This window comes from Fibrobacter intestinalis (assembly GCF_900167415.1).
Taxonomy (GTDB): Bacteria; Fibrobacterota; Fibrobacteria; order Fibrobacterales; family Fibrobacteraceae; genus Hallerella; species Hallerella intestinalis.
Map to the genome: position 1 here is coordinate 1 of NZ_FUWU01000022.1, position 48,954 is coordinate 48,954.

At 48.9% G+C, this 48,954-nt stretch carries 37 protein-coding genes, 2 tRNA genes and 1 pseudogene; 15 read left to right on the forward strand and 25 right to left on the reverse strand.

Annotated elements, in window-relative coordinates:
* Positions 1-38: 38 nt before the first annotated feature.
* The 3 genes from B5D40_RS07410 to trpB all read right to left on the reverse strand — a co-directional run bounded on the left by B5D40_RS07410 (position 39) and on the right by trpB (position 3,301).
* Positions 39-896, reverse strand: a complete 858-nt coding sequence (locus B5D40_RS07410; protein WP_078776404.1) for a hypothetical protein — start codon at positions 894-896, stop codon at positions 39-41.
* A gap of 382 nt (positions 897-1,278) precedes the next feature.
* Positions 1,279-2,031 (reverse strand): tryptophan synthase subunit alpha, encoded by a 753-nt coding sequence (trpA, locus tag B5D40_RS07415; RefSeq protein ID WP_233134205.1) that lies wholly within the window; start codon positions 2,029-2,031, stop codon positions 1,279-1,281.
* Positions 2,024-3,301 (reverse strand): tryptophan synthase subunit beta, encoded by a 1,278-nt coding sequence (gene trpB, locus B5D40_RS07420; RefSeq protein ID WP_078776405.1) that lies wholly within the window; start codon positions 3,299-3,301, stop codon positions 2,024-2,026. The genes trpA and trpB overlap by 8 nt, the downstream gene beginning before the upstream one ends.
* Here trpB and B5D40_RS07425 point away from each other — a divergent pair.
* The 9 genes from B5D40_RS07425 (at position 3,287) to mfd (ending at position 20,171) form a co-directional block, all read left to right on the forward strand.
* Positions 3,287-3,481 (forward strand): hypothetical protein, encoded by a 195-nt coding sequence (locus tag B5D40_RS07425; RefSeq protein ID WP_078776406.1) that lies wholly within the window; start codon positions 3,287-3,289, stop codon positions 3,479-3,481. The two genes, trpB and B5D40_RS07425, sit on opposite strands and share 15 nt — an antisense overlap.
* A gap of 30 nt (positions 3,482-3,511) precedes the next feature.
* Entirely contained in the window at positions 3,512-5,371 is a 1,860-nt protein-coding gene (gene mnmG, locus B5D40_RS07430; protein WP_078776407.1) for a tRNA uridine-5-carboxymethylaminomethyl(34) synthesis enzyme MnmG, read from the forward strand.
* Positions 5,372-5,496: 125 nt separating this feature from the next.
* On the forward strand, positions 5,497-7,170 hold the full coding sequence (locus B5D40_RS07435) for a LamG domain-containing protein (RefSeq protein WP_078776408.1): 1,674 nt from the start codon (positions 5,497-5,499) through the stop codon (positions 7,168-7,170).
* Between the two features lie 96 nt (positions 7,171-7,266).
* Complete coding sequence (locus B5D40_RS07440) at positions 7,267-9,858, forward strand: rhamnogalacturonan lyase family protein (RefSeq protein ID WP_078776409.1); 2,592 nt, start codon at positions 7,267-7,269, stop codon at positions 9,856-9,858.
* A 9-nt stretch (positions 9,859-9,867) separates the two neighbouring features.
* Positions 9,868-11,697 carry an InlB B-repeat-containing protein gene (locus B5D40_RS07445; RefSeq protein WP_078776410.1) on the forward strand — a complete coding sequence of 610 codons (1,830 nt, stop codon included), beginning with the start codon at positions 9,868-9,870 and terminating at the stop codon, positions 11,695-11,697.
* A 1-nt stretch (position 11,698) separates the two neighbouring features.
* Complete coding sequence (locus B5D40_RS07450) at positions 11,699-13,438, forward strand: SGNH/GDSL hydrolase family protein (RefSeq protein ID WP_078776411.1); 1,740 nt, start codon at positions 11,699-11,701, stop codon at positions 13,436-13,438.
* 1,198 nt (positions 13,439-14,636) lie between these two features.
* A complete protein-coding gene (locus B5D40_RS07455) occupies positions 14,637-15,914 on the forward strand; it encodes a serine hydroxymethyltransferase (RefSeq protein WP_078776412.1) in 1,278 nt (425 codons plus the stop codon).
* Positions 15,915-16,098: 184 nt separating this feature from the next.
* The gene (locus B5D40_RS07460) at positions 16,099-16,830 is read left to right on the forward strand and encodes an endonuclease (protein ID WP_078776439.1); all 732 of its coding nucleotides are present in this window, start codon (positions 16,099-16,101) and stop codon (positions 16,828-16,830) included.
* Complete coding sequence (gene mfd / locus B5D40_RS07465; RefSeq protein WP_233134206.1) at positions 16,827-20,171, forward strand: transcription-repair coupling factor; 3,345 nt, start codon at positions 16,827-16,829, stop codon at positions 20,169-20,171. The genes B5D40_RS07460 and mfd overlap by 4 nt, the downstream gene beginning before the upstream one ends.
* 176 nt (positions 20,172-20,347) lie before the next feature.
* Here the strand turns inward: mfd and B5D40_RS07470 are convergent, their stop codons facing one another.
* From B5D40_RS07470 to B5D40_RS07490, 4 genes are all read right to left on the reverse strand, one after another.
* Positions 20,348-22,672: an AAA family ATPase gene (locus B5D40_RS07470; protein ID WP_078776413.1), complete on the reverse strand. Its 2,325-nt coding sequence runs from the start codon at positions 22,670-22,672 to the stop codon at positions 20,348-20,350.
* A 230-nt stretch (positions 22,673-22,902) separates the two neighbouring features.
* On the reverse strand, positions 22,903-23,916 hold the full coding sequence (locus B5D40_RS07475; RefSeq protein ID WP_078776414.1) for a helix-turn-helix transcriptional regulator: 1,014 nt from the start codon (positions 23,914-23,916) through the stop codon (positions 22,903-22,905).
* Positions 23,917-24,045: 129 nt separating this feature from the next.
* A complete protein-coding gene (locus tag B5D40_RS07480) occupies positions 24,046-25,368 on the reverse strand; it encodes an ATP-binding protein (protein WP_078776415.1) in 1,323 nt (440 codons plus the stop codon).
* 279 nt (positions 25,369-25,647) lie between these two features.
* A complete protein-coding gene (locus B5D40_RS07490; RefSeq protein ID WP_078776417.1) occupies positions 25,648-26,985 on the reverse strand; it encodes an ATP-binding protein in 1,338 nt (445 codons plus the stop codon).
* Positions 26,986-27,024: 39 nt separating this feature from the next.
* On the opposite strand from B5D40_RS07490, the gene B5D40_RS07495 reads away from it, so the two are divergent.
* Positions 27,025-27,348, forward strand: coding sequence for a hypothetical protein (locus B5D40_RS07495; protein WP_234978160.1), 324 nt, complete (start codon positions 27,025-27,027; stop codon positions 27,346-27,348).
* A 117-nt stretch (positions 27,349-27,465) separates the two neighbouring features.
* Here the strand turns inward: B5D40_RS07495 and B5D40_RS07500 are convergent, their stop codons facing one another.
* Positions 27,466-27,747, reverse strand: coding sequence for a hypothetical protein (locus B5D40_RS07500; protein WP_078776419.1), 282 nt, complete (start codon positions 27,745-27,747; stop codon positions 27,466-27,468).
* Between the two features lie 488 nt (positions 27,748-28,235).
* Between B5D40_RS07500 and B5D40_RS07505 the strand changes: the two genes are divergently transcribed.
* Positions 28,236-28,817 (forward strand): alpha/beta hydrolase, encoded by a 582-nt coding sequence (locus B5D40_RS07505; RefSeq protein WP_078776420.1) that lies wholly within the window; start codon positions 28,236-28,238, stop codon positions 28,815-28,817.
* Between the two features lie 34 nt (positions 28,818-28,851).
* Here B5D40_RS07505 and B5D40_RS07510 read toward each other — a convergent pair whose 3' ends face one another.
* From B5D40_RS07510 to dapA, 8 genes and pseudogenes are all read right to left on the reverse strand, one after another.
* Entirely contained in the window at positions 28,852-29,226 is a 375-nt protein-coding gene (locus tag B5D40_RS07510) for a hypothetical protein (protein ID WP_078776421.1), read from the reverse strand.
* Between the two features lie 149 nt (positions 29,227-29,375).
* Complete coding sequence (locus B5D40_RS16095) at positions 29,376-29,564, reverse strand: hypothetical protein (protein WP_078776422.1); 189 nt, start codon at positions 29,562-29,564, stop codon at positions 29,376-29,378.
* A complete protein-coding gene (locus B5D40_RS16100; protein WP_078776423.1) occupies positions 29,533-30,135 on the reverse strand; it encodes a hypothetical protein in 603 nt (200 codons plus the stop codon). Before B5D40_RS16100 ends, B5D40_RS16095 begins: the two co-directional genes overlap by 32 nt.
* A 49-nt stretch (positions 30,136-30,184) precedes the next feature.
* Positions 30,185-30,709 (reverse strand): annotated as a pseudogene (locus tag B5D40_RS07525) (type II toxin-antitoxin system death-on-curing family toxin); the annotation flags it as partial.
* A gap of 48 nt (positions 30,710-30,757) precedes the next feature.
* The gene (locus tag B5D40_RS07530) at positions 30,758-31,450 is read right to left on the reverse strand and encodes a hypothetical protein (RefSeq protein WP_078776425.1); all 693 of its coding nucleotides are present in this window, start codon (positions 31,448-31,450) and stop codon (positions 30,758-30,760) included.
* Positions 31,437-32,237: a hypothetical protein gene (locus B5D40_RS07535; protein WP_078776426.1), complete on the reverse strand. Its 801-nt coding sequence runs from the start codon at positions 32,235-32,237 to the stop codon at positions 31,437-31,439. Before B5D40_RS07535 ends, B5D40_RS07530 begins: the two co-directional genes overlap by 14 nt.
* A gap of 208 nt (positions 32,238-32,445) precedes the next feature.
* On the reverse strand, positions 32,446-33,030 hold the full coding sequence (locus B5D40_RS07540) for a hypothetical protein (protein ID WP_078776427.1): 585 nt from the start codon (positions 33,028-33,030) through the stop codon (positions 32,446-32,448).
* A gap of 9 nt (positions 33,031-33,039) precedes the next feature.
* Positions 33,040-33,996, reverse strand: coding sequence for a 4-hydroxy-tetrahydrodipicolinate synthase (dapA, locus tag B5D40_RS07545; protein WP_073306096.1), 957 nt, complete (start codon positions 33,994-33,996; stop codon positions 33,040-33,042).
* A gap of 187 nt (positions 33,997-34,183) precedes the next feature.
* Here dapA and B5D40_RS07550 point away from each other — a divergent pair, with 187 nt between their 5' ends.
* From B5D40_RS07550 to B5D40_RS07560, 3 genes are all read left to right on the forward strand, one after another.
* Entirely contained in the window at positions 34,184-36,970 is a 2,787-nt protein-coding gene (locus B5D40_RS07550) for a T9SS type A sorting domain-containing protein (RefSeq protein WP_158222053.1), read from the forward strand.
* Positions 36,971-37,131: 161 nt separating this feature from the next.
* Positions 37,132-38,541: a 3-isopropylmalate dehydratase large subunit gene (leuC, locus tag B5D40_RS07555; protein WP_078776429.1), complete on the forward strand. Its 1,410-nt coding sequence runs from the start codon at positions 37,132-37,134 to the stop codon at positions 38,539-38,541.
* Between the two features lie 17 nt (positions 38,542-38,558).
* Positions 38,559-39,164, forward strand: a complete 606-nt coding sequence (locus tag B5D40_RS07560) for a 3-isopropylmalate dehydratase small subunit (protein ID WP_095849628.1) — start codon at positions 38,559-38,561, stop codon at positions 39,162-39,164.
* A 79-nt stretch (positions 39,165-39,243) separates the two neighbouring features.
* On the opposite strand, the gene ruvB is transcribed toward B5D40_RS07560, so the two are convergent.
* The 3 genes from ruvB to B5D40_RS07575 form a co-directional block, all read right to left on the reverse strand.
* Complete coding sequence (gene ruvB, locus B5D40_RS07565; RefSeq protein ID WP_078776431.1) at positions 39,244-40,272, reverse strand: Holliday junction branch migration DNA helicase RuvB; 1,029 nt, start codon at positions 40,270-40,272, stop codon at positions 39,244-39,246.
* Positions 40,273-40,863: a Holliday junction branch migration protein RuvA gene (gene ruvA / locus B5D40_RS07570; RefSeq protein WP_078776432.1), complete on the reverse strand. Its 591-nt coding sequence runs from the start codon at positions 40,861-40,863 to the stop codon at positions 40,273-40,275. It abuts the gene before it with no gap.
* Between the two features lie 583 nt (positions 40,864-41,446).
* Positions 41,447-41,519 (reverse strand) — tRNA-Lys (locus B5D40_RS07575).
* 71 nt (positions 41,520-41,590) lie between these two features.
* On the opposite strand from B5D40_RS07575, the gene B5D40_RS07580 reads away from it, so the two are divergent.
* Positions 41,591-42,481: a tyrosine-type recombinase/integrase gene (locus tag B5D40_RS07580; protein WP_078776433.1), complete on the forward strand. Its 891-nt coding sequence runs from the start codon at positions 41,591-41,593 to the stop codon at positions 42,479-42,481.
* A 154-nt stretch (positions 42,482-42,635) separates the two neighbouring features.
* Here B5D40_RS07580 and B5D40_RS07585 read toward each other — a convergent pair.
* The 6 genes from B5D40_RS07585 to B5D40_RS07610 form a co-directional block, all read right to left on the reverse strand.
* Positions 42,636-42,708: transfer RNA gene (locus tag B5D40_RS07585), tRNA-Lys, on the reverse strand.
* A gap of 104 nt (positions 42,709-42,812) precedes the next feature.
* Positions 42,813-43,628 carry an inositol monophosphatase family protein gene (locus B5D40_RS07590; RefSeq protein ID WP_078776434.1) on the reverse strand — a complete coding sequence of 272 codons (816 nt, stop codon included), beginning with the start codon at positions 43,626-43,628 and terminating at the stop codon, positions 42,813-42,815.
* Between the two features lie 4 nt (positions 43,629-43,632).
* Positions 43,633-44,721: a histidinol-phosphate transaminase gene (gene hisC, locus B5D40_RS07595; protein WP_078776441.1), complete on the reverse strand. Its 1,089-nt coding sequence runs from the start codon at positions 44,719-44,721 to the stop codon at positions 43,633-43,635.
* Positions 44,722-44,740: 19 nt separating this feature from the next.
* Positions 44,741-46,450, reverse strand: a complete 1,710-nt coding sequence (locus tag B5D40_RS07600) for a glycoside hydrolase family 9 protein (protein WP_078776435.1) — start codon at positions 46,448-46,450, stop codon at positions 44,741-44,743.
* A 329-nt stretch (positions 46,451-46,779) separates the two neighbouring features.
* Positions 46,780-48,264: a ketol-acid reductoisomerase gene (gene ilvC, locus B5D40_RS07605; protein ID WP_078776436.1), complete on the reverse strand. Its 1,485-nt coding sequence runs from the start codon at positions 48,262-48,264 to the stop codon at positions 46,780-46,782.
* A 117-nt stretch (positions 48,265-48,381) separates the two neighbouring features.
* On the reverse strand, positions 48,382-48,954 hold a 573-nt coding region (locus B5D40_RS07610), incomplete at its 5' end, for a LamG domain-containing protein (protein WP_159446922.1).

Below are 48,954 nucleotides of genomic sequence, written 5' to 3' on the forward strand. Positions count from 1 at the left end.
ATTTTAGAAAACCTTGCAATATTTTCACAGGGTAGAAATCAGTTTTTCCCAATAGTTATGCGGGCTGGGCGGGATTTTAAGGGACGACTAAATATTTTATAGGCATATCGCGTGGAGTCTGTCTGTCGGTATGGTGGTGGGAATTTGGCAAGCTGTTGATAGTTTCTTGAGTTCAAATCCAACTTGCAGACGCCTAAATCGTATGCGGAAACAAAGAATGTCCCGGAAATTTCTACAGCACTCAAAAATTGCAGGCCGTCTTCCTCTTCGTATTGATTCCAATTGGAATCCTTTTGGATGGCGATAACGGTCGTGATGCGCTTTGCCGCTTCTTCAATGCTGTCCTTGTAGCCGGCCAGATTGACGACTAGGCGGTTAGAAGTCCTTCCGATGCCCATAACGTCGAACCATCCGCCAGCCCCCACTTCTTTTTTTAGCAACCTTTTCCAATTTTTTTCTTCTGGGGAATACTTCCAGATTTCCCCGGAACGGTAGGTTCCCACGTAAAGTCCGCTGGAATCTGCGAAAACATTTTTTACATAGGCATCTGTCGGCGGCGCAATCGTGTTCCAGACCGAAGAGCCGATTTTCGAGATGAAAACCCTTGGCGAGAACGTGCGATAATTGGGCTTGCCTTTAACGGGAGACATCCAGTTATCCCTTATAATGAGCCAGTCTTTGGAATGTGTGACTTTCCGTAGGCTTCCACCGCGCTCATTGTCGATGACGGGACTGAATCCCGCCGGCTGCCATCCGAAATTTTCGGAAAGTTCTTCTTCGCATGCTTCGCTGACCAAAAGCTCCAAGGGAATCATCGGTCCTTTGCAGGGGTCTTCCGAATGTGTACTGCAGGCGATCACTGCGAAAGCGAAAAAGAAACTCAAATAAAATTTCATCTAGAACTCATATAAATGTGTTCATTAAATCTCCTGTATTTTTTTAATGGTAAAAAATATTGTAATTGTGTCAATAACACGTGAGTTTTTCTAGTACAAAAAAAAAAGGCTTATGTGCAAAATTCCACCCGATTTGTTTGAAAGCTTTCTTCAACTTGAAAATGGAGAAATATTGCAACGGCGGTTCTGTTAAGAATTCAGACGGTAGCGGTTTTTATCTTTGGCGAGAGCTGCATTTCTGCGGGCTTAAAGTATTTAGCGGCTGAAGTTCGTGCCGTAGCGAAGCATTCCCACTTGTCCCTAACCCCTTTCTTATACAAAAACTCCCCGGAAAATTCCGAGGAGTTCTAAAAATTTCGGTCAGATTTAGGCCATTTAAGGTTCAGAGTCCGCAGAGTTCGCGGGCTTTCGCCTCGACCGCTTCGGAAAGCGCTTTTTCATCGTGGGCGTATTTTTTGATCAGCCTGACGAAAACGGATCCGGCGATGACTGCTTCGACGGAATTTGCGATGGCTTTCGACTGTTCGCCTGTGGAAATTCCGAAGCCGCCGTACACCGCGGAACCTCCCTCCCGCACCTTGGATATGAACTGGAGGGTTTCATCATCGATGACCGTCGTCGTTCCCGTGATGCCGACGCGGAGCGATGCGTAGATGTGCGGAAAACCCGCATGCGCCATTTGGGAAAGTCTCGCCTCGTCCATGCTGGGACTTGCCACGGGAATGTTCTCCATCCCGTATTTTTTACAAGCGGCGGTCAGTCCTTCGTCGTGGTCGAATGGCAGGTCGGGGATGATCATGCCGCGGACCCCCGCTTCGCTCGCACGCTTGCAAAAATTTTCGACTCCCGGCGTATAGACCAAAGAGGCGTAACTCATCAGGTAAATGGTCGTTTGCGGAAAAGCTTTGTGTATTTTGGCGATGAAGGCGAGGCCGTCGCTGACGCGGTAATGGCGACTTAGAACTTCGGTGCAGGCTTCCTGAATTGCCGGACCGTCTGCGGAAGGATCGCTAAACGCCAACTGAATTTCCAGAATATCGGCACCGCCCTTGACCATGGCCGAAGCCGCTTGAAAAGAGATTTCGTCTGTCGGGTAACCAGCGACCAGATGACTCATCAATTTGATTTTAGGCATTGGCTGTTTCTCCTAGTAATTTGGCGTTGTGAATATCCTTTTGTTCGTTGAGACGCTGCAATTCGCTTTGCAGGAAACGTTTCCATTCCTCCGGTCGGAATTCCGGGCTGGTAATGAAAACGTCCTTGTCCCCGCGCCCCGACATATTGATGACGATGGCTTTGTCTTGCGGAAATTCCTTGGCGATTTTCATGGCTGCCGCACCGGCGTGCGCGCTTTCCAAGGCAAAAAGAACGCCTTCGTTTTGCGCAAAAAAACGGACGGCTTCCAGAGCTTCTTTATCCGTCGCGCTGACAAATTCAATGCGCCCGCTTTCTCCCAAAGCAGCCAGTTGCGGTCCGATTCCGATATAGTCGAGTCCTGCGCTGATGGAACGCGTCGGCAAGGAGTTCCCGTCTTCATCGACAAGAAAACGACTTTTATATCCTTGAATAATGGATTCTCTGCTGGCATTTCCCAGCATGCGGCAGGCATTTTCACCGATTTTCGGACCGATTCCGCCCGCTTCGACGCCGATGAGGCGGGGCGATTTTTGCTGGAGAAAAGGACTGAAAAAACCGATGGAGTTGGAACCGCCGCCGACACAGGCTATCATGGCTGCGACATCGATATTCCGTTCTTCGCATTGCGCTTTGACTTCTTCCCCGATAATGGATTGAAAGGACCGGACAATATCGGGAAAGGGGGCAGGGCCTAAAGCAGAACCCAGAACGTAATGCGTGGAATCGGGATTGCTCGCCCAGTCGCGCATCGCTTCATTGACGGCGTCTTTTAAGGTGCGCGAACCGCTTGTCACCGAACGTACCTTGGCGCCATAAAGTTCCATAGCGGCGACATTGGGCTGCTGGCGACGAACATCGACTTCGCCCATATACACGGTGCAATCCAAGCCGAGTTTAGCGCACGCCGCGGCGGTCGCAACGCCGTGTTGCCCGGCTCCGGTTTCGGCGATAATCCGTTTTTTTCCCATGTATTTGGCTAAAAGGACCTGGCCTATCGCATTGTTTATTTTGTGGGCACCCGTATTCGCCAAGCCTTCGAGTTTGATGTAAATCTGCGCGCCGCCCAGGTGTTCTGTCGCTCGAGGGGCAAAAAGCAGCGGGGTTTCCCTGCCGATGTAATCTCTCCGGATTTCTTGCAATTCCGCAGAAAATTTCGGGTCGCGGGAAAAATGCCGAAACGCTTCTTCCAATTCGTCCAGAGGGCGCTTCAAAACTTCGGCGACGTATTTGCCGCCGAAGCGGTCGAAAAAGCCATGATTGCTGTTCATATTCTTCCTTTACAAAAAGAAAAAGACCTTCCGAATACGTCCGGAAGGTCCTTAAAACCAGTGAAAAACACAAAAACCGGACTTATGTCAAGCCCGACGCCACCAGCAGTTGGTGTTTCTTGTGTTTTGCATGACGCAAAAATAGACATTGCAAAAAAAATTGGCAAGGGTATTTTCTAAATTGGCGTTTCAAAAAAAAGAAGGCTCGTGATGAGTGCAATTCTTGAACAGTTTGATGTAGTTGTGATTGGCGGCGGACACGCCGGAATCGAAGCGGCGCACGCGGCGTGGAAAATCGGCGTGAAAACGGCCATGGTGACGATGGATTTGAATGCCATCGGCAGAATGTCCTGCAATCCAGCAGTGGGCGGTGTAAGCAAAGGGCAAATTGTCCGCGACATCGACGCATTAGGCGGGCTGATGGGAATTTTGACGGACAAGGCGGGCATCCAGTTCCGGATGCTGAATCAGAGCAAGGGACCCGCCGTATGGGGACCGCGAGCGCAATGCGATTTGAAAAAATACAGCGAATGCGCACGGGAAGCTTTGGAAAGTTGCGTCGGACTCCATCTGATTCCCGGGGAACTCGCAGCCTTTGAAAAAAATGCCGATGGAAATTTTGAACTGACCCTTTTAAATGGAGCGCGCTACGAAACCCGAACGCTGATAATCACCAGCGGCACTTTTCTGGCGTCCAAAATGTTTACCGGTCTCGAAACGAGTATCGGCGGGCGCGTGGGGGAACCCAGCGCGGACGCGCTTTCAAAGTCCATTCAGGCAAACGGGTTGCAGCTTCGGCGATTGAAAACGGGAACGCCCAGCCGTCTAGATCCTTCGACTATTCATTTTGAAGAATGCGAAGTCCAGCCGGGGGACGCAAATCCCTGGCCGATGAGCGACCGGCATGCGGAAGCGATTGACAATGGCAACGTCTGCTGGATTACGCGGACGAACTTGAAAACGCACGAGATTCTGCGTTCGGGCTTCAAGGACAGCCCGATGTTTTCCGGTCGCATTCAAGGGAAGGGGCCGCGCTATTGCCCGAGCATCGAAGACAAAATCAATCGATTTGGCGACAAGGACGGGCACCAGCTTTTTATGGAACCTGAAACCAAGGACGTTTCCCGCATTTATTTGAATGGATTCAGTTCGAGCCTGCCGGCGGACGTGCAGTTGAAAGCCTTGCACACCATTCCGGGACTTTCGGAAGTGCGGGTCATGCAGATCGGCTATGCGGTGGAATACGACAGCATCGATGCCACGCAGCTTTATCCGACTTTTGAGTGCAAGCGGCTTTCGGGTTTGTATTTTGCGGGGCAGGTCTGTGGCACGAGCGGCTATGAAGAAGCGGCGGGGCAAGGAATTGTCGCAGGAATCAATGCGGCACTTAAATGCCAAAATGCGGAACCCTTTATTTTGGGGCGTTCGGAAAGCTACATCGGCGTGATGGCGGACGACCTTTCGCATTTCCTTTTGGACGAACCTTACCGGATGTTCACCAGCCGTGCGGAATACCGACTTTTTTTGCGCTCGGACAACGCCGACTCTCGCCTAAAGGAAAAAGCGCGTAGTCTGGGCATGATAACCGACGCCGACTATGGAGCCTGGACCCTTCGGAAACAGGAAATGGAACGGGTGAAAAAATCCTTGGCGGAAACGAATGTCTCGGCTGCGGAAATCAATCCGTTTCTGGAATCGTTCGGCGAAGCGCCCGTTCGGGAATCCGTGCGGCTGAACACGATTCTGCGTCGGCCCAAAATCGACCCCGAAGCGTTTTTTCAAAAATTCGTTCCGGACAATAAGCTCATTCGCCGCGATTTGTGGAATCTTTTTGCCGAAGAAGCCTATGCGGGATTTTTTGCCCGCCAGGAAAAGGAAATCGAGCATGAAAAGAAAATGGACCGGATCAAATTGCAGCCGGACATGGACTATAGCCGGATTTCCGCCCTTTCCATCGAAAGCCGCCAACGACTCGCCAACGCCAGACCGCTTACCGTCGGTAGCGCATCCCGTATTCCCGGCATTCGTCCCTCCGACGTGATGGTTCTTGCGCACTGGGCCGAAAAGTAAATTTTTGGCAGAATCGAAGCCTGATTCCCGCTTGAAAACTCCCGCCATTGTCTATGGACAACAGAGACGATTATTTTTAGCGGCGCATCCCTTCTTTGGATGTATATTTCTTTTAGGTGAATGGGATGATACGTCAAAAATATGATAATCTGCTCTGGATTCTGCTGGCGATACTGGCCGCTTTTTTCACTTTGAGCTGTTCGGATGACCGGACATCGCTGGGAAATAGCGCAGAATCTGGAAATCCGGAAATTGCGGGCGTTCTGTATTTTGCCGACGGCTCGTTTGCCGCGCGCATTCGCGTCCGGGTCGTTCCCGATGATTTTTCCGTATGGAGCGATTCTGTCGATTCCCTTTGGACGACTTGGACGGATTCCTTGGGCCGTTTTGAATTTTCAACCCTCCCTTCCGAAATTTTTACGCTGGAAGCCGAGGATTCCCTTTCGGGAATGCAGCTGGTGCAGATGGGCATATCGAAAGATTCGGAAAGGGAAAATATCAAAGGCTACTTGGAAAATACGGGAAGCGTCCGCTTGGGTGCAGAAAATTTTGCAGACGGCACGACCGGAGTGGTCTATGTGCCGGGAACGACGATTCTTCGCCCGGTGACGGTGGAACTGGGCAATATCTTTGTGGATTCTCTGCCTGCGGACTCCCTTTGCCCGCTGATTTTCCGTTCGGATTCTGGGGATTCTCTGGAGGTAAACGAACCTGTTCTGGTTGTCGCTGACTCTGTCACAAGCGTGCAATCCCATTCCGTTTCGTTGCGTTTCCGCATTCCGCTCGACATGACCTCTTCGGGAATCGCCCTGGACGAAGACTTGCGCAATTTCCCGTTGGAAATTCGCCTGGATTCTTCGGACTACGATTTCCGCGGACTGGAGCGACTTCAAGGCGCGTGGAATGCCGTGCTTTGCGGCGATACCCTTCCGCTTTCGCTATCTTATGCCGATTCGGAAAAAGGAATTTTCGCCTTTTGGACTCGGATTGCCAAATTGCGGACGAACGCAAAAGATACGCTCTTCCTGTCGTTTGAAGAAAATACAGAAGCATCGCTTCAATCGCAGGGAAATGTCTTTTCGGACGGTTTTATCGCCGCTTGGCATTTTGATGAAGGGGATTCGACGGCAAGAGACGCTACGGGAAACGGTTTTGACGGCATTCCCGAAGATCTGTCCGTTGCCGACGAGGCGGTTGCCGGCGGAGCGCTTTATTACGACGGCAGTCAAGGGGCCGTGACCATTCCGAATTCGGCGACCGGCGCTTTGGATTTGACTCTCCAGACTTCGGTCACTTTTTCCGTCTGGGTTAAAATGGAAGGGCTGGACCGTTCGCGCGTTGTTTTTGGAAAGGGAGCTTCTCAATATCACTTGATGTATTTGGCGGGAACAAACGAGTCCAGCTGGCTGTACGAAATCTTCACCGACGAGATTCTGGATTCCTCCAGCAATTCCGCAAGATACTGGTATATGGACTCCTCGAAGGCTTCCGAAGAATGGACGCATCTGGCGGTGGTCCAAGATTCGAGCGGAGCGGCCCTGTATGTAAACGGGGAAGTCGCCGCCTCTTCGCCGCGGATAGGAACAAGTACGACCGTGCGTACGACGGACAGCCTTTTTGTCATCGGCAAATTGATTTACCCGGCGGATGATCCGACGGATTTGGTGACGCATTATTTCAAAGGAGTCATCGACGAATTTCACGTTAGCCGCAATGCGCGATCCTCCGCCTGGATTTTAACGACTTATCAAAACCAGAATCCCCAAAAGCGCTGGCCGGTTCCCGAATTTATCGATTAAGGGAAATTTACAAACGTTGTCCGTGGACTGCGGTTTTAAACCGCTGAAAATAGAATTCTCCAACGGGAGGGTATTTTATTAGAAAAAGGAGTTTCCATGAGCGTGTTTGGGTGTAAATTTCATTCTTTGGCGATTTGTACGTTGTTGGGAGCGGGCGTTTTCGTTTCTACAGCGCAGGCTTCGCCGCAAATGGAAAAATTGGGCAGGGGACTTTCCGTGGCGAAAGCGGGCGAAGGAATGTTCGTGTGCTGGCGACTTTTGGGAACAGATTCTCCGCAGGCGACGTTCACGCTTTTTCGGGATGGCGCAGAGATTGCGAAAATCAACGGCTCCTCATCTACTTGCTATGCGGACAAGGCGGGGAACCCAACAAGTAAATACGCCCTTCAGGATGAAGCCGGCATCGTTTCTTCGCCCGCAATCGTCCTCGGGAATTATTACAAAAATACATACGGACAAGCGGCCTACACGAACATTCCTCTAGATGTCCCCGCGACACTCACCATGCCCGACGGCTCGGAATGCACCTATTCTCCAAACGACATGAGCGTGGGGGATTTGGATGGCGACGGCGAATATGAACTGGTTCTCAAATGGGATCCGAACAATTCTCAGGACAATTCCAAAAACGGCTATACGGGAAACGTCTATATCGATGCGTATAAATTAAACGGCAAAAAACTTTGGCGAATCGACCTCGGCAAAAATATCCGGGCGGGAGCGCATTACACGCAATTCATGGTTTACGATTTGGACGGCGACGGCTATGCGGAAGTGGCGATGAAGACTGCGGATGGAACCATTGACGGCAAAGGAAAAGTTATCGGCGACGCGTCGGCGGACAATCGCTCTTCGGCGGGGACGATTCTTACCGGAAACGAATACTTGACGGTTTTCAAAGGCGAGAGTGGCGAAGAAATTACGACGGTGGACTACTTGCCCGCGCGTTCCATTCTGGAGCAATCGAAAAGCGTCGGACAATGGGGCGACGACTACGGCAACCGCTCGGAACGCTATCTGGCGGGAATCGCCTATTTGGACGGCATCCATCCGAGTCTCATCATGTGTCGTGGCTACTATACGGCAGCATACATTGTCGCCTGGGATTTCGACGGGAAAAATCTTACGCAGCGTTTTTATCACAAAAGCGATGTACCCGAACAGGGGCTTTATGGCGAAGGCAATCACAATTTGAGCATCGGCGACTTGGACGGCGATGGCTTGGATGAAATCGTTTACGGTTCCGCAGCATTGAAGCATGACGGCACTCTTTTGTATCGCACGGGATTCGGGCATGGCGATGCGATACACTTGTCCGATATGGATCCGGACAGGCCGGGATTGGAACTTTGGGATGTTCACGAGGAGCTGACTTCCGATTACGGATTTGAATTTCGCGCAAATGATGGAACCGTGATTTTTGGAGAAAAGACGGGAACGGACAACGGCAGGGGACTGGCGGCGGATATCGATTCCACGAGTCGGGGTTTTGAAATGTGGAGCACGGCAAGCGGCAATGTTTATAACGTCAAAGGGGAAGTTGTCGGCACGAACAAGCCCTCCATCAACTTTCGTCTTTACTGGGACGGCGACTTGCAAGATGAGCTTCTCGACGCTACGGGAAGCGGCGGCTCTGGCGGCAAAATCGAAAAATGGAATTCTTCGACAAAGGGCGTGGAGAGAATTTTGAATATCTATGACATCAACGGTTCCACATTGAACAATTACACCAAGGCGAATCCCTGTCTTTCGGCGGATATTTTTGGCGACTGGCGGGAAGAAATCATCGTTCGCACGACGGATAATGCTTCTGTCAATATCATTGCGACCCTTGCCGAAACGCCGCACCGGGTTTACACTCTGATGCATGACAGGCAGTACCGCGAGAGTGTCGCCTGGCAGAATGTCGCCTACAACCAGCCTCCGCATTTGAGTTATTATCTGCCGGACAACGTGGGCGCGAATTTGAAGCAGCCCGATATTTTCACGATTTCCGCTATCGAAAAAGATTCGGTAAAATTCGTTTCGGTTTTTGAAGCGTCGGAACCGGATTCGGCAAGCGGTGGCTTTGTGGAAACGGACCATGCGGGCTTCTTAGGAAAAGGCTATTACAATTTTGAAAATGCGCTCGGCTCTTTTGCGACATATTCTTTGGAATCCTCCAAAGCGACGACGGCGATTTTGGCGATTGTCTATGCGAATGGCGGCACGGCTAACCGCCCAATGCAAATTGTTTTGGGCAAAAAAATGTATTCGGTGAATTTCCCGGCGAACTCGTGGGACATTTGGGACACCGCTTTTGTGGCTGTCGAAATTCCCCAAGGCGAATTTGATTTGAAACTTGTTTCCGCAACGGATGACGGTGGCCCGAATATCTGTATTTTCGCTTTCGATGTGGCGAGCGTCAGTAAGGCGTCTAGCGGCGAAACGACAGCATTGAAAAATGTCTATGCGGAATCTTTCAAGGTGCGCTCGGGCATATTACGGACAAATTATTCGGGAACGGTGAAAATTTCGATTTACGACATTCGGGGAAATCTTGTTCGGACGCAAATTTTGGATGTGCGTGCGGGAAGTAATGCTGTTTCCTTACGAACCGAAAGTCTTTCAGCGGGAATGTATTGCGTGAAAGTTTCAAACGGAACGCGTACGCTCTCCATTTCGAAATTCTGGATTCGAGAAAAATAGGAAGTTTCCATGAATGCTTTGAAAAAATTTTTTGCGGCTCTTTTGACCGTGTGTTTGACGGCGACTTCCCTTTACGCCAAAGTGACCATTTACCTTTGCGGCGATTCGACCATGCAGGATTGGAAGGATGGCTATTACCCCAAGCGCGGAATCGGTCAGGAGTTTTCGTTCTTTTGGAATGCGGATGCGGTAACTGTCGTCAATAAAGGAGTCGGCGGTTTATATGCTAAAGGATTTTACGAAAAATACTGGTCGGAAATTTTGAATAATTTGCGCGCAGGGGATTTTGTCATTTTGCAATTCGGCATCAACGATCGCAGTTACAGTAACGAGAGCGAGTTTCGGGAAGCGACCACGCAGATGGCAAAGGAAGCGTTGGAAAAGGGAGCCATTCCGATTATTGTGAATCCGGTGCGTCGAAGCGATTTTCGCTATTCCTCTTCGGCGTTGACGGTGCCGGACTCCATTTATGAATCCTATCACGCCTATCCGATTATCGCAAGAGAAATCGCCGCCTCGTTGAATGTTCCGTTGATAGATATGGATACGCTTTCCCGCAATTATCTGCTTTCCGTGGGGCAGTTCTATGCATTGCGCTTTGTCAATCTTTATTTGAACGCGGGGGAGTATTCCACTTACCAGAATGGAAACTCCGACAATTTGCATTTGCAGCAGAACGGTGCCGAAGTTTTTGGGAGAATCATCACCGAGCAGATGCGCGTACATCCGAATGCCGATGTTCGCAAACTTTCGGAATCGCTTGCCCCGATGTATGCGCTGAAAGTGAACGTGAGCCCGGAAGGTTCCGATTCGGCGACGACGATTTCGAGCTATTATCCGGCGGGTATGACGGTCACCCTCAAAACCATTCCGCAACCGGGAAAAACTTTTTTAGGCTGGTTCGACAGCGAAGGCAATAAACTTTCCAACTCTATAAGCTCCGTGCAATCGGAATATATTTGCACCATAAAAATGGGAGCAAAATCCACCGGCGTGACAGCGATTTACGGAGGCGGTTCGTTCGTCCCTTACACGGGCAGCGAAGCCGCCTTGACGGATTTTCCCAAAGGAACTCCCAAAATTTTGGAAGACATCATTCCATCGGCGGGAAATTCGGGGGACAGCGTTTCCGCTTTTGACAAGAAAATTGCCAGATGGTTTGATGCCTCGGTTGAGCCAGATTCCTTTGATGTTGGCTGGAGCGAAAATACCAATGCGGGATTTACCGGAAATGGCTACTGGAATTTTGACAATGCGGTCAATACATTTGCCGATTATCGGATGGAATTTCCTTCGGCGGGTTATGTCACCATGGGAATCATTTATGCCAACGGCGGAACTTCTTCCCGGCGATTGAACGTTTATCTGGAGCATGATTACCATGTGGATTTCCCATCGACGGGAAGCTGGGAAAATTGGGACACCGCTTGGGTGAATGTGGATTTGGCTTATGGCGAGGAAATGCTCCGATTTATTTCGCTCACGTCGGATGGCGGCCCGAATATCGATGCCTTCGGCTTCAGTATTGACGGCGTCTTACGGAAAACAACGCCAAGCGATTCCGTGAAAGATTCGACTTTGAAAATTTCGCGCAAAATAGCAGCTTTGGACGCGGGCATTTCTCTTCACGGGAAAACTCTCGTGCTGAATCGCGCAGGAAGGGCTTCTGTCCGGCTTTTCGATTTGCACGGCAGGGAAGTGTGGAGGCGATCCTCGGAAATGGTGCGTGGAACTTTGGAATTGCCCATTCCCGAAAATTTGCCTGCGGGAATTTACCGGCTGGTTGTCCGCTTGGGAAACGAAACTTTAAATGCTAGTTGGCTAGAACTTGGGAAATAAAATGAAAAAGTGGATTTTTGGCGCGTTCTTCTTTTGCGTTCTCGTTGCGATTTCGATAAGCGAAACCCAGTCGGCAACAATTTATGTCGTCGGGGATTCCACGGTACAGAGCTATGCGGAAAAAGCCTACCCGCAAACGGGCTGGGGGCAAATCATCGGCAGTTTTTTCGATGCGTCTAAAATTGCGGTTTACAATGCGGCAATCGGCGGCAGAAGTTCGAAAACCTTTATTCAGGAAGGCCGCTTGAATGCGCTTGATGGGAAAGTAAAAAACGGCGACTATCTGTTTATTCAGTTCGGGCACAACGACCGCTATTTCGGGAGTAAAGAAAGGGAAGTTCCGTTTGATTCTTTGGAGTATTGGCTGAACCAGTATCTTGAAAAGGCTAAATCTTGGGGCGCGACGCCGGTATTGATTTCTCCGATGATGATGAAGACCTATCCGCGCAACGTATTTTCGTCGAAGTATTCCACGCGATCGGAATACGATGTTCGGGATTTGATGGAAAGCATGGCAAAGAAAAACGGCATTCCCTTTGTCGATTTAAATTACCGCTCTTACGTCGCCTACGGAACGGAGCTCTCGGCCGCTTATGTTTCTCGCTATCTCTTTAAGTACTTCTTGGCGGGCGAATACCCGAATTATCCGACTGGCGTCACTAATGACGGGACGACGCATTTTCAGGCGGCGGGTTCGCTCGGTCATGCCGAATGGATTGTCGAAGAATTGGAGAAATCTGTCGGTGCGGAATATCTCAATGCCGCTTCCAAGGCTGCTATTGTCAAGCTCGTTTCAGCAGTGAAACCGCGCTACCGCATGACTGTGAACGCGAATGTTTCTGGCAATTCTGGCCTTATTACGCACAGCCAGGAGCTTCCCGGCGGAGTGCCGCTTGTGCTGCATGTGAGTCCCGGCAGTTTCGGGAAAAAGTTTTTGCATTGGGTGGACGACGGCTGTAATGTCCTCACGGACGATTCTAATTTTTACGGACAGAAAACCCTCTACCGGAATGCGACTTACACGGCGATTTTTGAAGGCGGAACGGATTGCCTTCCTCAAAGCCATACGGTCGAAGATTCCACATTTTACAGTTCTAGCAGCGTGGAAATTTCAAGCAGTTCCTCGCTTTCTCCCAGCTCTTCTGCGTCCAAGGCTTGTTCGGATTTGCGCGGAAACGTAATGTGGAAATCTCCCATCGATATGGTTTTCCCTGAAGAGGGAAATGGAACGACGGACACCAATCACGTTGGCTTTAGCGGACTCGGATTTTTCAATATTGAAAATCGGGAAGGCAGTTCAGCCGTTTTCAAACTCGTCTCGGAACAGTCGGCATCCAACGCCAAGCTGATGATTCGCTATGCGAACGGCAGCACCAATGCCCGCCCAATGAAAATCACCGTCGATGCGGGAACGTATGAGGTGGATTTTCCGCCCACGGCGAGCTTTGATTCCTGGGACAGCGTTGTCGTGGAAAACGTTTGGATGGATGCCTTGCCCTTTGACTTGAAAATGGAATCGCTGACTGCGGAAGGCGGCCCAAATATCGATATGATTGCTTTCGACATCGTCGGGGTTTATCGCGACGGTTGCTCGACCGCCCGCATGGAAGAGGATGACACTGCGAGACTCCGCAAAAATGCCGCGAGACAATTCGGCAGTTTTTCTCCCCGATTCCGTTTTGACGCACTCGGAAAAATCCGCCAGCCGGACAAAGCGAAAAACGTTTACTTTACGCATTAAGGGAAAATGAAGCGAAAATCAAAGCTTTGGGATGAGTGCTTTTACTCGAAAGTCGCCTTATCGAATGTCAGTTATTAGTGGATAGGAATCGTCACCCCGAGGAACGTGAGTGACAAAGCAATTTAAGGATTGTTTCACCTTTTCGAGGTTCTGGTGCTCGGCGGCCTCTTTGCTACAGTGGGCGATTTCCACGTGAAATTTTGCTAAAACTTTTCTCCGCTAATTTTTACGTGAAAACTCGCTGAAATTTTCCGCAGACAATTTTCATGTGAAAACGAGTCAAAACCAGTTTGCGTTGACTTTCCTCCTTCAACAACCGACCCCTGCCCTTCGATAAACTCAGGAACCGCCGGTTAGTGAGCCTGCCGAACTAGTCGAAGGGCTCCAACCATGCGCTTTGTTATTGCGAACCGTTTTGAGGAGCGGCAACCCCATACTGGCATCTCGTCATTGCGAGCAAAGCCCCATGAGCCTTGGGAACTTGTTCCCTTAGACGAATTGTCCCTTGCAGGGATACTTCAACTATGGAATCGAAGATTCCTAGTTTCAGGGATGCGCCGCCGTGGCAATCATGTCAGCGGCACGTCATTGCGAGCAAGGCGAAGCAATCCTTGCTGGCATCTCGTCATTGCGAGCAAGGCCCCATGAGCCTTGGAAGCTCTGCTTCCTTTAGGCGAATTGTGCAAAGCCGAAGCAATCTTGTCTGCGTGAAAAGGATTGCTTCTACACTTCGAGTATAACTCCACTAAGGTAACAAAGTTACCAAGTGTCGTATATCCACATAGAGGATAACTCCACTAAGTCAATAAATTGACAAGTGTCGTATAACCCCTTCGGGGTTCGGGGTGACGACTGCAGCCTACACATTTTGTAGCCGTTTTCACGTACACACGAGCCAGAATTTTCTGCGTTGGACAATTTTCACGTACACACAGGCTAAATTGGTAGTTAGCAGTAGTCGTTATTAGTGGATAGGAATCGTCACCCCGAGGAACGTGAGCGACAAAGCAATATGGATGCCGCATCTCCCTTTCTCTCCGTTCTAAACACTCCTAACTTTAAACTCCCCACAGTTCACTCACTTTTCCCTCGATGCCCTTTTCGGCAAAAGGCGAATCTTGCTAGGTCCAGTCGAGTCTTCCGTGAATTTCCCAATTCTTTTCTATATTTAGGCCACCTTTTCAAGGAGTTCACAATCATGATGACTTTGAAGCAAGAAGATCCGGCAATCTACGACCTCATCCAAGAAGAAGCCGATCGTCAGGAATACGGAATCGAACTGATCGCCTCCGAAAACTACACGTCCAAGGCGGTGATGGAAGCTATGGGTTCCGTCCTCACCAACAAATACAGCGAAGGCTACATCGGCAAACGCTATTACGGCGGCAATCAGGTCATCGACAAAATCGAAGCGATTGCGATTGAACGCTGCAAGCAGCTGTTCGGTTGCGACCATGTGAACGTCCAGCCGCTTTCCGGCTCTCCGGCCAATGCGGCGGTCTATTTTGCGGTTCTGAAACCGGGAGACAAGGTTCTCGGTCTCAAGCTGGACCACGGCGGACATCTTTCCCACGGTCATCCTGTGAATTTCTCCGGAATGCTTTATAATTTTGTCCAATACGAAGTGGACAAGGAAACCGGACGCATCGACATGGACAAAGTCCGCGAAATCGCTCTGCGCGAAAAGCCGAAGATGATTCTTGCGGGTTTCTCCGCTTACAGCCGCAATCTGGACTGGAAGCGATTCAAGGAAATCGCCGACGAAGTCGGTGCGCTCACCATGGCGGACATTTCGCATATCGCCGGCCTGATCGCGGGCAAGGCGATTGAATCTCCGGTGCCGTATTTCGACATCGTGACGACGACGACGCACAAGACCCTCCGCGGTCCGCGCTCCGCCATCATCATGTGCAAGGACAAGATGATTCAGAAAATGGTCAAGGGCGAGCTCAAGGAAGTTTCTTTGGCGAAAGAAATCGACAAGGGCGTTTTCCCGGGAATGCAGGGCGGACCGCACGATCACATCACGGCGGGCAAGGCGGTCGCCTTTGGCGAAGCGCTCAAGCCGGAATTCCAGACCTATGCGAAGAACATCATCAAGAACATGCAGGCGATGGCCGATGAATTGATGAAACTCGGCTACAAAATTATTTCGGACGGAACGGACAACCATCTGGTCGTCATCGATATGACTTCCAAGAACGTTTCCGGTAAAGAAGCCGAAGTCGCTTTGGAAAAAGTCGGTATTTCCACAAGCCGTTCCACGATTCCGTTCGATCCGCGCAAGCCGATGGATCCCTCGGGACTTCGCGTGGGAACCGCAGCCATTACGACTCGCGGCTTTGACGAAAACGATTCCCGCAAAGTGGCCGACATCATGGATCGCACGATTCAGAACAAGGACAACGATGAAGCTCTGAAGGCCATCCGAGAGGAAATCGTCGATCTCTGCAAGGCTCATCCGCTTTACAAGTAAGGCGTCTTTTGCAATTCCAGAAAAGCATTCTGCAAAATAGCGGAATGCTTTTTCTATATTGTTCCTATGTCGTTTTGATGCGCTTTTAAAATTCGCGTTTGAGCCGACGAATGCGAATTTTCATTTTGGAAATTTTTGTCTTTGATACTCTTTGTTTTAGATGGCCATGAAAAAAAAGTTCTATATGCCGATTATTCTCGCTTGGATTTTGGGAATCCTTTCCGTTGCCTGTGCCAGAATGCCCGAATCCCCGCAGCATTACAATTTTGCAAATGCCAAGAAACAGATGGATCGCATCTATTACGGCGATTTGCGAGTGACGGTTTACTGCGGATGCACTTATAAGAACAATAAAAAGCCGAACGAAATCGATTTTGAAAGTTGCGGATTTCAACCGCGAAAAAATGAGAATCGGGCGTTCCGCATTGAATGGGAGCACGTCGTGACCGCGCATAATATCGGAATGTCGCGCCAATGCTGGCATAAGGACGGCAAGCGCAGCGCCAGAAAAAATTGTGAAGAGACCGATCCGGAATTTGCTTTAATGGAAGGGGATTTGCACAACCTTTTGCCCAGTATCGGAGAGGTGAACGGCGACCGCAGCAATTTCATGTTTTCGCAATGGACAAATTCGCCAGAACCGATGTATGGCCGCTGCGAATCCATCGTGGATTTTAAAAACCGCAAGTTTCAGCCGCGAAAAGAAGTGCGCGGAATGCTCGCCCGGATTTCCTTTTATATGGAAAAAACCTACGGCATCACGATTTCCAAGGAACGCCGACGCCTGTTTGAATCTTGGGATAAACTCTATCCGGTGAGCGCTTGGGAATGCGAACGAGATTTTCGCATATACAAAGTGCAGGGCGACCATAATCCGTTTGTATTTGAAAAATGCCGGGAAGCGGGGATTATATGACGACTCTAGATTTTTCCGATTTTTTTTCGTCTCAAAATCTGGGGGGGCTTTCCGCTTTTTCGGAATGGCGTTCCGGAATGCTGCACGTCGAAGGTCTTTCTCCAGCAGCGGAAGCCTTGATGGTCGCCGATCGTTTTGCCAAATATCCGCAGAGCATTTTGGTCGTCGTCGATGATTATCGGAACGGCGAAATCTGGATGCAGAATTTGCAAAGCCTTTGCGGCGAAGACAACGTCCGATTTTTTCCTGCGCTGGGAATCAAGCCTTACGAAGCAAAACTGCCGTTCGACGGCATTCTGGAAGAACGCTTGCGCTTTTTCAAGGCAGCGGCTGGGAAAAAGCCTTTTGTTGCAGTGTGTCCCATCGATTCCTTCTTGCTACGGATGCCGTCCGCAAAAGTGCTGGAAAAGAAAAAGCTGGAATTTCATGTGGGCGATGTCGTCGATCCGCTTTCCCTGCGGAAAACTCTGAACGACCTCGGCTTTGTCGAGCAACCCGTTGTCGGCTCCGTCGGTGAATTTTCCATCCGCGGCTGCATTGTGGACATCAACCTGTTTATGTCGGAGCATCCCGTCCGCTTGGAATTTTTCGGCGACGAAATTGAAAGCATCCGCCAATTCGATATATTTTCCCAGCGTTCCATCGAGCGATTGGAATCGATAGAGGTTTATCCTCATGGCGAATTTACTTTGACGTCAGATGAAAAATCTCGGATTCCCCAGGAAGAAGACGCTTTGCTCTGGTGGCGGCGCGCGGAATTTGAAGAACTTTCAGCTAGCGTCCTGGATTATATGCCGGATGCGGCTCTCGCCTTCTGCGGCCTTTCCCATTTAGAAGAGCTGGCAGCAAAAATCGGAGCGTCGCAAATCAAGGCTTACGAAAAAGCCATCTCCTTTTCGCAGAAAGTTTCGGAACCGTCCGCGCTCTGGTGGCGTTTTGATGCGTTACGAAGCTCCATCGAAAAAAGAACTTCTCTGAATTTTACGCGAGCGCAGATGGATTCCTCGAACTGGATTACCATTTCCATGCGCCCCCAGACCAAAGGCGTCGAAGGAACGAACGGCCTGATTCGCGAAATCGAGAATTTTCATTCTTTGGGCGGAAAAATTTTCCTGCTCGCCCATTCGGAGGGAAGCGCGCAAAGATTGCAACATCTTTTTGAAGAAGCGCCTCTAGAAGGAATTCTTGTGGGGGATATTTCGGAAGGGTTCTGGGCGGATTCGGAAAACGTGGCGTTCCTTTCGGAATCGGGCATATTCAACCGCACGGGAAAACCGCGTCGCAAGCATTCCGTTTCGGGTTCCGTATCGGACGCTCTGCTTGTCGAATCGCTGAATCGAGGCGATTACGTGGTGCACGAGGATCACGGCGTGGGCCGCTACCGGGGACTTGTCCGCGAAAAAATCAACGGCGGCATGGTGGACTGCATCCTTTTGGAATACGCGGGCAATGACCGTTTGAAATTTCCCGTTTCGGACTTGCGAAAAATCGAGAAGATGCCGAATACGGAAGAGGTCTCGCCCGAGCTTGCCCAGTTGGGAACCAAGACGTGGGAACGCCTCAAGGAACGCGTCAAAAAGAAGGTCGTCAAAATTGCCAAAGAGCTGGTGCAACTTTACGCCAAAAGGGAACTCGTCGAAGGTTTCGCTTTTCCGCCGGATTCCCGAATGCAGCAGGAATTTGAAGCGGCTTTCGAGTTTACGCCGACGCCGGATCAGACTCGGGCGACCGCGGAAATCAAAGCGGACATGGAAAACAGCCGCCCGATGGACAGGCTGGTCTGCGGTGATGTCGGCTTCGGCAAAACGGAAGTCGCCATGCGGGCTGCGTTCAAATGCGTCTATTCCAAAAAGCAGGTCGCCGTTCTTGTTCCGACGACCATTCTGGCGGCTCAGCACTACGAAACTTTCCGGGAACGATTCGCCGCTTTCCCCGTGAACATCGCGCTTATCAACCGTTACAAAACCGCGACGGAAAAAAAGAAGCTTTTCAAGGAAATTTCCGAAGGGAAATTTGACATCGTCGTGGGAACGCATTCCCTCCTTTCCAACCAAAGTTCTTTCAAGGATTTGGGGCTTCTGATTATCGATGAAGAGCAGAAATTCGGCGTCAAGCAAAAGGAACGCCTGCGCGAATTGCGCTTGACCGTCGATACCCTCAGCATGAGTGCTACACCCATTCCGCGTTCCCTGCATCTTTCCCTTACCGGAGTCCGGGATATTTCCCTCATCAATACGCCGCCGATGAACCGCCTGCCTGTGGAAACCAAAATTTTGCAGCGGGATGACGCTGTTCTCGCCGAAGCGATTCACGACGAACTCGCCCGGGGCGGACAAGTCTTTGTTGTAAATGATCGCGTACAGAGCATTGAAAACCTCGCCGAAGATATTGAGGCAATGGCACCCGGAGCGCGCGTTGCTGTCGCGCACGGTCAAATGGAGGATCGCGATTTGGAGCGGGTCATGGACGCTTTTGTCAAACGCCATTTCGACATTCTGGTCAGCACGACCATTATCGAAAGCGGATTGGATGTACCCAACGCCAATACCATCATCATCGTGAATGCGCACCATTTCGGCATTAGCCAGCTTTACCAGATGCGTGGGCGTGTCGGTCGCTCGGATGTTCTCGCTTACGCCTATCTGGTCATTCCGAAAAATGAAATCGTTTCTGCCGAATCCACAAAGCGATTGCAGGCTTTGGAGCAGTTCACGGATTTGGGCAGCGGCTACCAGCTGGCCATGCGCGATTTGGAAATTCGTGGAGCGGGAAATTTGTTGGGTTCGGAGCAGCACGGCTTTATTTCAGAAGTCGGCTTTGAAACTTACGTCCGCCTAGTTCGGGAGGCTGTCGAAGAACTGCGTGGCGGTGGGGAAGGCGCGCCCAAATTGCAGCCCCGCGTCGAATTGCCCGTGGATGCGTTTTTGCCAGAAACCTACATCGCCGATGGCATTTCCCGCATTTCCATTTACCAGAGGCTCGCCAGAATTTCCAAGCAGGAAGATTTGGCCCCCTTGTATGCGGAACTGGAAGACCGTTTTGGTCCAGTCCCTCAGCCTGTCAAAATGCTTTTCTCCGTTTCGGAAATCGCTTTGGTTGCGGCAATGCTGCGCATACAAGGAGTCGAAGCCCGGCGCGGAATGCTCGTGTTCACTTTTGCCGAGTTTCCTCCGCCCGATCCCAGAAAGCTCGCGGAAATCGTTGCGAAATCCCCTTACACGATGCGCTATGTAGGCAACTCGCCTTTGCAAGGAGCTGTCGAACTCGCAACCCAGTCCAATGAAGAAATGGCGAACCGGGCTTTGGCATTTTTTAAGGCCATTTCTTCCGAAGCCGTTTGACGCATTCTAAACGCAAGCAGTGCCGCACTTGAAGACAAGTATTCCGTGTTACTTTGTTCAATTTCAAAGCGTCAGGTTTGGTTGAGTTTGCAAAAAAGACAAGGCCAAAAGTAAAATGGATGGTAGAAATTTTACCGATCGGCAGAGTTTGCCGATTTTAGGGGATATTCTGCAATTTAAAACCCCATTACGCGGCCCTGACGACCGTCTTTGTACGAGATTTCCGTTTTTAGTGCCTCAAGGATCACTTCGGCGGTGACATTGCTCTCGAAGCGCAGGGTGCCATAAGCGGCGTTGAAGTCGCCAGGGGTGAGCATGCGCAGGTTCTCCGCCTCGGTAGGGCATTCCACCTGCGGAAAGAAGGCCCGCCACATCTTTTCAATGTTTTCGGGCTTGAGGAAGTCGAATTTCACCTTCAGCGCAAAACGTCTGCGCGATGCGGTATCGAGGCTCCCTTCAAAGTTGGTGGCGGCAATGAAAATCCCCTTGAAGTTTTCCATCTGCGTGAGCATTTCGTTTACCTGGGTTACTTCCCAATTGCGGGCTGCGCCTGCGCGGTCGCGGATTAGGCTGTCAGCTTCGTCCAGAAAGAGAACGGCCTTTTTCTCTTCGGCTTCCCTGAACATGGCGCGGATTCGCTGCTCGGTTTCGCCTACATAGCAGTTCAGCAGGTCGCTGGTTCTTTTGATGAGAATCTTGCGGTTAAGCCTCCGGGCGACATGTTTCGCAAATTCCGTCTTGCCGGTTCCCGGCGCCCCATAAAGGAGGATGTTGAGCGAGTCGGGGCGGTCGCCTTCTTGCATGGAACGCCACTTGGCATCGAAGGACTGCGTGACATTCAGAACCTTTTCCATTTTGGTATCGATATTCAGTGCGTCCAGAATGTAGCTGGGGGAACGGCTTTCCTTGTCGCGGTTTGTGTACTCGATGTTCAGCTTCAGGAGCGTTGCCTGCGATTCGGCGATCGTGCGCACCGTTTTTACGGGATCAATTTTGCAGCCCGATTTGAGCAGTTTCTTGGTCCCGACAATGGCCTGCGTGATTCCGCCTGCGGTAATAGGGAGTTCCTCAGAGAGTTTTTTAACGGCCTCTTTGGGCAGGAACGATTTTGCTCCGTGCTCGTTCACCACAGAGTCCCAGACTTCACGACGTTTTTCGGCATCGGGACGCTCGAATTGGATGGAATAGTCAAAGCGGCGGAGCGTACTTTTCTCGACCCAATTAATGTTATTCGAAATCCAGATAATGGGCTTCTTGATTTGTTCCAAGAAGAAATTCAACGCGCCCTTTTCGCAGCAGTTCAAAATGACATCGGCCTCGTCCACCAAAAGGATTGCCTTTTTCTTCTGGTACTTGCTTGCGGCATAGAGAATGCTGCTCATGCGGCGACGTACCACGGAATCTTCCTTGCTTTCGCGGTGGGCGCCTTCGGTGCTGATGTTGGTGAGAATGAGCGGGCACTTGAGTTCCTTCGCGATTGCTTTCGCAAGTTCCGTTTTGCCGGAGCCTTCTACACCGTAGAAAAATACGTTTAGGCAGTCTCCCGTCTTGCAGTGCTTCAACATGTTGAACGCGAGTTCCACTTTTGGATTTTTGCGGCAGAGTTTCTTGAACGGAATGCTGTCTCCTTCGTAAACCCTGAAGAAAAGGCTGTCCAGGTCTTTGCCGGAGTGCCCATCTAAAAACATTCCGATGCGTTTCGAAATGTCGGCGTCCTCGTCGATAATCGCCATCTTTTTGAGGGTTCCCTGATTCGAGACTGCGGAATCGAAATCCAATTCTGGATAGAGCTTGGTGAAAATTTCGGGCATAACCATATCGCGGAAACGGCGAGAACTGATAGCATTCGTAAGGGATTCGCACTGTTCTTTGTGGAAGAAAATCCACGAGAACATCAGGAGTTCCATTTCGGTATCGTTCAGGCCAAACGCCTTCTGCACAATGTTCAAACGTTTAAAATATCCGTCGTCTTCGATATCCTGATTTTCTTTCAGGGTTTGCATAAGTTCGCGAATGATGCTTTCATAAAACACCTTTTGCGATGGGGTATCAAAAATACCCTCGTGATTCAAATACTTTTGCACGAAGTCGGAAATTTCTTGAATGGAACACTCCCTGTGGATGACGTCGTTGAAGCGGACAATGGCATTTTGACGACGCTGGTAAGCGACCGATTTCTCGTCATCATCGCAGCGGAGCCTCTTGCCCGCATATGCTGCATTCGAATCTTGAATATATTGTTTCTTTTGGGTTTCAGGCATGCGGTCTTCTTCGGCATTGATCTTTTCAAAATATGCCGAGAGGTTCAAGAGCACGCGGGAGGCGTTTTCTTTGGGGAAAATGGCGATGCAGTCGTCCGGATCGGGGTAATTCTTGACAATGTGGAGTATGCGTATCCAATATTCATAACTCTTGAGAGTTACGAAGTCGAGATGGATTTTCTTTTTGGAGAAATCGGAATTAAGCGATTCTACCACGCCATTAAAATAATCTTTTTTCATAAAATCTCCATTTTTACATCAAAATATAATATGCGAATGTGACAAAAACTGACGCAACTCTACTTCTGAAAAACGGGTTGAATTTTTCATTCTATATATCGTTGCAAATGGAGATTTTGTAAATCAAATATTTAATCCGACCTTATTTATCGTATTAAAAGCCGCTATTGCGTGTTTGAAATCGCCACGCCTCTAACGAGGCAAGCAATGTCGGGTCGCTTGAATGTTTTTTATCCGTACATTTCTTTCAGGTAGTCCGCGAACTCGCTCAGCTTTTTCCGCAATGAAACGGGCTTGATAACGCGGGCGACGTTGGCGAAGGAAACGACCCAGTTGAACAGCAGCTGATTGTTTTCCACTTTCATTTTCGCAATGATTTTTCCGTTGCGGCCCTTGCTTATGCGCAAACTGCGGTTGAACGGACGCTCTTCCAAGTAAAGCTTCGCGCTGCTTTCGAATTCGATTTCGACATCTTCGAGTTTCGGTTCCTGACCGCTCATGAATGCAGCACCAGAAGCCACCTGTCTGCGGAGCTTTTCGACGGTTCTCGGATTTTCGACAAAGGTTTCTTTCGATAGTTTTACGCTCTTGATTCTACGGAACTTGAGTGTGTAGGTATCGCCAGCATGTTTTGCCGATTCGCAACCCACATAGATGTCGTTCTGGTAAATGATGATCATTAGCGGGATGCGTGTGGAACGCCTGTTCGAATCTTCGGTGAGATACTCGATATCGATTTTGCGGTGGTCGTGAATCGCCTGCAATATTACGCGAATTTTGTCGCTCGCGTCTTCTTCAAAATTGGGCGGCGTGCCCATGAAAAGAATTTTGCTGTTTAGTTCTTCGCCAAGTTGCTGAATAGATTTCTTTTCGCGTGTCGGCAGACTGTTTTCGATGCGTTCCAGCAACTGTGTAATGATTTCGCTCGTGGCCGGGTAAATGTTCGCGATGCGCCGCAAAAAGACGAAATGCAGCATCGTATTCTCGAAATTTGGAAACAGCAAACGATCGGCGTTTTGCAATGCAGAACTGTAATAGAACGTGCGCCCCACGCTTTCCGCCTGAATGTAGCGCCCGCCATCCATCTCGCTAAGGAACCGCATATCGCGTTGCACGTTGCGTTTTTCGTTCTCGGGAATCTCCAGAGCCTCCGTCAAATCGTTGATGGTGAATTTCTTGTTCGGGTTCGCAATCACCTTCGCAAAAAGCTGTACCGTGCGTTCGCCGCGAGTCTTGTCTGCCATAATTTACCTCTAATGGCAATATATATTTTTTCTATGCGGTTATAATTGTCGCATGCCGTTGATGTGAGAAAAGGAGAGTCAAAGGTAGCCGAACGAGTTTTTCTGCATTTTGAGCGTGAGAGGACGTTTTTAATTTTGACCAAACCGGTCCATATTCCACAGCAAATACAATGGGAGGCTCACGGTCGCACTGCCCTCGCAGTCGTTTACGGCAAGGTTCTTTAGCGAAACCTTGTAACCTATTGGTGGGGAATACTTCTTGCAGAATTGCCTGTAGCTTTTGGCTTGCGTGTTGGTTGCCGCCTTGACTTCTACAGGAACAATTTTTCCATCTTTTTCGTACAAGAAATCCAGTTCGGCACTGTTTCCAGAACGCCAAAAATAGGGATTCTTTTGCTGGTTGACAAGTTCATTCAATACGTAATTTTCGGTAATTGCGCCTTTGAATGTAGGGAGTGCTCCGTCGTCCAGCAAAAGACTTTTGTAGCCAAGCGAAAGGCGACGGCCAAGCAATCCGATGTCCGAAAGATAAACCTTGAAATAAGAGGCATCTGCATTTGCCGAAAGCGGATGTTCGGCATTTTGGACAAGTTCGACCAGATGGACGAGGCCTGCATTTTTTAGCCACTGGAGTGCCCCCTCCAATTCATGAGCCCTCTTGCCCTCTTTTACATGCGAAAAAACAAACTTGTTGTTTTCCTTGGCGAGCTGTTTCGGCACGGAATCCCATGTCATACGGATTTTTTCGATTTCCGAAACGGGTGCATGTTTTGAAAAATCGTCGGCGTAGTCTTCAAGAATTTCGTCTTGAATTTTGCCCACCTTCTCGAAGTCCTTTGAAATCGCATATTCGCTCACAGCCTCGGGCATTCCGCCAACAACAAAATATTCTTTCAACAACCGTTCAAGCGGTCTCGTATAGACTTCGGGAATTTCACGGTCTATGGGCCACTCTGAAAAAAGTTGTACGTATTTGTCTTCGCCGCACGCCATTAAAAATTCCACAAATTTCATCGGGAACATTTGCATCCGATTCACCTTCCCGACGGGGAAGGATATATTTTCCCTTTTCAAGGCAACACCTAAAAGCGAGCCTGCACAAACCACATGAAGCTCGGACTTGTTTTCGCAGAAGTATTTAAGCGATGTAATAGCTCGCGGAGCTTCTTGAATCTCGTCAAAGAAGAGGAGCGTTTTGCCAGCCTCGATTTTAGTCTTTTCAAGCAGTTCCAGTTCGGCGATAATCCGATTTACATCGAAATCGTAATCGAAAACGGCTGCGTACTTGGCGCTCGATTCAAAGTTGATGTAGCAAACATTTTCAAAGTATTCTGAACCGAAATCCTTCAGCGTATGCGTTTTTCCGCATTGGCGAACCCCGGTCAAAAGCAGTGGCTTCCGACGCTTACTGCCCTTCCAGGCAACCAAATCCTTCAAAATTTCGCGATTCATAGCCCCAATATACAAAAGTCGTAGGACTTTTGTAACAGAAATTGCGTTTTTCGTATGACTTTTGTTGTTTTTTGACTTTTGCACCGGCTATTCAGATAAAAAGAACAAATTACTGCGCGAATGTGCAGAATTTAGCCATGCAGTTAAACGGTTTGCCAGTTTTTTTCAAAAAATTTGTCGTTGCGAAAGTATTTACTTAGCGATGATAATCCGCGTATTAAAAAATCAAAAAGCCATTATCGAAGATGGCAAAAACAATCTGTTCCAACACTACGAACATCACTCCAAAAACATCGTCATGTAATATGGCAGTGTAACCATCTTGCCCATAACGCCTATGTTGTTTTCTGACAACTTGTAGCAAATTTTGGCCGCATAATTTTCGTTGTTCAGTACGGTCTTTGCAGATTTTGAACGGCCCGTCGTCGCCTTCACTTCGATAATGGCGAGTTCGCCACCGATGCTTTCTACAAAGTCAATTTCAAGGCCCGAATCCTTGCGGAAATAGTAAAGTTTGCGTCCCTGTTTCGAGAAGCAGTCCGCGACGATGTTTTCGTAGATGGCACCTTTGTAAAAGCCCATGTCCCCGCTCAGGATTTTTGCAGCAGTACCGCGCTCCAGCATGGCGACAAACAGGCCGGAATCCTGGACATATATCTTGAACGTGTTTTCAATTTTATAGCCGTCAAGAGGTTCCGCGATGTTGGTCAAGTTGTAACAAATGTTGATTATACCGCAATCATGGAGCCACTGGATTGCGGTTTGGTAATTTTCGGACCGACCCTTCTTTTCAAGGGCTGAATAGACAAACTTGCTGTTCTCTTTGGCGAGTTGTGAGGGAATAGAATCAAACACGCGGTTGATGCGGCCAAGGAGCGTGCGGTCAATTTCCTCGTTCTCGTTCTCGTCAAGGTGCTTGCCGAAATCGTCCTTGTATTCTTCAAGAATGTCCTGTTGTTCTTGCCAGACTATGTTCATGTCGCTTGTTTCGACAAATCGTGAAACGACATAGGGCAGGCCACCTACGCAAAGGTATTCCTTGAAATAACGGAGCAGGGCGTTGTGTGTCGCTTCGCTTACGGGTTCCTTTCGTTTGAAACAACCCTTCAGGTATTCGATAACATTTTCGCCAATGCCTTTTGCCCACAGAAATTCCTCGAAATCCATGGGCTTCATGTAGATGATTCGTTCAAAACCGGTAGGGACGCCTTTCCCCTTTTTGCGGTTATAGCCTTTGATGCCGAGCAGTGAGCCTGTACAAATGAGATCATAGCGGCCATCTTCCATAAAGGGCTTGATGCTTGCTCGTGCATTAGCGCATTCCTGAATTTCGTCAAAGATGATGACGGTCTTGTTTTTGACAAAATGCGTGTTAGGGAAAAGCGCCGATAGGTCGATGGTAATTCTGTTTATGTTGAGGTCGCCTTCGAAAACCCTTTTAGCACTTTCGTTTTCCTTAAAGTTGATATAGACAATATTCTCATAGTTGGCTCGGGCGAATTCCAGGACGCTAGACGTCTTGCCAATTTGCCGCATGCCCTTGACGACCAGTGCCTTCTTTTTGCCCCCCGAAACCTTCCATTTTTCAAATTCTTTAAGGATTTTTCTTTTGAACATGTTGTAAAACTACACTTTCCCAAGTGAATTGTCAATGTTTTGCTGCACTTTTTCAATCGAATTAGTGCGTATAATATGCACTTTTTCAACCTAAAAAACGCAAAAATGTCAATTTTAAACGAAAAACGGCAGCTTACAATCCCATTACGTAGGCCTAGCGGTCGTCCTATACTTGATGAACTTTTTGAAATCAGATATGGCGCTGTAGCGGTGCATTTAAAGCTCCGACTTGCCCTTCCTTTTATCAAAGAGTTCGCCATCATCGTCAAAAAAAGCTCTCTTGAAAAAAAAGTCCAGGCTCTTGAGGGCATTTTCAAAATAACGCTCTGCAATAATTACTCCTTTTTTGCCATTTCAAAATAACATGGAAACCGTTTTACTTATCACCATAAAAACGCATACTATCCACGACAAATACCGACGCGATTGGAAGTGTTTTTTAACTTCAGTTCTTTAGTGAAATGCTATTTCATTTCTCCGTTAATAATTGACGTTTTTTATCTGTTTTCTTTCAATTAATACAAATTGGCGGTCAATCATTTGGCCCGCATGGAATTTTTCATTGGATTCCTTTTTATTGAAATGGCTTTGCTTAACTTTTATATTGCATCCTTCATTTTCACTTGGATTTATCCATTCCCATTTGTTAGATCCATTACTCTTAACTTGATAAGGATCGTAACAATACACCCAACCTTTTTTTATAAAATACAGTGATATAATGCCAGCAAGAAGCTCTCCAAAGAACCCGGAGAAGTCCACATGAACCTTTTTTAATTTTCAGAGTTTTAAAATCAACTTCACGTCCAGACAATACTTTTGCTTGAATTGCGAATTCATTCGTCTTGTACGAACTTAACCAATGTGCTAAAAGTTCAACAGCAAATCCCGTTGTAACGCCAGATTTAGGCTCGTCAAGTGTGTATTCGTAAATTCGGCGAACAACCTCAGCAGGTATTTCCGTTCGCTTAAAGAGATGTATCAAAGCATTGATGAACGAAGTAGGAACGCAATCGTATTCTGTAATTAGCTCCCGATACTTTTTGAATTTTTAGTCATTTTTTCTTATAAAGGGAAGTCTATTCACCAAATTAGCTTTTTTTATGAGAATTAGGAGATTGTTTGCGAACACAAGGAAAGCTTCTAAGAATGAGTATTTAACTGTGCAGTCAAATCCCATTAATCACGACATTATTTGTCGCTTTAGATATGTATTTTTTGTAAGTGAAAACCTTTTGCTCTAGCACGATATGACAAATTTCCTCATTGTACCTGCTCCACGCCAAGATTACGCCCTTCTAATCAAAGGCGGTCAAGGCGGAACCGCATACGGTTATCAAAACAAGTACCTGAATTTGGCCAACGAAATCAACAACAAATACGGGATTACTGTTGTGAGTAGCCCTACTCGCGACGAACAAAAATTTGGCAGTGCAGCGGTTCAAATCGCGGAAGACATTCGTGCTGTAAACGAAATCTGCAAATCGCATCCCAAAATTTTATTCATGGGAATGTCAAAGGGAGCTTTGCTTGGCGGTATTGCTGCCATAACAATTCCGCAGATTTCCAAGTTACTTCTGATAAATCCTCCCTTGATGATAAACCTGCCGCGCATCAATCGTGCAGCCAAAGCATTCAACGGAGAAATGATGACTTTCGTCTTCGGGAGCGAAGACCCGTCTATCAGGGAATCCGAGCTGCTGAGGCTTTACGAACGCGACAAAATGAAAGTCGTTAACGTCCCCGGACAAGACCACTATTTTTCTAAAGACGGATTCAACTTGATGACACTCGTGGAAGAGCATTTGCTATTTAATTTTGAATTGAAATAACAGGACCTTCGCACAGTCGTTCGCCGGATTTGTTCTAGCCATCATTCCTTTTGAAGATGAGCCTGTTGTTTTCGCCGTCCGGGTCATATCGAGTCATGAACATGCACCAGGGGCCTTCGATTTCTCCGCTCATTATCAGGGGCGTGATGGTTTCCAGTGCGGTCATATCGCTATCTCGCCGAATGTAGATGTCCCTGTGGGCGATGGGAATATCCTGTTCTATAAATGTCTCGAAAAAATCCAGGACGTTCGCCTGAATCGATGAGTCGTTCGGGTCTAGGATGGCGTTGCGGATGGATTGCCAGACTTCTTCCTGTTCGCACTTGTCGGCATACGATTTTTTCACAAGCGCGTGCAAGTCGTTGTATTTCTGGGTAAGCGTCGAGATGGTATTTTTTATGCGGCCCATAATAGATCCTTTTTTATTTAATATAAATATCGATTGCGACAAATAATGACGTAAAAGGTATTGCGATTAGAGACGAATCTTGACGTGGGGCGACTTGATAAACATCCGCAAACAGTGACACATTTTATCGCATAATCTAAGGAACGTTATCATTCCTCGTCTTTCGGTTTGTATCCGTAATCATTGCCGTAGTATATCACTTTATATTTCACCTCGAATTGCCGCGGATCCATGTTCGCAATGTCCCAAAAACTGTAGAGGCTCAAGCGAGTATCATATAGAAGGCTATCTAAAAACATCGTGACTTCATTTTCTACAAATTCCGAAATGTAGAGCATTTCTTTCCATGCGCAGATTGTTGAACGATCGTCTTGAGGGCTTGTTGGCGATTGCCCTTCGCCAAACGTGTCGGCATGACAAAGATTTTTCCCAGTCGGCATACCCCATAAGTAAAGTTGCAACAAGTTCGTCGGCCCCTTGAATATCCCAGTAATTTCCGGGATGAATTACTGCTTCTACCTGGTAATCCTTGTAACGTTCGAATCCCTGCGCAATGCGGCCATCCAAATGCTCCTTTGTTTGCAGGAAAGTTTGATAAATCTCGTTTTGAAGGTCTCGAATATGCCTATCAAACAGGACAAGTTTTTGCTTATTTTCGTCATTCCATTCAAAATCGTGATTCAGTTTTTCTCGCCGATCGTGTAAAAATTCCTGGTGGACCCAAATATTGTATAGTTTGTTTCTATGGAAACAATAATGAAATTCGGTTTTGTTATAAATGGCATCAAATAGTTCTTTTGTGTTTTTTAACTTTGCTAATTTTTCTTTTCCGCCATCTACCGTTTTGTGAAATCGTTCAAGGACATCCCATTTAATGGGGAAATCTAGCCATTCATCTCTGTAACTCATAGGATCCTCTTTTTTAGTGAAAAATTTTTGGGTGATTAAACCCCGTGTTTCAATTATCCCGGTTAATCGGGTTCACGACAACTTTCACCATCATGTCCTTTTCTTCGGGACGGCTTTCGGCAATCAGGAGCGTGATGGCGACGAGCGTATTGTCCGCAATGCGTTTGCCTCCGTTTATGTTGTATAGAACGCCGTTGTTTTCCATGAACCACAAGAAGAGTACCGCTGCGATGCGCTTGTTGCCGTCGCTGAAGGAATGATTCTTGACCGCCAGATATAAAAGCATAGCCGCCTTTTCTTCAATGGAGGGGTAAATTTCCTTGCCGTCGAAGGTCTGGTAAATTTGTCCGAGGGAACTTTTGAATGATTCGTTGCGTTCATGCCCGAAAAGAGCGGAGCCGCCGAACTTTTCCTTGAGCCTCTGGATTGCGCCCTTTGCATTTTCATAGGTAATTTTGAATTGGGGAGTGGCAGTCGTATTGCAAATCGTAAGCCGCTGGTAGTCGTAATCGTCAAGCGTGTCCAGGGCGTGCGTATAGTCCGAAACCACCTGCGTCAGGGCTTCGGATTCGTCAATGTTTTGCAGATTGCAAGTGTTATACCTCTTTACCTCGTATTCAAATTATCTTTTTGCCGCTTTCAGCAAATTCTTGATTTGTCGCGCATTCGGAACGGAGATTTTCGTGTTTTCCGTTTTTTGCGAAGGCTTTGTTTGCATGGAGGGAATGGCAACCGCTGGGAGCGCACCTTTCGGCAAATCGAATGGCAAGTTCAGGAATTTCTTGAGTTTGGCGAACCAGTCTGGATTTTTCATGTTGAAAATGGGAGAACCCTTACGGTCGGCCATTTCGATAGCTTGGCCCGTTCCGCCCGATTCCCTGGAGCGCGTTGCAGCCGTTTCGCAGCCGTCCTTGGTGTAGCATACTACAAAATCTACGGTCACATCCAGATTGCGTCCGAAAATTTGGTTCGTGTTGCGGGCATACAAATCAAGGGCGTGACCTTGCAACCGCTCGTGAGCCGGATGCAATTCCCGAGCGATGGAGCGGGTTTCTTCCGTGGCGTCTGCGGGCGTGAAAACATTTTTATGTGCAGGCAAACGGACGCCAGCTTCAAAAGCAGAGTCCGCCCCCAAAGCACCACCGCTGTTGAGCGTGTAGCCCAACTTTTCCAGTTCTCCCGCCAGCCAGCACATGATGCGTTCTACGGGTTCGCCAGTATTTGGTTCGCAAAAACCGCCCAAGTCCCGATGCCCGATTCCGGCGTAAGTCTTGCTTCTCCCCGTTGCCATGGGCAAATCCTTAAACTTCCTCATTATTTTTCTCCTCGCGTTCTTTCCAATATCGTTTGTATTCTTCTTCCTGCATCTTGACTCGCCTGCGGAGTTCCGCGGCCATCTTTTTAGGAACCGGCAGCGATGTCGGTAAAACGTCAACAACTGCAGGGTGCGTGTGCCCATAGCCGATTTCACCATCTTTTTGCACGTCGTAATATACAACGGAATACGAGTCGTCGGTGTCATCGGGATGAACGCTCAACCAAAAACGATCTTCTTTGCAACGTTCTTTTTGCCGCTCCCATATAAGAGTCATATACTTGATGCTCGGAGGCATCTTCCGGATAATACCGAGTTGCACAAAGTCATAACCTGCGATTTCCACAAAGTCGCCCTCTTTGAAGGGAATCGTCTTCAAGTCGCGCCCATAAAAACCGGTGTCGCCCAAATCGACATTTTTGCCGTTGAAATAGCGGATGCCTGAAACTTCGCTTTTTTGCCATAGCTTGCCGTTTTGCAGGTAGCGTCTTCGCGAGAGCGAATCTCCTCGACGGAACGTGCCGCCCAACGGTTTTTCTTCAACAAGAAAACTGTAGATGCCGTTGTTCTTTTTGGCAATGCTCTTGATTCTCCTTTCGACTTCGGCCAGCGTCTCACAAATCGCATTTTCCAATTCATATATCCCGAACCCCGGTTCTGCATAACCAAAACGCTCGATTTCTTCTTCGTCGATGCTGTACACGGGCTTATCGCTGAAGTTGTATTTGAAAACGCGTAAAATGAAAACGCTCTTGTAGTTTTTCTTTGATTGCCTTTTCAAAGTCATAATTACTCTTTATCTCTGATGAATATACAATATGGATGTGACAATTGTTGTCGCATATACTTGAGCAAAATGCCGTTCTACGCTTAAGGAAAATTTCAAGAATTTAAATGGAGCGGATTGAGGAATCCTCTAGCTGGTGGTTTTCAGTTTATACAAAAAAACGCACGGCGTAAACCGTGCGATTTTATAGTCTTAGGAGAAAAGAAATTTATTCTTTATCCTTGGCGGCTTTCTGCATTTTTTCCAAAGCCGCTTTCGGGTCGAGTTCAATTTCTTCGGAAGCGTCATCGACAAGAGAGGCAAAATCATTGTACCAATCGGTAAAGATTTCCACTTGCAGATGGTCCGGTCCCGGCAAAGTCAGGCGAACTCCGCATTCGTCGCCGACACGTTCGTTGTATTTGTCGAGTTCCGGCTTGAGCAGGGAAAGGTCCATGCCTTCCATGTCTTTCGGGTCGAGCCAAATCGGCAATTCCTCGGCATTGTCGGCTTCGGCATCCTTGTCGCTTTCGTCGCATTCGCAGGAACAGTTGCCGCAGCAATTTCCGCAGCACTCCTCGTCGTCTTCAATGCCCGAATCGTAATAGAATTCTTCGTCTTCCAGATAAAGGGTTTCGACGAAAACGCATTTGGAACCGAGAGCCTTGGCGACATCGACAAATTCCTGGAAGGTTCCGCCGAAATAGCGCACGGTTTCGGCTTCCGGGTTGATTTCCTGAACGGGAACCGGCAAAAAGCCGAATTGTTTCAGGTTGTTGAATATTTCGTCTGTGACATTTTTAATATCTGCCATTTGATTTCCTCACTGGTGGTATTTGATAAGGCTAGGCGCTTTTTCGCGAATCAACTTGAGAATCCGAGCTTCAGCTTCGTCACCGCGGGCGGTATCCCGAACGTTGCACATGGGCTGGAAAAGCGGGCTGTTGAAAAGCGTTCCCAGAGGAATCGGATTTTTGCGGCAGAAAGTCGTTTCCACAAAATCGCGAGCCGCGTCTTGCAAATCGTCGCATTTCTGGAATTCGCCTTTCTGGAAAGATTCGTAGAGTTCCACGAAAATCTTCGCCGCTTCGGGAATATTCGCCGTGGCACTGACGAGGGCCGTTCCGCCCATTTCGAGCATATCGATAAAAAATCCGTCTTCGCCGCTCATGACGGCAAAATCGTTGTTCTTGGTCTCGTTGATGACGCGCTTGGTGTCTTCGTGGAATTTTTCGCCGATGCGGAAATCGACAGCCTGCTTGAGCCCGATGATGTTTTTGTCTTCGGAAAGGCTGATCAATGTGTCGGGGTGGACATAGCTCGCCGTGCGACCGGGAACGTTGTAAATGATAATCTTGGCTCCGGTTTCGGAACTGAGCGTCTTGAAATGCTTTTCGATGCCTTCTTGCGAGGGATTGTTGTAATAGCCGGTCACGCAAAGAACGGGGACCGCAGCTATTTTCAGCACTTCTTCAATCATTTCAACGGATTCGCGAGTGCAATTGGAACCCGCACCCGCAATCACGGGAACTCGACCGTCCACATAGTCGAGAGTAAACTTGATGATGTCGAGATGCTGCTTGTGGGTGACGGTGGCACTCTGGCCGGTGGTTCCGACCGGAAGAATCCCCGAAACTCCGGCTGCAATCAAATCGTCTATCATTTTTTCCATCTTTTTGTAGTCGATGGAATTCCGAAGGTTCTTGGGATCGTCGTCCTTGAGGGGCGTAAAAAGAGCGGGGAAGACTCCGCGCAATTGAGAAGCGTTTGTAATTTGCATGGTATAAAAATAAACAAAAATCGGGAAAAATCGCCCACATTTTCAAAGGAATTGGCATTTTTGCTTTCTTTTTTGCGGTAGGATGGAAATAATAATTTTCAAAATCCGATTCACGGGTATATTTTTAGAGCGTTCATTTTTTAGGCGTTTGATTGCGAAAACGCTTTTTGCAAACGAGGTGAAGTGTATGGTTCAAATTTGGAAAATTGCCGTTCTGGGTGCGGCTCTGGTTTCGTCGGCATCCGCTGCGGATTCTTTCAAGTGGAGCAGTGTGGCCATGGGCGGCGGCGGATTCGTTTCGGCGATTGTGGCTTCTCCTTTGGAAGAAAATCTTTTTTATGCAAGAACGGACGTGGGCGGCGCCTACCGCTGGAACAACGCTTCGGAACGGTGGGAATCCATGATGGACTGGGTCGATGTTTCGGAGCGCGGACTTTTGGGCGTGGAAGCCATTGCCGTGGACCCCAAAGAAGCGGAAACGGTTTACCTGATGACGGGAACCAGCTATTTCAACAACGGACGCAGTGCCTTTTTGAAATCCACGGATAAAGGAGAGAGCTGGGAACTCCATTACGTTTGGGACGAAACGGGCGAAAAGGGCGGCGCGGTCAAAAATTTCGGTGTTCACGGAAACGGCATGGGCCGCGGAAACGGGGAAGCGCTCGCCATCGACCCCAACAATTCAGACAATATGTTCTATGGTTCCCGGCGCTCCGGACTTTGGAAATCCACGGATAACGGCAAAAGCTGGACGCATGTGGATGCTTGGACTGCGGCTGCGGGAAGCGATACGACCTGGAACGGTTCGGGTTTCAGCTTTGTCCAGTATGCGCCCGGAAATTCCAACGTGATTTATGCGGGATTTTTGCGGGACGGCTCAAAAGGTAACGGCACATTTGAAAACGTCTTCACCTCGACGGATGGCGGTGCTTCTTGGAAAGCTCTCCCCATTCCAGACAAGTTGCGTTCTACTGCGGGGGGAAGCCTTGTTCGCCTGATGCCCCAACGTGCGGTCGTGGCCAAGGACGGTTCTTTTTTAATTGCGACTTTTGCCGATGGCGCAGGCCCCCATACCATGGCATGGGACGAAGGCTGGGGAATGATTTACGACGGATTCGGGCGGGGTGCGGTGCTGAAATATGATGTGGCAAGCAAAACCTGGTCCGATGTTTCTCCGGAAAATTTACTGTATTACGACGGAGCGAAATACGACATTGTTGATGTGGCCGATTCCAATTATCAGTATTGCGGTCCCTATGGCGGTATTGCCATCGATCCGAATAATTCCCAGAACATTGTCATTACGACGGAAGGCTATACCGGCGCACAGTACTGGAAGCTCCCCAGCGGTTCTTACGATATGGACGGGCAGTGGGGAACGCAGATTTACTATTCCACAGACGGTGGCGAGACTTTTGTGCAGTCCTTTGGTTACAATCTTACGACGGTCACCATGGACGAGAACGGCATCGGCTGGATGAACAACAGCTCCATCCACTGGTCGGGAAGTGCCGCCATCGACCCTTTCAATCCGAAACGCGTTTTTGTTTCTTCGGGCAATGGAGTTTTCCGTTCCGATGATATTACCGATTACACTTTAATCGACGATCCTTATCTGCATTCCGGCTCTCGCGTTTATGATGCCTGGGGAGCGGTCACCAATAATCAGGTATGGAAAGTTTCGTCCCACGGAATCGAGGAAACGGTGCCCTACGACGTGGTGAGCATTCCGGGCGGCCCCATGATTTCTGTGATTGCAGATTACGACGGCTTCCGTCACGACAGCATCTGGAGCTACCCCAGCAATCGGCATCTTTCGTCTGTAAATAGCGGAAGCCCTGTAGGTTCCACCTGGGGGCTTGCCTATGCACCTCTTTCAGGAAAACTGGTGAAAGTTAGCGACGCCCGTGTTTACAAAGCCAAGTATAACGATATTCCCATGGCTCCGCTGCAATACTCTGCGGACTCTGGCAAATCCTGGAGCGTGGAAACCTATACCGGTCCCAATTCCTCTTACAAGGGCGGCACGGCAGCCATTTCTGCAGACGGCTCTGTTGCCATCTGGGTTCCGGGGGAAGGGACGACTCAGGTTTTCCGCAATTACAATACGACCACTTGGGACAACGTTTCGGGAATCACCAATTCGGCTTATGTGGTGGGCGACCCGAAAAACGCTAACGTGTTCTACGCTTACGATAAATCCACGGGCGCATTCTACAAAAGTTCGGATCAGGGCAAGACTTTTGCCAAAATTTCCGAACCGGGAGTGAGCCAATTCAAAAAATTCCGTGCGATTCCGGGAAAGGAAGGCGATCTTTGGCTTCCCATTGGCGAAATCGATGAAAACGGCAATCCGAAAAGCGGAAAGCTGTTGCACTCCACAGATGGTGGCACGACGTGGACGGCGGCAGCGGGCATCGGCTATACCGAAGCGGTGGGCTATGGAATTGGCCCCAAAAATTCGGGAACCGCCCTTTATGCTTTTGGCATTGTGGATGGCACATCGGGAGTTTTTGAATCCTCCGACGAAGGGGCGTCTTGGACGCGTGTCAATGACGACGCTCACGAGTATGGCGGCCTTGCCAACGGAGAATTTGTCATGGGCGACATGAACACTTATGGCGTCGTCTATATGAGCACAGCCGGGCGTGGAATCGCTGTTCGGGTGCCCGGCGATTGGAATATGGAATCGACAAGTTCCTCTTCGGCAATGCCCAAACCGTCTGCTGAAAATGCCGTCAAATTTAGCCGAGTCGCCTTTGTGGAAGCCGGCAAGCTGAATCTGGTGGTAAATCGCTCTCAAGTCAAAGTCGCCCTGTACGATTTGAACGGCGAAAAAATTTACAGCCGGACTTTAAATCATTCCGAAAGCATTCCTTTGAAGAGCATGGTCAAATCCAGTGGCTCATACGTCTTGCGAGTCACCAGCGGCAAAACTTTGCTTCTTTCCGAAAGGCTCGGCATTTCTCGCTAGTTTCGCCCGCATCAAACGATTTTTTTGCGCAGACGTTTCTTTTGCCCTCGAATAAAGGGGGCAATGCGTTTGCTTCCCCCCAAAAAATTTCGTTTTAAAAGGCCAAAAATTTTTATATTATGCGGCGATATTTTGACCAATCTGACGATTGAAGGTATTTTATGGGCAAAAATCTCTATCAAAAAGTATTTGAAAGTCACATTGTGGCAAAGCTGCCAAGTGGACAGTATCAGCTTTTTATCGGAACGCATCTCTGTCACGAAGTGACAAGTCCGCAAGCGTTCGCCATGTTGCGCGAAGAAGGACTCCGGGTAAAATATCCGGAACGCACTTTCGCTACGGTGGATCACATTATTCCGACAACGGCGGATGCCCGCAAGCGTCCGCTCGCCGATCCGATTTCCGAAGAAATGCTTTCTCACATTGAAAAGAACACCAAGGATTTTGGCGTACGTTTCTTTGGTCCGGAAACGGGGGAGCAGGGAGTCATTCACATTGTGGGACCGGAAGAGGGCGTGACCCAGCCGGGTATGACGGTGGCTTGCGGAGACTCGCACACGGCAACTCACGGTGCGTTCGGAGCGGTCGCTTTCGGCATTGGAACCAGTCAGGTCGCCGATGTTCTCGCCACGCAAACTTTGGCGATGAGTCCGCTGAAAACCCGTCGCATCAACTTTACCGGAAAGCTCAAACCGGGCGTTACCGCCAAAGACGTCGCTCTGGCCTACATTGCAAAGCTTGGCGTAAACGGTGGTGTGGGATATGCTTACGAATTTGCCGGTCCGGTCATCGAAGCCATGGATATGGAAGGCCGCATGACCGTCTGCAATATGGCGATTGAAGGCGGAGCTCGTGTCGGCTACTGCAATCCGGACGAAAAGACTTTCGCCTTCCTCCGCGGGAAGCCCTATGCGCCCAAAGCGGACAAATGGGATGAAGCGGTCGCTTACTGGAAGTCAGTTGCGACAGATGCCGACGCCGTATTCGACGATGAAGTTGAAATCAACTGCGACGAGTTGGAACCGATGGTCACGTGGGGAATCACGCCGGCTCAGGCGATACCGCTGAACGGAAATATGCCGCGTATTGACGAGTTCCAAGGGTCGGAACAGAAAGTCATTCGCGAAGCCTATGAATACATGGGTTGGGAAGAGGGCGGAAAAATGATCGGAACCCCCATCGACATCGCCTTTATCGGTAGCTGCACCAATGGACGTCTTCCGGATTTGATCGCAGCCGCAGAAATTTTAAAAGGCAACAAGGTTTCTCCGAAGGTCAAATTGTGGGTGGTTCCCGGTTCCATGAAAATCAAAAAAGAAGCCGAGTCGCTCGGTCTGGACAAAATCTTCAAGGAAGCCGGTGCCGAATGGCGGGAAGCGGGTTGTTCTCTTTGCCTGGCGATGAATCCCGACAAACTCCAAGGTCGCCAGATTAGCGCCAGTTCCAGCAACCGCAATTTCAAAGGCCGTCAGGGAAGCCCGACAGGCCGCACCATCCTCATGAGCCCGATCATGGTCGCCGCCGCCGCGATCGAAGGCAAAGTGACCGACGTCCGCAAATATCTCAAGTAAGGAGCGAAACGACTATGTTGACTGTGATTGATTCTGTAAAAGGTTCCGGCATCCCTCTGCGCGGAAACGACATCGACACGGACCGCATCATTCCGGCGCGCTTCCTCAAGTGTGTCACGTTTGACGGTCTAGGCGACAACGCCTTTGCCGACGACATCGCCGGCCTTGCCAAACAGGGAAAAACGCACCCCTTCCGCGATCCGGCTTACAAAAACGGTTCTATTCTCGTTTCCAACAGGAATTTCGGTTGCGGTTCCAGCCGCGAGCACGCCCCACAGGCGCTCAAGCGTTGGGGAGTCCGCGCCATCATCGCCGAAAGCTATTCCGAAATTTTCTTCGGGAATTGCGTCGCCATCGGCGTGCCCTGCTACCGGGTTTCGCACGAAGTCGCCGACAAAATCCTCGACTGGATTGAAGCGCACCCTTCGGAAGAAATGGAAACGAGCACCAAGGACAGAACCCTTAAAATGGGAAGCGAAGTCGTCGCTCTCGAACTCGCCGAAGGCCCCCGCGGGCAATTCCTCGACGGTTCCTGGCATGCGCGCGGCGTCCTTCTTTCCAATGCGGAAAAGGTGACAGGACTCGCGGAAAAACTCCCTTATATGCAGTTCCTTGCCCGCTAATCGGTAATTGCAAGCAAAATCAAAACCCGTCAGCATTCATCTGGCGGGTTCTTTTTTTAGGATTGCGAATTTTACGGAGCTAAAACTCGAGTTCCCCTTGAGTTCCTTGGGGAGTGGGCAAGTGCAAAGCCTGATAAGCTCTAGGAGTCAAAATGCGACCGCGAGGAGTCCGCGAGAGAAATCCCTGCTGGATTAAAAAAGGCTCGTAAACTTCTTCCAGCGTATCCGGGTCTTCGCCGAGAGACGCTCCGATTGTTCCCAGCCCGACGGGGCCTCCCGAAAAATTCACAGCAATCGTCGAGAGAATCTTGCGATCCATCGGATCCAGGCCCTGGGAATCGATTCCCAAGAGTTTCAAAGTCCGTTCCGCCACGTCCAAATCGATGAGGCCTTCGCCTCGCACCTCGGCGACATCGCGCGCCCTTCGGAGAATGCGGTTGGCGATGCGCGGCGTCCCTCGGCATTTAGAGCTCAAAAGTGCCGCGGCTTCATCGGTAATTCGGGCGTTTAAAATTTTTGCGCTGCGCTTGAGAATTTTTTCCAAGTCTTTGGCGGGGTAGAGTTCCAGGCGAAAATGCAAACCAAAACGATCGCGAAGAGGCCCTGTCAACAATCCAGTTCGAGTTGTCGCGCCGATCAGCGTAAAATGCTTCAGCGGCAAATTGACGCTGCGTGCTGCCGGTCCGGAATCCAGCATGATGTCCAAACGGAAATCTTCCATAGCGGGGTAGAGATACTCTTCGATAACGCGACCCATCCGGTGAATTTCGTCGATAAAAAGAACATCGTTCTCGCCAAGGCTTGTGAGAAGTCCAGCAAGATCGCTCGCTTTTTCTAAAACGGGACCGCTCGTAATGTGAATTCCGACCCCCATCTCTTTGGCGATGATTCCGGAAAGAGTAGTTTTCCCGAGTCCCGGAGGTCCCGCAAAAAGGCAATGATCTAGAGATTCGCCTCTTTTTTTGGCCGCTTCGATCGCAATCTGCAAACTTTCCTTGATGTGATCTTCGCCCGTAAAATCGGCAAGGGTTTCGGGGCGCAAGCTGCGTTCCAAATCCGCTTCTTCGCCATTTGCCTGTTCTGGAGAAATAATACGTTCCGACATCATTTACACGTGTTTGAGGGCTTCGGGGATAAGATCTGTCACTTTGGCATTTTCGCCGAGAATTTCCACAGCCTTAGCGACGGCCTTTTGAGCCGCTGGATCCTTGACTCCCAGAGTATGCAAAGCCTGAATCGCTTCGCTCTGGTTGGGGGAGAGAAGCGCCGTCCGTTCGCCGCCTTCGACAGAAGAAAGCGCAAGGGCTTTGTCCTTAAGGGTAAGCACAAACATTTCCGCTGTCTTTTTTCCGACTCCCTTAATTTTTCCAAGAGCGGCTTTGTCTTCGCGCGCAATGATGGAGAGAAAATCCCCGGGTGAAATGGAAGAAAGAATGCGTTGCGCCGTTTTGGGACCCACGCCATTGACGGAAATCATGCTGCGGAAAAGTTCTTTTTCCTGCGAATCCGCAAAACCGAAAAGTTCCATTGCGTCTTCCCGCACAACAAGATGCGTCAAAAGGGTCAGTTCCGTCCCTTCTTCAGGCAGACGCTCGCCGGTTCGTGCGGAAATCTGGACTCCATAGCCGACACCGCCACATTCGAGAACAGCAAAAGTAGGATGGCGTTCCACCAGAATTCCGTGCAATCTTTCAATCATAGCTCAAAATATAGAAATTGAGTGCCGCAGCAAAAGATTTTAAAAGCACAAGTCCAAAATAAAAGAATCCACGAAAGCATTCCAACTGTATGCCCGATAACGCCCATTATGTAAACTAAACGAGTGTTTTAAATATGCGAATATCGCGACGCCATTATCTTTTTCCAGGATTTTCTCGTTGCCAGATCAAGAGGCGTTCGAGCGTAAAGTTTGCCCGGACCTCCATTAATTTGAAGAAGCCATAAAGTTGTCTGCCGAACTTTCTAACCACCGAAAATCCTTAAAAGACATTGCCCGTTTGTTTGCGTTCTCGCTCCTTGGTTTGCCATTCCTGCGGCTCATCGTCTTCTACTTTACAGAAGGGCTAGGCGTCCCATCAACAAAATCTGGAAAATTTAAAAGACGACTTTTCCAAGATTCCTCTTCATCCTTTTTCTCCCGACAAAACTCACTTTTCTTATGATGGCGAATCTTTGATTTCCGCTTGTTTATTTGGCCGAGTTGTTACTTTATTGCATTTATCTTGGGAAAAATCTTTTTTTTGCAAAAAAAAGCCCTTTTCCAAAATGGAACAGGGCTTTCGTGGATGATGCAGGGATCGAACCTGCGACCCGCTGATTAAGAGTCAGCTGCTCTACCAACTGAGCTAATCATCCATTGCGCCACAAAAATAAAAAAACAAAATAGAACGGCAAGGGAAATTTTTAAAATTGATATATTTTCTGTCATGGACAATGGCGAGTGGCTGGATGCGTATCTGTCTTTTTTAGGTGTCGAACGGAATCTCTCCCCCGCCACCATTCAAAGCTACGGCGAAGATTTGCGCCACTTCATTTTTTGGGCAGACAACCGCGGTTCCAATATCGGCGATCTGAAACCCGAGGAGCTGGATTCCTTTTTAACGGAAATCGCTGGTCGAGAGGAATACAGTCCCACTTCTGTCGCCAGGCATTTTTCCAGTCTCCGAGGCTTTCTCAAATATTTGCAACAAGAAAAACAATTTCCCTATTCGACAGACAATCTTTTGGCGACTCCCCGAATCGGCAAATACTTGCCGCAATGCTTGACCCGAGAAGAAATGGACAGCATTTTTGAAAGGATTCAAACGGAATCTAAAAATCCGGAACGGGATACCGCTCTTGTCGAATTGCTTTATTCCGAAGGCTTGCGCATTGCCGAAGCGCTTTCTTTGCGCCCGCAAGACATCGATTTTGACAACGAATGGATTACGCCAATAGGAAAAGGAAATAAGCAGCGTCTCATTCCTTTGGGTTCGCAAGCCAAAGACAACATCAAACGATGGATGAACGGTCCTCGCTTGCGATTCCAATCCAAAGCCAATACGGTCATATTGAATTCGCGAGGAAAAAAAATGTCGCGTATGGGCGCGTGGAAAATCATCCAGAATTTTACATCCCACTTGGATAAACACGTGACTCCGCACACTTTCAGGCATTCTTTCGCAACGCATTGCTTGGAAGCGGGAATGGATTTGCGCGTTCTGCAAGAGCTTTTGGGACACGCCAATGTAACGACTACGCAAATTTATACCCATATCAATGGCCAGATGATGCGTGAAGAACATCGGAGTTTCCATCCACGGGAAATTTCCAAGTAAAAATACGGCTTTCGTGACATCCCCCTTGACTGTAAATCTCTGGCTAGAGAGCAATTATTCCGCCAGCAACAAGATTTCCCCACTTCTTCGATTCTTGACAAAACGACTCCTCTCTCAAAAGAAAAATCCCCATTCCAAAGGAACAGGGATTTCGTGGATGATGCAGGGATCGAACCTGCGACCCGCTGATTAAGAGTCAGCTGCTCTACCAACTGAGCTAATCATCCGATTGCGAACCCAAATATAGCAAGGCGATTTTCTTTTGGCAAGGGAACATCGACAAAATGATGAAATTTTTCAGAGAAACGCGAGTCCATTTGGGATGTTTTGACTAGTTCACTTTGGCAAAGCTGTCGAGAACCGCTTTGTGCACCTTTCCATTTGTCGCCACGGCGCTGTAACCTTCATAAATTGAATGCAGCGGTTTTCCCCCGTCGTCAAACAAGTCGGTTTCACCGTTCAAAAGGGAGAAGCTCCCGCCCGCTTCGGACAAAAGAAGCGGAAAAGCCGCGATATCCCAAAGCGACACGATCGGATCCACCATCGCTTCGGCGCGACCTGTCGCCACCAGATAGTACCCGTAACAATCTCCCCAGCCGCGGTAAAGTGCCGAAGTGCGCCGGTATTTTTCAAACTCTGCAGATAGTCCCCTATCGTCAAAGGTATTCACCGTCCCCGAAAGCACTAGAGACTTGTCCATTTTCGCAACGTCTGAAACCTGCACTCGGATTTCTCCTAAAAAGGCTCCCCCGTTTTTTACCGCATGAAGCCGTTTTTTTTGTGCGGGCAAATTGACAATGCTCACGAGCGGTTCATTTTTTTTATATAAGCCTATCAGAGTTCCAAAAAGGGGAACGCCTCGGATAAAAGATTTCGTTCCATCGATAGGATCGAATATCCACTTGCATTCCGCATCGGGATTTTCGATTCCAAACTCTTCGCCGATAACGCCAAATTCAGGGGTTTCTTGAGCAAAGACTTGCCGGAGAACTTCTTCGGCTCCTTTGTCCGCAATAGTCACCGGAGTATTGTCCGGTTTCCACTCTACCGCCAGATTGGAATCAAAATGCGAAAGGATGATGCGTTCAGCAAGCGTGACCGCTCGAATGGCGACTTTTTCCAGCTCTTTCAACTCTGCGGTTTGCATAAAATTACAGAGCCTTCCATTTTTGAACCAGGTCCACAAAAAGCTGGTTTTCTTTGGGCTTGCCGATGGTCACCCGAATCCATTCCGGCAAGGAAAAGCTTTTCAAATGACGGACGATCATGCCGTTCCGCTCCAGATATTCCACCAGTTCCTTGCACTTTTCGCCGATTTTAATGCACAGGAAATTGGCCTGCGTCGGCAAAACGACAAATCCGAGTTTTTCCAAATGGCTGGTCAAGAATGCTTTTCCCGCTTCGGTCACTTCTAAGGAATGCCGAATATGCTCGTCGTCCAACAAAGCGGCTTCTGCGGCGGCCTGCGCCGCGATATTCACGTTGAAAGCCGGTTTCACTTTCCAGATTGCCGCGCTGACTTCCGGACTGGCAAATGCGAAGCCGATCCGAATTCCCGCAAGGCCATAAATTTTGCTGAAAGTTCTGTTCAAAATCAAATTGGGATGGGATTCCATCTGGGAAATCAAATTCGGGAAATCCGCGGCGGTTGCAAAATCCAGATAGGCTTCGTCCAAAAAGACAAGAATATCTCGAGGAAGCTTTGCCAAAAAATCGAGTAGTTCCTTTTCGCTGTAATAAAAGCCGGTGGGATTATTGGGATTGCAGATAAAAACCATTCGGGTTTTAGGCGTAAGTGCTTGAAGATAGGCGTTTAACGACGGGCGTTCTGGGGACTGGGAAACCGAAACGTATTTGGCACCATAAAGAATCGCTGTCGCCCGATAAACGGAAAAAGTCGTCGAAATTCCTAGACATTCGTCGCCGGGTTGCAAAAACGCTTTCCCCACCATATCGATGATTTCATCCGAGCCGTTTCCCAAAACGATTTGGTTTTTGGGAACTCCAAACTTGGCGGCAATCGCTGAAATCAAGTGGGGCGCATTTCCTCTTGGATACAAATGCAAAGACGACGCCATTTCACAAAAAGCCTTTTGCGCTTTCGGGGACGGGCCCAACGGATTCTCGTTGGACGCCAGCTTCACCGCGCTTTGCAAACCGTATTGTTCACAAATTTCTTCTATGGATTTTCCGGGTACATAGTCAGAAATGTTTTTCAATTCAGGACGAGTTTCAATCATAAAATCCTCGGTCAGCAATTTAGAAATTCTTGTCGTATATCGCTTGCAAAGCTGCCGTTAAATAGGCCAAAGGAGCGTTCCAATTAATGGCGACTTCATTGGTTGCGTAGCTGCAATCATCGTCCAAGTAAGCCAAAGCGGGCAAATCCGCCGAAGCGTAATTCGGGCATTTCCAGTGTTCCTTTCCCGTGAGGTCAATATCCTGTTTGCCCAAGTGCGGGCCGCCGACAAGCATTCCCGGTATAGGTTCATCCACAAAATCCGCTTCGCTAATTCGATGGTGCGGATTTTTGGGGCTTCGGTAACCGAATCCCGTTACATAAGTGATGTTCAGCGGATTTCTGCCCAAAAGATAGTCCAGAGTTTGCTGCGCCGCGTTCAAATAATTTTTGTCTTTGGTCAATAGGAACGCCTGCAAAAGAAGAATGCCATTATTGGCTACCGCGCTGTTGCTGCCCCAGTTCCAATTCCACGAGTGCATCGGCAAACGGTACGCGCTGGAATCGCCGATGGCGCAAAGGGAATTCGCTTCTTCTAAAAGAATGGTCCTCGCCGACGAAGAAAGTTCCTTTCCGAATAAATTCGGATTTTCCGCAACTCGGAAAACGGAAAGCATGTTCAAGTCTCCCCACCAGGCTCCATTCCGCGTAAACGGATTTTCTTTCAAATCGTCCAAATACGTCTGTTTTGCCGTCGCCAGATACAATTCGGCACTGGCAAAACGGAATTCATCGCGACCGTCTTCGTCTTTAGGCATATAGCTGCCGGTGTTTACATTCGCTGGTTGTTTGTAAAATTCCTGAGGATTCTTTTTTGCCCATGCATATGCTTTTTCCGCCGCTTGCCGCGCTTTTTGGCTAAACGCCAAATCAAACGGAGCGTAGATGACGCTGGCCAAAGCCATTACTCCTGCAAAATTTAAAGAGGCGGTTACATTTTTGATGATGGCGTATCGCTTCGCAGTATCTTTGTCGGGCATGACGGATCCGCTAAATTTTAAAGTCGTTACTTTGTGATAAACACCGCCGTCTTCGGCTTGCATGGAGAGCATCCAATCCAAATTGTAGCGAATCTCTTCCAGCAAAAGGGGCCACTTTTTTTGATGCCTAGGAATATTCCAGGAAAGCGTATCCATATAATGAGGAAACTGCCGATACAATTCCAAAAGAGTCCATACGGTGATTCCCGAATTGACGACATATTTGCCGTAATCGCCCGCATCATACCAGCCGCAACGGGAAGAAATCGTTCGACCGGCACCTTTGCCACCTGTTTCGGCATCCGTCCCATAAATAACCACCTTGTTGTCATGATGCCCAGCCGCTCTTGCCCATTTTCCGGCATACTCGGCTTCTAACGCCATTCCCGAACGTTGAAAATAGAACCACTTCAATGCCGCTTTGGAAATTTCCTCGTAGGGTTTCTTTGCTATTACAAGAGGATTTCCAACAAATTCACCACCGCGATAAAGTCGATAGGTTCCAGGAATTTTGATGGAGGAAATATCAAAAACCTGAGTTTCTTCACCGCTGTATTCCCAATCCCAGACAAGGGGCGCGTCCAATTTTAAAACCCGCTTTCCCTGTAAATCATACACTTCCAACGGGTTGGCGTCGTTTCCAGGAATCACAATTTGTTTTTGGGCTTCTGGGGTATAACCTAATTGATTAAAAAGCGGAGCCGCCGTAGCGAACGAGAAAAAAATCCATGGGAATAAACAGGCTTTCATATTTTGAATATAATTATTGGGATTCTGTCCATTTTTTAAATTCCGCGCGAAATGGATACAAATGCGAACTTTTTTTGCGAAAAGAGCTCTTGCCATCCCCATTCTTCTCCATTATTTTTCTTGCGTCAATTTCTCAGGCAGAAATTGCTTACTCGGCAAATAAAGAAACTCGAAGTCTTGAATCCCTTCTATCGGCCAAGAACTCCCCCGCTTCCTCAATATCGCCGAAATCAAAAGTTGCTCGCTAGCGAACTCACTCAGCATTTTTACAGAAAAAGGCTCCGACAAAATCGGAGCCTTTCCCAAGGAGATGTTCTAGTGAAACGAAGTTACTTGGTCGCCACAGCGATTTTCGCCATTCCGGTCATGCGTTCGCGAAGCCATGCGCCGATGATTTCGGTCGGATGCTGGCGAATCGCCTTGTTCACTTCGATAAGTCTTTCATTATCCACGCCTGTATCCTTGCCTGCACCATAGACTTCACCCAAGTCTTCCTTGGTGATCTGTTTCATAAAGTCTTGGAGCAGAGGAATGCAACGATTGGCAAAGAGGTAGCAGCCGTATTCGGCGGTATCGCTAATGACGCGGTTCATTTCATAGAGCTTCTTGCGCGCGATAAGGTTTGCAATCAGCGGAATTTCATGAAGCGTTTCATAGTAGGCACTCATCGGCTTCATGCCAGATGCGGTCATTGTTTCAAACGCCAGTTCAGAACCAGCCTTAATCATTGCGACCATCAAGACGCCGCGATCGAAGTATTCCTGTTCCGTAATTTTAGCATCGGAAGCCGCTGTTTTTTCAAAAGCGGTATTGCCGGTGTCTTCACGCCACTGGAGCAAATCCTTGTCGCCCGCTTCCCAGTCTTTCATCATCGTCGAAGAGAACTCGCCCGAAATGATGTCGTCCTGATGACGGCGATAAAGATCTTTCATGATCTTCTTGAGTTCCACGGAAAGCTCGTAGGCACGGATCTTTGCCGGATTGGAAAGGCGATCCATCATATTGGTAATGCCACCGTGCTTCAAAGCCTCGGAAACGGTTTCCCAGCCGTACTGGAGAAGCTTGGCCGCATACGCCGGTTCAATGCCTTCAGAAACCATCTTGTCGAAACCGAGAAGGGTACCAGTCTGCAGCATTCCGCAAAGAATCGTCTGCTCGCCCATCAGGTCGGACTTGACTTCGGCGATAAAGGAGCTTTCGAGAACTCCCGCCCTATCCGCATGAAGGCCTGCGGCATAAGCCTTGGCATAATCCCAGCCCTTTCCTTCCGGATCGTGATCCGCCTGGACGGCAATCAGACAGGGCATACCGAAACCGCGGACATATTCTGCACGGACTTCGGAACCCGGCCCCTTCGGCGCGCACATGATAACCGTGATGTCGTCGCGAATCTGCTGGCCTTCTTCGATGATATTGAAACCGTGACTGTAAGAAAGGACGGCACCCTTTTTCATGAGCGGCATGATTTGCGGAATCACATTATGGTGCTGCTTGTCCGGTGTGAGGTTCAAAACGAGGTCGGCACTCGGAATCAATTCCTGATAAGTTCCCACCTTGAAACCGTTTTCCGTCGCATTCTTGAAAGAAGCGCGCTTTTCCTGAATCGCCGCTTCGCGGAGGGCGAAAGAAACATCAAGACCGCTGTCGCGAAGATCAAGTCCCTGATGAAGCCCCTGTGCACCACAGCCGATAATGACAATCTTTTTTCCCTGAAGAGCTTCGGTTCCGCGAGAGAATTCCGATGCTTCCATAAAACGGCAATGACCCAATTCCTCGATCTTGGAACGGAGAGGAAGTGTATTGAAGTAGTTCATTTTATTACCTCTAAAGTGTTTGCTACCGAGGACAAATGTAGCAAATCCCGCTGAAAATTTCAGGATTCGAAAAGAAAAGGAGGAAGGAAACGCCGAAGAATCCAAGGAAAGGCGCCTTCATGGCGCAGAAAGAACGATTTCGGGGACGGGCCAGCGGATTAAAGGATTCTGGTTCCGGTAGGTCGCCCGAATCCAAGCGGCGGAACGCGTGTTGCGGCTCACATGAAATTCGTCTATCACACCTTTAAAATAATGGGTGACCAGATCCGTCGGGTCGTCCGCCGGGTAAATCAACTTGCCGATGGCAAAAAGGCTGTCGGTGGAACGCGTCGCCGTGCTGCTGCCTATCCGCGGCGAAGAGGAAGCGACTTCCCCATTCACATAGAGCACGGCGCCGTTCGAATCCTGAACAACGGCGAGATGTGTCCATTCTTCGAACGCTTCGGAAGAGTCCATATACCAGTATCTTGCGGAATTGCTGGAGGAATCCAGAATCTCGTCGGTGAAGATTTCGTACAGCCAGCTGGACTCGTTTGTTCCCGCCAAATACATCAAGTGATATTGAGAAGCTCCCTTTCCAAAAACAACGCGCGAACGGTCCAGCCCTTCCATTTTAACCCAGACGGAAAAAGTGACCGAAGTCTGGAGAGTCAAATCCAAAGCGCCGGTCGCCGAATTCGGAATGGTCAC

Coding starts and splice junctions, on each gene's coding strand:
- B5D40_RS07410 (WP_078776404.1), bottom strand. CDS start 896: ATGAAATTTTATTTGAGTTTCTTTTTCGCTTTCGCAGTGATCGCCTGC.
- trpA (WP_233134205.1), bottom strand. CDS start 2,031: ATGCCTAAAATCAAATTGATGAGTCATCTGGTCGCTGGTTACCCGACA.
- B5D40_RS07425 (WP_078776406.1), top strand. CDS start 3,287: ATGATTGCTGTTCATATTCTTCCTTTACAAAAAGAAAAAGACCTTCCG.
- trpB (WP_078776405.1), bottom strand. CDS start 3,301: ATGAACAGCAATCATGGCTTTTTCGACCGCTTCGGCGGCAAATACGTC.
- mnmG (WP_078776407.1), top strand. CDS start 3,512: ATGAGTGCAATTCTTGAACAGTTTGATGTAGTTGTGATTGGCGGCGGA.
- B5D40_RS07435 (WP_078776408.1), top strand. CDS start 5,497: ATGATACGTCAAAAATATGATAATCTGCTCTGGATTCTGCTGGCGATA.
- B5D40_RS07440 (WP_078776409.1), top strand. CDS start 7,267: ATGAGCGTGTTTGGGTGTAAATTTCATTCTTTGGCGATTTGTACGTTG.
- B5D40_RS07445 (WP_078776410.1), top strand. CDS start 9,868: ATGAATGCTTTGAAAAAATTTTTTGCGGCTCTTTTGACCGTGTGTTTG.
- B5D40_RS07450 (WP_078776411.1), top strand. CDS start 11,699: ATGAAAAAGTGGATTTTTGGCGCGTTCTTCTTTTGCGTTCTCGTTGCG.
- B5D40_RS07455 (WP_078776412.1), top strand. CDS start 14,637: ATGATGACTTTGAAGCAAGAAGATCCGGCAATCTACGACCTCATCCAA.
- B5D40_RS07460 (WP_078776439.1), top strand. CDS start 16,099: ATGCCGATTATTCTCGCTTGGATTTTGGGAATCCTTTCCGTTGCCTGT.
- mfd (WP_233134206.1), top strand. CDS start 16,827: ATGACGACTCTAGATTTTTCCGATTTTTTTTCGTCTCAAAATCTGGGG.
- B5D40_RS07470 (WP_078776413.1), bottom strand. CDS start 22,672: ATGAAAAAAGATTATTTTAATGGCGTGGTAGAATCGCTTAATTCCGAT.
- B5D40_RS07475 (WP_078776414.1), bottom strand. CDS start 23,916: ATGGCAGACAAGACTCGCGGCGAACGCACGGTACAGCTTTTTGCGAAG.
- B5D40_RS07480 (WP_078776415.1), bottom strand. CDS start 25,368: ATGAATCGCGAAATTTTGAAGGATTTGGTTGCCTGGAAGGGCAGTAAG.
- B5D40_RS07490 (WP_078776417.1), bottom strand. CDS start 26,985: ATGTTCAAAAGAAAAATCCTTAAAGAATTTGAAAAATGGAAGGTTTCG.
- B5D40_RS07505 (WP_078776420.1), top strand. CDS start 28,236: ATGACAAATTTCCTCATTGTACCTGCTCCACGCCAAGATTACGCCCTT.
- B5D40_RS07510 (WP_078776421.1), bottom strand. CDS start 29,226: ATGGGCCGCATAAAAAATACCATCTCGACGCTTACCCAGAAATACAAC.
- B5D40_RS16095 (WP_078776422.1), bottom strand. CDS start 29,564: ATGCTCTACATTTCGGAATTTGTAGAAAATGAAGTCACGATGTTTTTA.
- B5D40_RS16100 (WP_078776423.1), bottom strand. CDS start 30,135: ATGAGTTACAGAGATGAATGGCTAGATTTCCCCATTAAATGGGATGTC.
- B5D40_RS07530 (WP_078776425.1), bottom strand. CDS start 31,450: ATGAGGAAGTTTAAGGATTTGCCCATGGCAACGGGGAGAAGCAAGACT.
- B5D40_RS07535 (WP_078776426.1), bottom strand. CDS start 32,237: ATGACTTTGAAAAGGCAATCAAAGAAAAACTACAAGAGCGTTTTCATT.
- B5D40_RS07540 (WP_078776427.1), bottom strand. CDS start 33,030: ATGGCAGATATTAAAAATGTCACAGACGAAATATTCAACAACCTGAAA.
- dapA (WP_073306096.1), bottom strand. CDS start 33,996: ATGCAAATTACAAACGCTTCTCAATTGCGCGGAGTCTTCCCCGCTCTT.
- B5D40_RS07550 (WP_158222053.1), top strand. CDS start 34,184: ATGGTTCAAATTTGGAAAATTGCCGTTCTGGGTGCGGCTCTGGTTTCG.
- leuC (WP_078776429.1), top strand. CDS start 37,132: ATGGGCAAAAATCTCTATCAAAAAGTATTTGAAAGTCACATTGTGGCA.
- ruvB (WP_078776431.1), bottom strand. CDS start 40,272: ATGATGTCGGAACGTATTATTTCTCCAGAACAGGCAAATGGCGAAGAA.
- ruvA (WP_078776432.1), bottom strand. CDS start 40,863: ATGATTGAAAGATTGCACGGAATTCTGGTGGAACGCCATCCTACTTTT.
- B5D40_RS07580 (WP_078776433.1), top strand. CDS start 41,591: ATGGACAATGGCGAGTGGCTGGATGCGTATCTGTCTTTTTTAGGTGTC.
- B5D40_RS07590 (WP_078776434.1), bottom strand. CDS start 43,628: ATGCAAACCGCAGAGTTGAAAGAGCTGGAAAAAGTCGCCATTCGAGCG.
- hisC (WP_078776441.1), bottom strand. CDS start 44,721: ATGATTGAAACTCGTCCTGAATTGAAAAACATTTCTGACTATGTACCC.
- B5D40_RS07600 (WP_078776435.1), bottom strand. CDS start 46,450: ATGAAAGCCTGTTTATTCCCATGGATTTTTTTCTCGTTCGCTACGGCG.
- ilvC (WP_078776436.1), bottom strand. CDS start 48,264: ATGAACTACTTCAATACACTTCCTCTCCGTTCCAAGATCGAGGAATTG.